This is a genomic window from uncultured Turicibacter sp., assembly GCF_938044715.1.
GTDB lineage: Bacteria > Bacillota_I > Bacilli_A > MOL361 > Turicibacteraceae > Turicibacter > Turicibacter sanguinis.
This window is the reverse complement of record NZ_CALIOS010000147.1, coordinates 1-57,671: the sequence shown is the minus strand read 5'-3', so window position 1 is coordinate 57,671 and position 57,671 is coordinate 1. Positions and strand designations below refer to the sequence as shown.

General features: G+C 33.0%; 57 protein-coding genes, 1 tRNA gene and 2 rRNA genes (1 of these 60 running past the window's edge). 15 read left to right on the top strand and 45 right to left on the bottom strand.

Going from position 1 to position 57,671, the window contains the following annotated elements:
- From folK to QWC74_RS14290, 10 genes are all read right to left on the bottom strand, one after another.
- On the bottom strand, positions 1 to 193 hold the start of the coding sequence (gene folK / locus QWC74_RS14335; protein ID WP_006783687.1) for a 2-amino-4-hydroxy-6-hydroxymethyldihydropteridine diphosphokinase. The gene continues 287 nt to the left of window position 1, outside the view; only the first 193 of its 480 coding nucleotides appear in the window; it begins with the start codon at positions 191 to 193; its stop codon lies beyond the left edge, outside the window.
- 17 nt (positions 194 to 210) lie between these two features.
- Complete coding sequence (folB, locus tag QWC74_RS14330) at positions 211 to 573, bottom strand: dihydroneopterin aldolase (RefSeq protein WP_006783686.1); 363 nt, start codon at positions 571 to 573, stop codon at positions 211 to 213.
- 18 nt (positions 574 to 591) lie between these two features.
- The gene (gene folP / locus QWC74_RS14325) at positions 592 to 1,425 is read right to left on the bottom strand and encodes a dihydropteroate synthase (RefSeq protein ID WP_155062054.1); all 834 of its coding nucleotides are present in this window, start codon (positions 1,423 to 1,425) and stop codon (positions 592 to 594) included.
- 97 nt (positions 1,426 to 1,522) lie between these two features.
- Complete coding sequence (gene rbr / locus QWC74_RS14320; RefSeq protein ID WP_039930882.1) at positions 1,523 to 2,113, bottom strand: rubrerythrin; 591 nt, start codon at positions 2,111 to 2,113, stop codon at positions 1,523 to 1,525.
- Between the two features lie 208 nt (positions 2,114 to 2,321).
- Entirely contained in the window at positions 2,322 to 3,260 is a 939-nt protein-coding gene (locus tag QWC74_RS14315; RefSeq protein ID WP_006783683.1) for a hypothetical protein, read from the bottom strand.
- Positions 3,261 to 3,392: 132 nt separating this feature from the next.
- Positions 3,393 to 4,355: a UTP--glucose-1-phosphate uridylyltransferase GalU gene (gene galU, locus QWC74_RS14310; RefSeq protein WP_006783682.1), complete on the bottom strand. Its 963-nt coding sequence runs from the start codon at positions 4,353 to 4,355 to the stop codon at positions 3,393 to 3,395.
- 1,008 nt (positions 4,356 to 5,363) lie between these two features.
- Entirely contained in the window at positions 5,364 to 6,218 is an 855-nt protein-coding gene (locus QWC74_RS14305; protein WP_006783681.1) for a hypothetical protein, read from the bottom strand.
- A gap of 153 nt (positions 6,219 to 6,371) precedes the next feature.
- Positions 6,372 to 7,229 (bottom strand): class I SAM-dependent methyltransferase, encoded by an 858-nt coding sequence (locus QWC74_RS14300; RefSeq protein WP_288994272.1) that lies wholly within the window; start codon positions 7,227 to 7,229, stop codon positions 6,372 to 6,374.
- A gap of 28 nt (positions 7,230 to 7,257) precedes the next feature.
- The gene (locus tag QWC74_RS14295; protein ID WP_006783679.1) at positions 7,258 to 8,145 is read right to left on the bottom strand and encodes a class I SAM-dependent methyltransferase; all 888 of its coding nucleotides are present in this window, start codon (positions 8,143 to 8,145) and stop codon (positions 7,258 to 7,260) included.
- 419 nt (positions 8,146 to 8,564) lie between these two features.
- Positions 8,565 to 9,056, bottom strand: a complete 492-nt coding sequence (locus tag QWC74_RS14290; RefSeq protein ID WP_006783678.1) for a lecithin retinol acyltransferase family protein — start codon at positions 9,054 to 9,056, stop codon at positions 8,565 to 8,567.
- A 146-nt stretch (positions 9,057 to 9,202) separates the two neighbouring features.
- Here QWC74_RS14290 and QWC74_RS14285 point away from each other — a divergent pair, with 146 nt between their 5' ends.
- Positions 9,203 to 9,493 (top strand): hypothetical protein, encoded by a 291-nt coding sequence (locus QWC74_RS14285; protein WP_006783677.1) that lies wholly within the window; start codon positions 9,203 to 9,205, stop codon positions 9,491 to 9,493.
- A gap of 39 nt (positions 9,494 to 9,532) precedes the next feature.
- On the opposite strand, the gene QWC74_RS14280 is transcribed toward QWC74_RS14285, so the two are convergent.
- Entirely contained in the window at positions 9,533 to 10,315 is a 783-nt protein-coding gene (locus tag QWC74_RS14280) for a tyrosine-protein phosphatase (RefSeq protein WP_006783676.1), read from the bottom strand.
- A 171-nt stretch (positions 10,316 to 10,486) separates the two neighbouring features.
- Between QWC74_RS14280 and QWC74_RS14275 the strand changes: the two genes are divergently transcribed.
- Positions 10,487 to 10,738 (top strand): hypothetical protein, encoded by a 252-nt coding sequence (locus QWC74_RS14275; RefSeq protein WP_009606879.1) that lies wholly within the window; start codon positions 10,487 to 10,489, stop codon positions 10,736 to 10,738.
- Positions 10,739 to 10,858: 120 nt separating this feature from the next.
- Entirely contained in the window at positions 10,859 to 11,362 is a 504-nt protein-coding gene (locus tag QWC74_RS14270) for a hypothetical protein (RefSeq protein WP_006783674.1), read from the top strand.
- Between the two features lie 35 nt (positions 11,363 to 11,397).
- Here QWC74_RS14270 and QWC74_RS14265 read toward each other — a convergent pair whose 3' ends face one another.
- From QWC74_RS14265 to QWC74_RS14240, 6 genes are all read right to left on the bottom strand, one after another.
- The gene (locus QWC74_RS14265; RefSeq protein ID WP_006784897.1) at positions 11,398 to 11,952 is read right to left on the bottom strand and encodes a class D sortase; all 555 of its coding nucleotides are present in this window, start codon (positions 11,950 to 11,952) and stop codon (positions 11,398 to 11,400) included.
- Positions 11,953 to 12,010: 58 nt separating this feature from the next.
- Entirely contained in the window at positions 12,011 to 13,663 is a 1,653-nt protein-coding gene (locus QWC74_RS14260; RefSeq protein WP_006784896.1) for a hypothetical protein, read from the bottom strand.
- 617 nt (positions 13,664 to 14,280) lie between these two features.
- The gene (locus tag QWC74_RS14255) at positions 14,281 to 15,261 is read right to left on the bottom strand and encodes a siderophore ABC transporter substrate-binding protein (RefSeq protein ID WP_006784895.1); all 981 of its coding nucleotides are present in this window, start codon (positions 15,259 to 15,261) and stop codon (positions 14,281 to 14,283) included.
- Positions 15,262 to 15,299: 38 nt separating this feature from the next.
- Positions 15,300 to 16,055, bottom strand: a complete 756-nt coding sequence (locus QWC74_RS14250) for an ABC transporter ATP-binding protein (protein WP_006784894.1) — start codon at positions 16,053 to 16,055, stop codon at positions 15,300 to 15,302.
- The gene (locus QWC74_RS14245; protein WP_006784893.1) at positions 16,052 to 17,002 is read right to left on the bottom strand and encodes an iron chelate uptake ABC transporter family permease subunit; all 951 of its coding nucleotides are present in this window, start codon (positions 17,000 to 17,002) and stop codon (positions 16,052 to 16,054) included. The genes QWC74_RS14250 and QWC74_RS14245 overlap by 4 nt, the downstream gene beginning before the upstream one ends.
- Positions 16,989 to 17,951, bottom strand: coding sequence for an ABC transporter permease (locus QWC74_RS14240; protein WP_269146103.1), 963 nt, complete (start codon positions 17,949 to 17,951; stop codon positions 16,989 to 16,991). The genes QWC74_RS14245 and QWC74_RS14240 overlap by 14 nt, the downstream gene beginning before the upstream one ends.
- A 216-nt stretch (positions 17,952 to 18,167) precedes the next feature.
- Here QWC74_RS14240 and QWC74_RS14235 point away from each other — a divergent pair, with 216 nt between their 5' ends.
- On the top strand, positions 18,168 to 18,527 hold the full coding sequence (locus QWC74_RS14235) for an AraC family transcriptional regulator (protein ID WP_006784891.1): 360 nt from the start codon (positions 18,168 to 18,170) through the stop codon (positions 18,525 to 18,527).
- Between the two features lie 33 nt (positions 18,528 to 18,560).
- On the opposite strand, the gene QWC74_RS14230 is transcribed toward QWC74_RS14235, so the two are convergent.
- The gene (locus QWC74_RS14230) at positions 18,561 to 19,841 is read right to left on the bottom strand and encodes an alkaline phosphatase family protein (RefSeq protein ID WP_006784890.1); all 1,281 of its coding nucleotides are present in this window, start codon (positions 19,839 to 19,841) and stop codon (positions 18,561 to 18,563) included.
- Positions 19,842 to 20,005: 164 nt separating this feature from the next.
- Between QWC74_RS14230 and QWC74_RS14225 the strand changes: the two genes are divergently transcribed.
- Complete coding sequence (locus QWC74_RS14225) at positions 20,006 to 20,191, top strand: hypothetical protein (RefSeq protein WP_006784889.1); 186 nt, start codon at positions 20,006 to 20,008, stop codon at positions 20,189 to 20,191.
- A gap of 43 nt (positions 20,192 to 20,234) precedes the next feature.
- Here the strand turns inward: QWC74_RS14225 and QWC74_RS14220 are convergent, their stop codons facing one another.
- The 7 genes from QWC74_RS14220 to QWC74_RS14190 all read right to left on the bottom strand — a co-directional run bounded on the left by QWC74_RS14220 (position 20,235) and on the right by QWC74_RS14190 (position 30,289).
- A complete protein-coding gene (locus QWC74_RS14220; protein ID WP_006784888.1) occupies positions 20,235 to 20,534 on the bottom strand; it encodes a CAAX protease family protein in 300 nt (99 codons plus the stop codon).
- A 17-nt stretch (positions 20,535 to 20,551) separates the two neighbouring features.
- Complete coding sequence (gene hslO, locus QWC74_RS14215; RefSeq protein ID WP_006784887.1) at positions 20,552 to 21,427, bottom strand: Hsp33 family molecular chaperone HslO; 876 nt, start codon at positions 21,425 to 21,427, stop codon at positions 20,552 to 20,554.
- Positions 21,428 to 21,614: 187 nt separating this feature from the next.
- Complete coding sequence (gene ftsH / locus QWC74_RS14210) at positions 21,615 to 23,648, bottom strand: ATP-dependent zinc metalloprotease FtsH (protein ID WP_006784886.1); 2,034 nt, start codon at positions 23,646 to 23,648, stop codon at positions 21,615 to 21,617.
- 15 nt (positions 23,649 to 23,663) lie between these two features.
- Positions 23,664 to 24,203 (bottom strand): hypoxanthine phosphoribosyltransferase, encoded by a 540-nt coding sequence (gene hpt, locus QWC74_RS14205; RefSeq protein WP_006784885.1) that lies wholly within the window; start codon positions 24,201 to 24,203, stop codon positions 23,664 to 23,666.
- Positions 24,196 to 25,575 (bottom strand): tRNA lysidine(34) synthetase TilS, encoded by a 1,380-nt coding sequence (gene tilS, locus QWC74_RS14200; RefSeq protein WP_006784884.1) that lies wholly within the window; start codon positions 25,573 to 25,575, stop codon positions 24,196 to 24,198. The genes hpt and tilS overlap by 8 nt, the downstream gene beginning before the upstream one ends.
- Positions 25,576 to 27,449: 1,874 nt before the next feature.
- A complete protein-coding gene (locus QWC74_RS14195; protein WP_006783214.1) occupies positions 27,450 to 28,610 on the bottom strand; it encodes a SpoIIE family protein phosphatase in 1,161 nt (386 codons plus the stop codon).
- Between the two features lie 353 nt (positions 28,611 to 28,963).
- Positions 28,964 to 30,289 (bottom strand): MATE family efflux transporter, encoded by a 1,326-nt coding sequence (locus tag QWC74_RS14190; RefSeq protein ID WP_006783213.1) that lies wholly within the window; start codon positions 30,287 to 30,289, stop codon positions 28,964 to 28,966.
- A gap of 169 nt (positions 30,290 to 30,458) precedes the next feature.
- On the opposite strand from QWC74_RS14190, the gene QWC74_RS14185 reads away from it, so the two are divergent.
- From QWC74_RS14185 to QWC74_RS14175, 3 genes are read left to right on the top strand one after another with little or no spacing between them, the layout of a single operon-like run.
- Positions 30,459 to 30,836 (top strand): GntR family transcriptional regulator, encoded by a 378-nt coding sequence (locus QWC74_RS14185; RefSeq protein WP_006783212.1) that lies wholly within the window; start codon positions 30,459 to 30,461, stop codon positions 30,834 to 30,836.
- A gap of 2 nt (positions 30,837 to 30,838) precedes the next feature.
- Positions 30,839 to 31,696, top strand: coding sequence for an ABC transporter ATP-binding protein (locus QWC74_RS14180; protein WP_006783211.1), 858 nt, complete (start codon positions 30,839 to 30,841; stop codon positions 31,694 to 31,696).
- The gene (locus tag QWC74_RS14175) at positions 31,696 to 32,340 is read left to right on the top strand and encodes an ABC-2 transporter permease (protein WP_006783210.1); all 645 of its coding nucleotides are present in this window, start codon (positions 31,696 to 31,698) and stop codon (positions 32,338 to 32,340) included. The genes QWC74_RS14180 and QWC74_RS14175 overlap by 1 nt, the downstream gene beginning before the upstream one ends.
- A 66-nt stretch (positions 32,341 to 32,406) precedes the next feature.
- Here QWC74_RS14175 and QWC74_RS14170 read toward each other — a convergent pair whose 3' ends face one another.
- The 9 genes from QWC74_RS14170 to QWC74_RS14130 all read right to left on the bottom strand — a co-directional run bounded on the left by QWC74_RS14170 (position 32,407) and on the right by QWC74_RS14130 (position 39,671).
- A complete protein-coding gene (locus tag QWC74_RS14170; RefSeq protein ID WP_006783209.1) occupies positions 32,407 to 32,763 on the bottom strand; it encodes a S1 RNA-binding domain-containing protein in 357 nt (118 codons plus the stop codon).
- Between the two features lie 36 nt (positions 32,764 to 32,799).
- Positions 32,800 to 33,150, bottom strand: a complete 351-nt coding sequence (locus tag QWC74_RS14165; protein WP_006783208.1) for a septum formation initiator family protein — start codon at positions 33,148 to 33,150, stop codon at positions 32,800 to 32,802.
- Positions 33,104 to 33,634 (bottom strand): spore cortex biosynthesis protein YabQ, encoded by a 531-nt coding sequence (yabQ, locus tag QWC74_RS14160; protein WP_006783207.1) that lies wholly within the window; start codon positions 33,632 to 33,634, stop codon positions 33,104 to 33,106. The genes QWC74_RS14165 and yabQ overlap by 47 nt, the downstream gene beginning before the upstream one ends.
- Positions 33,631 to 33,948 (bottom strand): sporulation protein YabP, encoded by a 318-nt coding sequence (gene yabP / locus QWC74_RS14155; RefSeq protein ID WP_006783206.1) that lies wholly within the window; start codon positions 33,946 to 33,948, stop codon positions 33,631 to 33,633. Before yabP ends, yabQ begins: the two co-directional genes overlap by 4 nt.
- 191 nt (positions 33,949 to 34,139) lie before the next feature.
- Entirely contained in the window at positions 34,140 to 34,874 is a 735-nt protein-coding gene (locus QWC74_RS14150) for an ABC transporter permease (protein WP_006783205.1), read from the bottom strand.
- 246 nt (positions 34,875 to 35,120) lie between these two features.
- Complete coding sequence (locus QWC74_RS14145) at positions 35,121 to 36,173, bottom strand: ABC transporter substrate-binding protein (protein WP_155223044.1); 1,053 nt, start codon at positions 36,171 to 36,173, stop codon at positions 35,121 to 35,123.
- A 668-nt stretch (positions 36,174 to 36,841) separates the two neighbouring features.
- Positions 36,842 to 37,141: an RNA-binding S4 domain-containing protein gene (locus tag QWC74_RS14140; RefSeq protein ID WP_006783203.1), complete on the bottom strand. Its 300-nt coding sequence runs from the start codon at positions 37,139 to 37,141 to the stop codon at positions 36,842 to 36,844.
- A 162-nt stretch (positions 37,142 to 37,303) separates the two neighbouring features.
- Entirely contained in the window at positions 37,304 to 37,957 is a 654-nt protein-coding gene (locus QWC74_RS14135) for an SAM-dependent methyltransferase (RefSeq protein WP_006783202.1), read from the bottom strand.
- Between the two features lie 181 nt (positions 37,958 to 38,138).
- Positions 38,139 to 39,671, bottom strand: a complete 1,533-nt coding sequence (locus QWC74_RS14130) for an oligosaccharide flippase family protein (protein WP_006783201.1) — start codon at positions 39,669 to 39,671, stop codon at positions 38,139 to 38,141.
- Between the two features lie 265 nt (positions 39,672 to 39,936).
- On the opposite strand from QWC74_RS14130, the gene QWC74_RS14125 reads away from it, so the two are divergent.
- From QWC74_RS14125 to QWC74_RS14115, 3 genes are all read left to right on the top strand, one after another.
- On the top strand, positions 39,937 to 41,175 hold the full coding sequence (locus QWC74_RS14125) for an FAD-binding oxidoreductase (RefSeq protein ID WP_006783200.1): 1,239 nt from the start codon (positions 39,937 to 39,939) through the stop codon (positions 41,173 to 41,175).
- 84 nt (positions 41,176 to 41,259) lie between these two features.
- Positions 41,260 to 41,415 carry a hypothetical protein gene (locus tag QWC74_RS14120; protein ID WP_006783199.1) on the top strand — a complete coding sequence of 52 codons (156 nt, stop codon included), beginning with the start codon at positions 41,260 to 41,262 and terminating at the stop codon, positions 41,413 to 41,415.
- A gap of 55 nt (positions 41,416 to 41,470) precedes the next feature.
- Positions 41,471 to 42,064: a GNAT family N-acetyltransferase gene (locus tag QWC74_RS14115; RefSeq protein ID WP_006783198.1), complete on the top strand. Its 594-nt coding sequence runs from the start codon at positions 41,471 to 41,473 to the stop codon at positions 42,062 to 42,064.
- A gap of 15 nt (positions 42,065 to 42,079) precedes the next feature.
- Here the strand turns inward: QWC74_RS14115 and QWC74_RS14110 are convergent, their stop codons facing one another.
- The 8 genes from QWC74_RS14110 to QWC74_RS14075 form a co-directional block, all read right to left on the bottom strand.
- Positions 42,080 to 43,006, bottom strand: coding sequence for a dipeptidase (locus QWC74_RS14110; RefSeq protein WP_006783197.1), 927 nt, complete (start codon positions 43,004 to 43,006; stop codon positions 42,080 to 42,082).
- Between the two features lie 155 nt (positions 43,007 to 43,161).
- Positions 43,162 to 44,991 (bottom strand): ABC transporter ATP-binding protein, encoded by a 1,830-nt coding sequence (locus QWC74_RS14105; protein ID WP_006783196.1) that lies wholly within the window; start codon positions 44,989 to 44,991, stop codon positions 43,162 to 43,164.
- Positions 44,992 to 44,993: 2 nt separating this feature from the next.
- Entirely contained in the window at positions 44,994 to 46,718 is a 1,725-nt protein-coding gene (locus QWC74_RS14100; RefSeq protein ID WP_006783195.1) for an ABC transporter ATP-binding protein, read from the bottom strand.
- Complete coding sequence (locus QWC74_RS14095; RefSeq protein ID WP_006783194.1) at positions 46,712 to 47,170, bottom strand: MarR family winged helix-turn-helix transcriptional regulator; 459 nt, start codon at positions 47,168 to 47,170, stop codon at positions 46,712 to 46,714. Before QWC74_RS14095 ends, QWC74_RS14100 begins: the two co-directional genes overlap by 7 nt.
- 178 nt (positions 47,171 to 47,348) lie before the next feature.
- A complete protein-coding gene (locus QWC74_RS14090) occupies positions 47,349 to 48,722 on the bottom strand; it encodes a YjiH family protein (RefSeq protein WP_006783193.1) in 1,374 nt (457 codons plus the stop codon).
- Positions 48,723 to 48,857: 135 nt separating this feature from the next.
- Positions 48,858 to 48,986: a hypothetical protein gene (locus QWC74_RS14085; protein WP_006783192.1), complete on the bottom strand. Its 129-nt coding sequence runs from the start codon at positions 48,984 to 48,986 to the stop codon at positions 48,858 to 48,860.
- 25 nt (positions 48,987 to 49,011) lie between these two features.
- Complete coding sequence (locus QWC74_RS14080; RefSeq protein WP_006783191.1) at positions 49,012 to 50,436, bottom strand: HD domain-containing phosphohydrolase; 1,425 nt, start codon at positions 50,434 to 50,436, stop codon at positions 49,012 to 49,014.
- 85 nt (positions 50,437 to 50,521) lie between these two features.
- Positions 50,522 to 51,040, bottom strand: coding sequence for a GNAT family N-acetyltransferase (locus tag QWC74_RS14075; protein ID WP_006783190.1), 519 nt, complete (start codon positions 51,038 to 51,040; stop codon positions 50,522 to 50,524).
- Positions 51,041 to 51,200: 160 nt separating this feature from the next.
- On the opposite strand from QWC74_RS14075, the gene QWC74_RS14070 reads away from it, so the two are divergent.
- The 4 genes from QWC74_RS14070 to QWC74_RS14055 all read left to right on the top strand — a co-directional run bounded on the left by QWC74_RS14070 (position 51,201) and on the right by QWC74_RS14055 (position 56,597).
- Positions 51,201 to 52,178 carry a tocopherol cyclase family protein gene (locus QWC74_RS14070; RefSeq protein ID WP_006783189.1) on the top strand — a complete coding sequence of 326 codons (978 nt, stop codon included), beginning with the start codon at positions 51,201 to 51,203 and terminating at the stop codon, positions 52,176 to 52,178.
- Positions 52,179 to 52,277: 99 nt separating this feature from the next.
- Entirely contained in the window at positions 52,278 to 52,985 is a 708-nt protein-coding gene (locus tag QWC74_RS14065) for a response regulator transcription factor (protein ID WP_006783188.1), read from the top strand.
- Between the two features lie 476 nt (positions 52,986 to 53,461).
- The gene (locus tag QWC74_RS14060; RefSeq protein ID WP_237701244.1) at positions 53,462 to 55,543 is read left to right on the top strand and encodes a sensor histidine kinase KdpD; all 2,082 of its coding nucleotides are present in this window, start codon (positions 53,462 to 53,464) and stop codon (positions 55,541 to 55,543) included.
- Between the two features lie 34 nt (positions 55,544 to 55,577).
- A complete protein-coding gene (locus tag QWC74_RS14055) occupies positions 55,578 to 56,597 on the top strand; it encodes a D-alanyl-D-alanine carboxypeptidase family protein (RefSeq protein ID WP_238581471.1) in 1,020 nt (339 codons plus the stop codon).
- Positions 56,598 to 57,089: 492 nt separating this feature from the next.
- Here the strand turns inward: QWC74_RS14055 and QWC74_RS14050 are convergent.
- From QWC74_RS14050 to QWC74_RS14040, 3 genes are all read right to left on the bottom strand, one after another.
- Positions 57,090 to 57,163: transfer RNA gene (locus tag QWC74_RS14050), tRNA-Gly, on the bottom strand.
- A 9-nt stretch (positions 57,164 to 57,172) separates the two neighbouring features.
- Positions 57,173 to 57,281: ribosomal RNA gene (gene rrf / locus QWC74_RS14045) — 5S ribosomal RNA — on the bottom strand.
- Between the two features lie 55 nt (positions 57,282 to 57,336).
- Positions 57,337 to 57,671, bottom strand: a 23S ribosomal RNA gene (locus tag QWC74_RS14040); the annotation flags it as partial.

Sequence of the window (57,671 nt, the reverse complement as noted above, 5' to 3'; positions counted from 1 at the left end):
AACTTGTTTCAATTAAAACAACCAAATTCATAAATAAATCCTGCTCCGTATATCCCCACGGACTCGTCTCATATAAAGAAGATAACTTTACGATGTGAATACCTTTATACCCATCCAATAACTTAATCGCATCATATAAATACTTTTTCTTATCTCCTATATTTGACCCTAAACTTAAATAAGCTAGTTTCATCCGATAACCCCTCCAACTTAACGTTTAATCGTCACTTCAACGGCAGCCGTTCCATTAAACCCAGTAATCGGAGGCTGCATTTTGCGGACTTCAACCTTCACCTTATCAATCACAGCATAAGTGTTTAATAAATCTGTCCCAATACGAAAGGCCAACGTCTCAAGTAAATCTACATGATCGCCATACATAATATCTGCCACCACATCGTAAGCATCTGCATAATTAATCGTTAAACTTAAATCATCAGTTGCTCCCGCTTCTAATACACAATCCGTATACATAAACACATCAACCTTAAACTTTTGGTCAAATTCATATTCATGTGGACATGCTCCATGCTTCGTAATAAACTCCATATCATTTAACATAATTTTCGCCATCTCAGTTTCCTCCTATAATTAAACTAAAGCTTTCATAACCTTTGCTGCTCTCGCATTTTCTAACACATCATGCACACGAATAATATGAACCTTTTGACTCACAGCAAAACAAGTCGCTGCCACCGTACCTTCTAAACGATTTGCTACATCCAGTCCACCAAGCAAATGTCCAATCGTTCCTTTCTTACTCACACCTAAAAGAAGTGGATAACCTAAAGAATGAAGCTCACCAACACGACGCATCAACTCAACATTACCCTCTACTGTTTTGGCAAAGCCAATCCCTGGGTCAAGAATAATCTTATCCTCACTAACCCCTGCTGCTTTAACCAACTCTACACAGTCTTTTAACTCCGTCATTACGTCTTGTACGATATCATCATACACGGTTAATTCACCTGTAATCGCCGTAATACAATCTGTTTCACTCATATTAGGCATACGATTATGCATCAGGACAACATAAGCACCTGAAGTGGCCATCACATCTGGCATATCGGGATCAAACTTGCCACCACCAATATCATTAATAATCTTAGCACCTGCTAAAACAGCCTGTCTTGCCACTTCTGCTTTATAAGTATCAATTGAAATCGGAACATCAATTTCTTCAACCAATCGTTTAATAACAGGAATAACACGAGCAATCTCATCTTCTACTTTTACAACAGTTGAACCAGGTCGTGTGGATTCCCCACCAATATCAATAATATCAGCGCCATCAGCAACCATTTGGCGTGCCTTTTTGACAATCTCATCAATATGTTGATAACTTCCACCATCCGAAAAACTATCCGGGGTCACATTCAAAATTCCCATAATAAGCGGTCTATTTTGAGCAAACACTCTCATCACCTCAATCAATAAAGCCTCTAAATTATACCTATTAGTATAATTCATCTCAAAATTTCTGTAAACATAAGAAAAAAAGTATCGGAAAATCCGATACTTAATTATTAGCCGCTTCTGCTTTAAAGTAACCTTTAGCATGTTTACAAACTGGACAAATTGCTGGAGCTGCGACACCATAATGAATATGACCACAAACCTCACAGTGCCAGGCAACAGGAGTTGGTTTTGTAAATAAAGTATCATTCTGCATATCTTTTGCAATTGCTGCAAATCGTTGACTATGAGTTTCCTCAATCTTAGCAATCATATTAAAAGTTGCTGCAATTTGATTAAATCCTTCTTTTTTAGCCACTTCTGCAAATGCAGGATAAATTTCCTGATGCTCATGAGTTTCAGCTGTAACAGAAGCTAATATATTTTGAAGGGTATTTTCTTGGTATATATCTACTGGATAAGCTGCATCAATTTCAATCTCTTCTCCATTAAACTCTTCAGAAAGATATTGAAAGAAAATCTTTGCATGCATTTGCTCTTGATTAGCTGTTAAAGTAAATGTTTTTTCGATTAATGGATAACCTTGTTTTTTTGCAATTGAGGCATAAAACGTATATCGATTTCTTGCCTGTGATTCACCTGCGAATGCACGCATTAAATTTTTATGTGTTTCAGATCCTTTTAAAGATGCCATCCCAACAACCTCCATATGTACGATTTCACCTTTATTTTGGAACATATTCATCCGATTATTCAAAATTACTCATCTATGTTTAAAATACTTTCACCTAGATGCCACAATGCACGAAGATTATACAAATATATGTAAACACAATAAACTCATCTATCACATCATCAGAAAAAAACTCCTCTTTGTCGATTAAGGAGGAGTCATGATACACTTAAATACAAATTCTTAATATAAAATTATATAACGTAACTTGATCTTCTATCAGTGAGGTAAATTCATTCGTCGCCTTAATAAACTCACCTCGTTTTTGTTCTACTTTATCCCTAAGTTCTTTCATATCCTTCGTTCTTAAATATGTTTTAAACGGCAAAGATAATTGCTCTAACTGTGGATATTGCTTATAATAAAAAGCTACTAAATCGATCATCGCAACATTCGCACGGTCATATTTCATTAACTGACGATTCAATAACTTCGTAAAATAAAAACATAACTCTGTCACAAGGGGAACGCTCTGACCTTCTTGCTGTAATTTTTTATTATATTCATTCGCATGTTTAAGTTGTGATAGCGTCGTTTTTAAATTACTTGATTTCGCAAAATGGGTATTAATTCCTTGTGCCATCAACCAATTATAAATACTAAACAAATTCGCTAAATCTAAATGACCCAGTTTTGCAAGAGTCACAGCAATACGATTTCTTAAATGACAACTAGCTTTTGGATCATCTTCTTCACCATACAAATAAACATACACTTTTAACCTTAATTCAAGAGGCAAGTAATCCACAGGACTTGTGGGATAAACTCTAAAATTACCTTTATATAACCACACGACTCTTCTAGATAAGAAAGACTCTAATTCCTCATCCACCTTCCCATGTTTATTTATAATATTCGCAAATGTTTTTTCGAAATAATCATATAAATCATTAATTTTTTTTTGCATTAGAGTGCTATACCAACTTGGAAATGTTTGACTTGTTTTATAATACTGATACAAATATAAATATTTAATTGTTGACAGATAAGCTTTACTATCAATACCCCGATTTAATTTCTTGGATTCTTCTAACAACCCCTCATTTTGTTGTTCACCGTAAAGTGAAACAAGTTGTTCGGACTTATAAATCGCCTTATTAATATTCATAATTTCACCCCACCTATTTAACTACGTAATACCCTATTGCCTTAATACATTATATGCAGGGAAAAGATTTATTTGTTAACACCTTTTAAAAAACTTAAAATGATAAATAAAAAAAGAAGGGGGTATCCCTTCTTATTCAGTCACTTCTTCAGCGGTTTCTTCTACCTCTTCTTTTACTACTACATCTTTTGTTGCAACTTTTGATTTTAAAGTAGGCGCAATTTCATTTAATAAATAATCACGAACTTGATCCCCTAAATCTTTACGATTTAAAGCAAAGTCAATTGTTGCCTTGATAAATCCAAATTTATCTCCAACATCATAACGTTTACCTTCAAAATCATAAGCATATACGGCTTGACGATCCATTAAACGATCAATTGCATCTGTTAATTGAATTTCTCCACCTGCACCTGGCTCTTGAGTTTCTAACATTTCAAAAATTTCAGGTGTTAAAACATAACGTCCCATTACAGCTAAGTTAGATGGTGCATCTTTTTGAGCTGGTTTTTCAACCATTCCACTTAATTTAACCATACGTCCATCTGCAACATGAGAAGATGATGGACGAACAATTCCATACTTAGATACATCTTCCCTTGGAACTTGTTGAACACCCATGATTGAGCATCCAATTTTATTATAAGCTTCTACTAATTGATGCGTTGCTGGATTCTCATCATTAACAACCACATCATCTCCAAGTAAAACAACAAAAGGCTCATCTTTAATAAATGTCTTAGCACAAAGAATCGCATGTCCAAGTCCTTTTGCTTCTTTTTGGCGCACATAATGAATTTGAGCCAAGTTAGAAATTCCTTGAACCATTTCAAGCATCTCTGTTTTACCTTTCTTAGCTAACGTATCCTCAAGTTCATATGACTTATCAAAATGGTCCTCAATTGGACGCTTCATTGAACTTGTCACAATTAAAATCTCTTCAATTCCTGAAGCAACAGCTTCTTCAATAATATACTGAATCGTTGGTTTATCTACGATAGGTAGCATCTCTTTTGGTTGTGCCTTTGTAGCAGGTAAGAATCGTGTTCCAAATCCAGCTGCTGGGATAACTGCCTTTCTTACTGGTTTACGCATCGTTTCATCTCCATTCACTTAACACTCTATATTAGATGTTTAATCAGTGTCATTATATCACAACTAACTGACTAAGTAGAAGTAGTAATGGCTAAATTATGTAACCGATTAACTATGCTATCTTTATTTCGAAATACAACCAACTATTTCTCCTAATAAATTTAAAATTAATATCTGATTTATATCACAAATTATTCCATTCTTCATAAATTAAATTAGGTAGTGAAACTACCAATTATGTTAAATGAGGTGAATGTAATATGTGTGGAAATCAAGGAAATTCATGCTGTTTCATTTTAGTGTTATTTATTTTATTAGCTATTATTTCTTGCTGCTGCTGGCGTTAGTGAATAATGCTATGAAACCTGAATAATATAGATGTGGGAAAGGGACTATCTCATTTGAGATAGTCCCTTTTTGTTTTACTAAAGCTGAGAATAATGTTATTTGACACGTCTACGATTAACTCGTCCATAAGCAATTTTCCATATAATAGTGCGTTGAAAATACTTCATTGGTCTTATTCGAGATTGTCTCATCTAATACCAGTCCGTTACTTACATCTGTTTATCAATTAGCGCTACCTAATTAATACCCCTAAAGGTCACCTCTTTTCAGAGCGTGCGCAGACTATATCTTCATCCTAAAAACTATAGGAGCACCATTTTTCGAATTACCAATCACTTGTAATTCTACTCCCACGCAATGGGATAGTCGTTGAACGTTTTCCATATCACTGAGACTTAGGAAATTCGCTGCTAAACATCCATTTTTCATAAACACTTAGGATTTAACCATATGTTCATCTCAATGTTTTTTTCTGCTTTCGCTACGTTCACGCTTATCTTTTCAGATGACGTTTTCGTACATTGAGCTTTAGGATTTCAAAGCAATTAACGGTGAGTATCTGCTAATCACTTAACAGACAAGGCTAGTATACCCCTTTTTAGCACAATCGTTTTTACGTGCTTATTAAAATCTATTCAACTTTACTAATTAATATACTAATTAAAGTAACTCAGCCAAAGCACTAGCTTCTTCACTAGTCACATCGATGGCACTAATCATCTCGTAATATATTTTAACTTCTTCCATCTTCCCATCATTGACTGCTATATTCGCTAACTCATAATATTCATTCACTGTTTCTGCTATAATATTCTCTCTTAATTGTGATAGCTCCTCTACTTGTGCATCAGTAGTTGCATATTTGACAGCTTCTTCTAAACTATTTAAGAATAATGAATAAAATAATTTATGATTAAAATATGTTGATGCCTCTGTTTTCGCTCTATCTACATAATATTCAAATAGAACATTTTGATAATAATCGATTTTCTCTTGCGTTTCTTCAACGTTTACACCATATGATAATGCAAGTTCTAATTTCCCCATAATCATTAAGTATAAATGCTTATCATATAAATCATCAACTTCTTCGTAAATAGATTCTACTAACCTTTGAGCTACTACTTTTAATTCATCCTGCGCTTTTTCATATCGTTCTTCATCACTTGGAATAACATTTTGATAATAGTAATACGCACTATCATAGTTTTTATTTTGATTTGCTCTTTCACCTTTTAAGTAGTTAGATTTTGAAGTAATTAATTGCTTCACTTCATCGATATTCTCTTCAATTACTTTTTGTTTAACTGCCTGATAAGCTTTTTCATAACTTACTAGGGCTCCTTCTAAGTCATCATTTAAAAGTGAAACTTTAGCACTTTGAATATTTTTATACATTTCGATATAGCCCGGAGCCTCTTTTACAATAAAGAACATAAAAATAATTAGGAATAATCCGATTCCTAATCCAACTTTTTTTCGATTTGTAATAATCCAATTTTTGAAATTACTCATTCCTAATACCCCTAACCTGACTTAATAGTTACATAAAAAGTCATTTTAATACAATTTTAGACTCTTTTCCATGTAATATCCTATCAGATATCCTACTAAGGATAAAGCATTTTATCATTAATTTTCCAACAAATTAAAAAAGCTCCAAAATGTTTAATGACACTTTTGAGCTTTTTTATTACAAATCATAATTTTATGCCCTGGATTGAGATAAATCGGTCCATATTTTTCAATATAACGAGTTAAAAACAAAGTAAACTCCGCTATACGATGTCTTTTTACAATCAAATCAATAAAATTTAAATTTTTAGCTGCAATTAATAAATTTATTAAAACATCTGCTTCATAAATTCCTGAATTATTATTATAATTTATGATTTCAATACTTTCAAATTTCTTTTCTAAAAATGACTCCACTTCATATCGTTCTAATCCAGTAGGATCCATTTGAATATCTAAACTTGAGTCAAACTGATACAATAACTGATTCATTATATTTGTAAGTTGATTATTATCAATAAAGAAATAACAAGTACCATTTGGTTCAACCACTCGACAACATTCTTCAATCATTATAAGTTGATCACTTAGACTACATTCCTCAAAATCAATACGAGAAATGACTTTATTAAAACTATTATCATCAAACTTTAAACGCTTATAATCAACTAACTCAACTGGATAATTAATATTTCTTGATTTTAGATTTTGCTGTGAAATCCGAACATTAACTAAAAGATTCTCCCCTAATGTAATAGGTGCATATGATTTTAACTTCTCCACATTTTGACACCATAGAACGCCAAAAGAACAACCTAAATCTAAAACAGTAGTGTCTACCTTTAAATTTAGATAATCAAAAAAGCTACGACTAATCCATCTTTGATGTTGTCCAGAATTAAAATACTTCATTTTTAACTTATAATATTGTTCATTCAATGGATGTAGATTAATGATATAAGATTTATTATTAAATTTAAAATGAGATGTTACCCTACGTACTAACTCCACCCTATACTACCTCGATCTTATCTTAAATTTAGACAGCTAATTTTAAACTACATTTATTTTTACCTATGATGAGATTTACACGACGCTTAATTAAAATTCCACCATCTTCTTTTATTTTGTTCAATAAAAATGTTCTAAATTTTGATAATCCAGATTCGGAAATGATAAGTTTCAAACTATCAAATTCACGTTCTGATAATAAATATCCGATTAAGTCATCAACATTCGTTATCCACCAGTCAGATTTAAAATACTCGACTTTAACCTCTGAAAAAATCAGTTTAAAAAAATCATGTACTTTATCGACATTTACGATTTGAAATTGACTCCAATCTAAACCACTAGCTAATCGTGAATCATACTCTATTAATAGTTCATAAATAGAATCATAATATTCCGCTGAAAGATTGGAGAAATAAAGAACCCCATCGTCTTTTAGAACTCGTAATCCTTCAGATAAAAAACTCATCCTTACGTCTTCAGGTATCAAACTAAATGATGAATTACTAAATATAATATCAATTGAATGATTCGGTAAGTTTAACTTACTTTTCGTTGAAAGACTTACTTTAAGGTTCGATACAATATTTTTTATAGCTGTTTTAAAATGAATCATCCCACCAAAATACTGATCTAAAACATAAACGTTTTGAAATTTACTGAAAACCTCTTTATGCTTCATCAAAGCTAGACCACTAATATCAATAAACTCAATAGCATTTTTATTTTTATTAGGATTCACATTTTCATTTACCCACTGAAGATAATCCATTGATGAAGTTGCATATTTCTCCATCATATAAACTAAATCATATTTTCGACGATAACTGCAATTTTGAACATTAGAAGACTTTGTAAAAAAAGGTACCAACATTTTGTTCTTCATACTAAAATTAAATAGATTGTTCGCAATCACGAATTATTCCCCTCCTTAGTGACTTCGTTTACGATAAGTTATCCCCTTCTTATCAACAAAACCAAAAAATCTATGTGGATAAGAAACACATACCTTAAAATATGGTAATATCAATTATCATTAGCTATATTTCATCTTTATTATCTATTAATATCCACAAGACTGTGTATAAATCTATTCTAACATATTGTGGAAAAAAATAAATATCTTTGTTCCTGTTTTTTACATTTTTCTGATATTTCGATAAAATTCTCACTTTTTAAAAATAACATTTTAGAGTATTTTGTCTTTTTTTACACACTGTCGACACCTAATTGTCGAAAAATTATTTATCTTATCCCCTAATTTCAACTTTAAGCTGTTGATAATATCCACAATAAAAAAAGATAGTGGATTTTCCACTACCTATCACATTATAGTCACTCTATTTTTTTACCACTACGACACCAACGCACAAAATGTTCACAATTATTTGTAATCAAATTATATTTTTCTTCCCCTAATCGACTAACAGCCCTGACCATTACTTCTTCCCTTGAATAAGTTATTTTACTTTGAACAATAAAAATAGGCATCCCCTTTGCAAACTGTTCTAAAGTCACAATACAAATTCGATTAAAATCATAATGAATAACAAGTCCAAGACCAAGATAAAGTCCATGATGAGTATACGGCGTTGGTTTATATCGAGTGACGCATATATGATCAGCACAATCTAAATTATATTTAGAAGGAACATAGCGTTGATTAGCCCTTAAGTTAAAATCACTATCAATTTTATTCCCTATTGTTCGTCCTATCCGTTCTACCTGTTCGACTGCATCTACAATTTTATGATACTTAGGTGAACTCCCTTCAGTCTCTTTTTTAGAGTTTTTTCTGTTTTTTCTTCGTCTATCGTCAGTCTTCACGTTATCACCACCATTTACATCGTTACTATAGTGTATGAATAACTAAAATCACTTGTGACTTTTAAGAAAAACTATGAATATTGCAGATACTAATCGCATATATATTGATATAAATTATTTAAAAATATTAAAAAGGGGGGACCTTTGTGAAATTTCAACTTGTTGATCCTTCATACTGTGTCACAACTGATTTAACCTATCATAAACATGCGATTCGCGAAGGAATCCACGTCCTATATCCAAACGCAACAATTAATATCCACCGATATTATTTTGAAATTGAGGATGAATCGACTGAAATCATTAAAGACTTACCGTTAATTAATGAAGAAATTGCAGCAAGAGATCCTTATCTAAAATCCCTCTTCAAAGACTATCCAACGAAGCAGAACAATGAAATTACACTCTCATCTTTTCTATTTAAAGATGCCAACTAAATATAAAAAAAACGTAGATTTTTTCTACGTTTTTCTTTTCTATCTTTTAAATTTACTAAATAAACTCTTAAAAAATCCTGATTTTTGAACCTCAATAGGCATAACCACTTCAATTAACTCATTATTATAAACCTTTAACGGATTTTCAATGAATAACTCACGTGCTTTATCACCACTTAATCGGGTGATTTCATCTAATGCTTTTCTTACCTTAGGTGCACGGTTTCTTGGTGTATGAGCATCTGTTGCAACAAAATGAATCATATGATGTTCAATTAACGTGATCACAGTTTTTTGAACGCGTTCTCCAAAAAATCCCCGAATACTTCCGACATTTGCCTGACATAAAACACCTAAATTCAAAAACTTTAACAATATATTAGGATCCTCCATAATCATTGGATAACGTTCCGGATGCGCAAGAATCGGAGTCAACCCCATTAATCTTAATTCATAAAAAACATCCTCAGCATAAAGTGGGATATCATTCATCGGGAATTCAACTAAAATATACTGCCCATTATTAAGTGTACTAACCTCGCCAGATTCAACTAATTTCGGTAAATCCGGAGTTAAATAAATTTCCTGACCGACTGCAAGTGATAAAGCAATATTCTCTTTTTTTAAAACATTATTCACTTCGTCTACAAGCTGTTGAACCTGCTCCTTATTAGCATAATCACTATACTGGATATAGTGTGGTGTTGCAATAATATGATAAATCCCTTCACTTACCGCAATACGTGCCATTTCTAAAGTTTCATCCATAGATTTTGCACCATCATCAATTCCAGGTAAAATATGACAATGAATATCAATCATAAACTATCCCCCTAATAACCAAATTATTATATTATTTATTTTATCTCATCTATTTTGAACAAACAATTAATATTACCTTTAAAATCTTTCCCTTTATGTGACCTATATCACATTTTTATCTCACTATATCTGATATAATACTCTTAACTAGATATGAAAGGGATGAATGATATGAGTGAAATGATTTCAATGAAATGTGGTTGTGAATTTGAAAATGGTCAAGCCGTAGCAGATAAAGTGCGTATGAAAGGATTTGCTGATAAAGAAATGCCAACACCAGCAACTATTAACTGTTCTTGTGGAGAAACATACACTAAATTAAAATTAGTTGATCAGTGTCCAAACTGTAACATGACATATGCCGTTACACCATGTTCTGCTGATGATCATCAATATATCGTTCCAGCTGGATTAAACTATTAAGATCATTAAACCCCATCAATTATAAATTTATAATTGATGGGGTTATTTTTTATTTTCTTGAATAATTAGGAAGAACCGTTAAATACTATGAAAGAAATCGACATGAAAGGAAGATTCAGAATGAAACGTTTAATGGTTATGTTTATGATTGGGTTATGTTTAGTTGCTTGTTCAAACAATAAATCAACAACGACAACAACAGAGAACAATACAACTCAAAATACGCCAACAACAACTACTACAGAGGATAAACAAATTAAATATGTAAGTGACTTAGGATTTAAAAATGTTACTAATGTTAACGGAAGTAAGTACTACCAAACCTATACACTTGATGAAGCAACAGCTGCACAAGGCGATGTCTATAATCAATGGTTATATACATGGGTAGAACCAAGTGAATATGTTGGGAAAACAGTTGATGTTTATCAATATACAGGAACAAAAGATAACAAAGATTATGATATTTATTTACTAATGAGCGGAGACAAAGAAATCGGTGGTTACTACTATGAAAAAGGAAAAGATATGTCTTCTGCAACAATTTTAGATAATTCAGTAACTGCCCGTATCGCATCTGACTTCCAAGCAACATGGGATAAGTTATTTAATATTCAAAAATAAAATAAAAAAATCCTCAGATTAATCTGAGGATTTTTTTACTCTATTAAACTAGCTTTCACAACATATCTTTCAGGTGTTGGCCCCATATAAACAAACGGATAACAAGTCACTAATGTAATCATTGATCTATCTGATGACTCGTAAATCCAATCATCATCTGGATCAACAATCTGAATATCTTGTATCTCATAAGTCAAGGTATTATCTAATGTCTCAATTGTAATTAACTCTCCAACCTCAACATGTTTTAAATTCCAAAAAATTTCTTCTCGGTGGCCGTAAAGTACTGAATTACCCACATCACCAATCATAGATGTGTCGTCATCTATTCCTACCCCTTTTGTCAAAATCGCATCAGATGTTCCAACACGGATTGGCAATAACTTGTCAAATGAAGCAATCTGCATCATCCCAACAATACTTTGATCGACATTCTCATTCGATGTTTCTTCCTTAGGAGTATTTTTTAATTCCTCCCATTGTTCCACCGATTCTTTAACTCCTTTATTCATCTCAATTAATGGATAAATTCCTATACCTAAACAAACTACACCAATCAAAATCAATAAAATTGGTATTATCTTCTTCATCACTTCTACACCTCTAACGCAAAGGAGAAGCACGTTAGTAGCGCCTCTCCTTTTATGATTACTGAACGTAATTTAAATTATCAAATGAAACAATTGTTTTTGTCTGATTATTTGCGTCAATATACTCAATCTCAACTACGTCACCTTCGCGGGTAATAGCTAACTCCGGTGAGATAGTGCTTGCTCCCATCAATAATAAATTAGTTTGATCTTTTAAAATAATCGTATAATAAGTATTTCCATCACTTTGACTCATTCCAAAACGCTCAACAGTCCCCTTAATTGACTTACGTTCTCCTGATGCAAGATTTGAAAAATCACCTTTTCCAAACATCAACTTCGTATAATTAGCACGAGCCTCACTTAATGTTTCACCTGTACCAACCATCGAATAATCTTTTACATTAACAAATGCATATTGCTTAACTAAACCTTGGTTATCCTTTAACGTCATAAAATACGTTGGTTCATTTTCAATATTTAATAACAATGGGAAACTCGCAGAATATGACATTTGTTGAACTTTTCCTTCTGCTGAACGCATCGCTGCAATCTCAGTTGCACCTGCAATTTTATAGAACTTTGTTTCCTTCGTTCTCGTATTCGATAACATAAATCCAACCGTTGATTCATCAGAGCTAGCTGAAGTCATACCAGTATAGAAATACCACTCTCCATCGACATACATATAATTACTTCCCTGAGTTGCTTGAATAATCCCTTTTTTAGCAAATAATGTATTGAAGAATCCGTTTGTATACCACCCCCAGTCATTAATTTGATTAATCACAAATGATTGTGGTTGGATACGGTCAATCCATGTTGGTGCCTCTTCAGTTGAATATTTATGAGTCTCTCCAGTTTGCGCATCAACCACTACTACTCCAGTCGCATCAGATCCACCATTAATTCCGACTTTCTTAGTATAAGTTGTCACAACCCAATAAGGGCGTCCTGAATCATCTAATTCAAATGAGAAATCAGTCAATCCTTCAAACATATTTCCTTCAAAATATACCTTACGTTTAATATCATCATTAAAGAATGCCGAAGGTAAATACTTTAAGTGAATTGGGTTTCCTTCTGCATCTTCTTGAACTAAACGTACATCCTGAGCATCAGTCGCTGAAACCATTATATATCCAGGGGTCCCCTCATGATTAGCAAACCACTTAATAATATCAATATGTTCAAGAGGTGCTACCCAGAATAACTCGTCATTCATACTAATTAACGTATAATCCCCAACATAAACCTGAGACCCCAAACCAACATCTTCTCCAAGCTTTTTCTCACCTAAACGGCGAGCATAATCTTCATCAACTGTTGGAATCTTAGATAAATCAACTGATGGAATCTCTTCAACAAATTCTTTTGTCTCCACATTACCAATTAAATCGTGATATTGTTTGCTCCAAAAAATAGGTAATGATGATAACTGATATCCAAAATAAATGATAATCATCGTCAGTAAAACAAACTTAATTTTTGAACCTGGAAAACTAATGGGATGTCCTTTAGCTATATCTTGAAAAATATAACGTACATCTTCATAAAAATAAGCAATAATTGCAATAATTAATAACCCGTAGAATAATCCAAATCCTTCTTCAAATCTAATATTTAAAGGTACTAATAATACATAATCCGCAATTAAAAATAAAACAATCAACGGAATAATTGTAACTAAAATATTACGTAATCTTTTCACATTATTCACTCCATTATTTAATAAGACGTATAAAAATTATTAATGTAATTATATCAAATCATGATATTTATTACCACACTTTCCCCTTACTACTATCATTTAGAAAACGACACCCTTCATCGCTTAATCTAGTAAAACCACTAAAATTCTTCATCACACTCTATATTATTAAAAGACTTTGAATGGTAGTCTTCAAAATTCACGACAAATAAAAAATCCTCGAAGTTTACCTCGAGGAAGATAATCAGAAAACACTTGGTGGAGATAGTGATAGAATTTGAAGTCTTTTTAGAATCTACGCCGCAAATCATAGATTCCAAATTTAGTTTTATTTATATTTGAGGAGTACAAAACTAATCTATAGGGAATAAGTATTCTTAAAAAATACTTGAATGACTTCCAAATTTCTATAGGTGATAAATTCGATGAAAACTCATGACAATTTTCATCAAAACTGACACTATCCTGTCATTAAATGACCATGTTTCCTAACACGTATATTATACTATAATTTTACATATTTTTGTGAATTTTTTTAAAAAGTTTGTGATTTTTTTATTTTTGTAATTAAATTTAATAAAAAAATAAGGTGAAATACTCACCTTATTTGCAAATTATTATTTTAACGCAGCACTAATTTCATCAATCATCATATTTGTTGAAGTAAATCCACCACTCGCTGTATACCAAATCCCAGCATTTAAATAAACAATGTGATCATTTACACTTGCATTTGTTGCATGAATTAATTCATTATCTAATAAAGCCGCAGCCGTTGATTCTCCTCCAATCGCAGCCCCACGATCAACAACAAATAGATAATCTGGGTTAACTTCTAAAACATATTCAAATGAAACATTTTGTCCATGTGTTGATACTTCAATATTTTCATCAGCTGGAATAAATCCAAATGTATTGTGGATGATTCCAAAACGAGAAACTTGACCATAAGCACTTACAGAACCATCATTAACTAACGTAATTAAAGCATTAGCTCCTGTTGCCGTTACAGCTTCATTTAAAGTCGCAACTGATTCCTCAATTTTAGCTAATTCTTCTGTAACAAACTCTTCTTTTTCAAAGATTTGACCTAAAACTATCATATTTTCTTTGAATGATTCTAAATAATTCTCATTATCAATTCCCATGGAAATAGTTGGCGCAATTTTTGATAATTCTTCATAGTAATCAGATTGACGTCCAGAAATAATAATTAAATCTGGTTGCATTTCATAAACAGCTTCTAAATCTACTTCTTTTAAAGAACCTGCATTAGCATATTCAGAACCATCAAATTTTGATAAATGTTCTGGCATTGAACTTGATTGTGGAACTCCTGTAATTTCAACCCCCATGTAATCTAATGAATCTAAAATTCCGTAATCGAAAACAACAACATTTTCTGGGTTAATTTCAACTTCTGTTTTCCCTAAGTCATGTTCAATTATTAAAGTTGTTGCTACTTCTTTATTTTCAGTTGATTTTACTTCTTCAGATACAGCTGTATCTTCTGCCGGTGCTTCCATTGCAGGTGCCTGTGAGCATCCTACCATTCCCATTGCCAAAACGGCCATCATTACTAATAAATTTTTCTTCATTTTTCTTTTCCACCTTTTCTTATATATTTAATCCTAGCCTAGTAATACACACAGATTTTTTTGTTATTAATCTCTTTAACTTCAAAATCCATATCATATAACTCGCTTAATGTTGATGCCTGCATAATTTCATCTACTGTTCCGCAAACCGAAATTTCACCGTTTTGCAAAGCAATAATTTCGTCTGAATAACATGATGCAAAATTAATATCATGAATCACAATAATAACTGTTTTACCAAGCTCATCTGTAATACGACGTAACATCTTCATAATTTGCACACTATGCTTCATATCAAGATTATTTAAAGGTTCATCAAGTAAAATATAGTCAGTATCTTGTGCCAACACCATTCCGATAAAAGCGCGTTGCCTTTGGCCCCCACTTAACTCCTCTAAAAACTTATCCTGAATATCCTCAAGTTGCATATAATGAAGCGCCTCGTCAATCTTAGCTTGATCGACTTCCGTTAAATTACCTTGACTGTGTGGGAAGCGACCGAACGCGACTAAATCTCGAATTGTAAGTCGGACGCTTAAATGATTACTTTGCTTAAGTATCGCCAGGACTTTAGCTAATTCATTTGTTTTCCACTGTGATAACTCTTTTCCATCAATAAAGACTTCACCAGAATCTCTTTTCAACAAACGACTCATCATTCCTAATACGGTACTTTTCCCAGCACCATTTGGTCCGATAAATGAGGTAATCTTTCCCCTCTTAATTTGAAAAGAGACATCATTTACGACAGCTTTTGAACCATATTTCTTTGAAATATTTTTCACCTCAATCATACGCGCTCCTCCTTTAACAGAACATAAATAAAGTAAATCCCACCGACAAAGTTAATAATAACCCCAATTGTTGTACTAAATTGGAACACTCTCTCAACTAAGAACTGACCTCCAATTAACGATACAATACTAATTAATATTGCACCTGGAATTAAAACACTATGACGATAATCTTTAAATAATTGATAAGAGAGATTGGTTACCAGTAATCCTAAAAACGTAATAGGTCCTACAAGTGCTGTTGAAACAGCAACTAAAATTGAAACAACAACCAATAATTTTCGAACAATCTTATCGTAATCAATACCTAAATTAATCGCATGTTCACGCCCTAAAGATAAAACATCTAATCGCTTCATATCTTTAAATGCCCATAAAAATGTAACAACTATTGTTAAAAATGAAATCATTAATAAAGATGATTTAACATTATTAAAACTTGCAAACATTTTATCTTGAACGATTAAAAATTCATTTGGATCCATCACCATTTGCATAAATGAAGATAAACTACTAAATAAGGTTCCAAAAATCATTCCGAGCATTAGTAAGAAGAATAAATTCTGATTTTCCTGCTTGAACATAATACGAAATAATACTAACGAAAACAGAACCATTAAAATTCCAGCTAAAATAAAGTTAACATTCGAACCAATTAAAGCAACATTTGCTGATCCAAAAATAAAGACAATGACAGTTTGTAACATTGTATATAAGGAATCCAACCCAAGAACACTGGGCGTTAAAATCCGATTATTAGTAACTGTTTGAAAGATAACTGAGGATACTGCAATTCCCCCACCTGTTAACATAATCGCAATTAACTTTGGAATTCGTCTTGACAAAGCATATTGATAAGAATTCGGATTTAATCCGTATGCTAAATATAATACGCTAAAGCCAATCGCTAAAATGAGTAGGATACTAAAAAACTTACGACGTTGCATTTGATTTCCTCCTCATAATTAAAAATAAGAAGATAATGCTTCCAATGACACCTACCGTTAATCCAATCGTAACTTCGTATGGATAAATAACTAATCTACCAATCAAATCACAGATTAGTAAGAACAATGCTCCTAAAATAGCAGTATGACCTAAACTATTTTTTAGATTATCGCCTAAGTATAATGACACAATGTTAGGAACAATGAGGCCGATAAATGGGATAGCTCCAATAGTAATGACGATAACTGATGTAATTAAAGCAACAATCGTTAATCCAATATTCACAATCCACTTATGATTAAGACCTAAATTTGTTGAAAAATCTTCTCCCATTCCTGCGATTGTAAATTTATTAGCATATAAAAATGCAACGATAATAAGTGGAATACTTAAATAAATAAGCTCGAAATTTCCTTTCATCACATTTGTAAAATTTCCTTGAGCCCAAGATGAAATATTTTGGACTAAATCAAACTGATAGGCAATAAACGTTGTAATGGAGTTAACAACATTCCCAAGCATCATCCCGATTAAAGGGATAAATAAACTATTTTGAAATTTAATTTGCTTTAATATTCCCATGAATAAGAATGTTCCTGCTAAAGAACAAATAAAAGAAAAAAACATTTTATGTAGCGGAGATGCTCCAGCAAAGAATAACATAGCGATAAGCATTCCTAATTTAGCAAAATCGATTGTGGCAGCAGTCGTTGGAGAAACAAATTTATTTCGTGTTAATTGCTGCATAATTAAACCACAAATACTCATTCCAACCCCCGCAACTAATATACTTAGCAATCTCGGAATACGACTCACAAATAAAATAAATAATTGATCAATGTCTCCATTGATAACTGAATCTAACGTAACATTACTTGCTCCAACAAATACTGAAACAATAGACAGTATTAACAATAGAATTAATAAATATCGCTTCTTCAAATTCATACCTCTTCCCCGTTGTCAACATATTTACTCTCAATAAATTCTATGTTATAATTAATCCAACTTAATTGATAATTATTATCATTTGTTTTTATTATAACAGTTAACCAAGTAACATTCTTAACTATGTTTAGATTTTTATAACTATATTTAGGTTTTAGCCTTTTTATTGATAATAATTATTATTATCTTTTTATTTTTTTATATGGAGGGAAAAAAATGAACGATACAAACAAAAATAAAGCTCCAAATTCCGGTCTTTATGGCCCACAAGTTTTAGCATATATCTCAAATAATTACGATCGAAACTTAGTTTTAGAAGACGTTGCTAGCTACTTTCATCTTAATAAATGCTATTTTTGTTCTGTTTTAAAAAAGGAATTGGGGAAAACTTTCTCACAAGTTGTTAATGAAATTAGAATTGAAAATAGTAAACCACTACTCGAGGAAGGAAGATTATCAACCCTTGAAGTTGCATTAACAGTTGGATTTAATAATCAAAACTATTTCAATATGACATTCAAAAAAATAACAGGGATGACACCCCTACAATATCGTCGAATTGCAAATCAAAAATAAAAAAGGTCAAAGCACAAGCTTTGACCTTTTTTATTAATCTACTAATAATTCACGAAGTACACGTCCATCTGCTTCAGGCATTTCAAATCCTAAAATAGCTGCACATGTTGGAGCAATATCCACAACTTTAGCAACTGAGATTTCTTTTCCTTCAAGTACCCCTGGACCACTTAAAATTAAACATGGTTGCTCCCCTTTACTTGGGATATGTCCATGTGTACCACGACTTACACGATAATCATCATTCATAATTGGATTTTGATAATCAGCTAATAGATTCCATCCAAATGCGGCTCCTTCTTTAGCTTCTAATACAAATGTAAACTCTCCATTTAAACGATACGTTTTATTAACTTCCTCACGCGTAAAAATATGCTCAATATGTAATAAATCACGATTTTCGTTTAATAACTGATAAACCTTTTGAACCATTTCTTCATCTTTAGGATTTTTTAAATAAACTTGAGCAGATACAGCACTAGATTGGATATAAGCTTCCCAATCTGTCATTTTTCCATTCTCATCTACTGTTAATAATCCATTTTCAATTAATAATTTATTCGCATTAATATTCATATCCACATCAACTTGTCCATGATCTGAACAGAAAACAAACGTTGTTTTTTCATATAAATCATTTGCTTTTAAAGCATTTACAACGATTGCTAACATATCATCTAAATATTTATACGCATCTACTAATTTTTCAGATAATACCCCGTGTGAATGACGATAATGATCTGGTAATGTCATATGCATTAACATTACATCTGGTTGATATTTATTAATAACATATTCTGTTGCTTTTGCAGAAAATTTATCTGTTGAATAATAATTTGGTAACGTCCATGCTTCCGCACAATAGTCCCACATTTCCTGTGTTAAAACATCATTTGAATTTTTACGAATTTCAGATTCTTGTTCTTCTTTAGGATAATGAATTCCAGCACGTTGAACAACATAATCAACATTTGCTCCTACTAATGTTGGCCAACTATTAATAAATGCTGAATAACCATTTTCTTGAGCTAGTTCAGGTAGAATTTGAGCTTTATTTTGTGAACGTAACTCATACCAAGGTGCATTATTAACTAATGGTGTAAATACCTCATTTGTGATAATTCCATGTTTATTAGGATAAGTTCCTGAAACAATCGATGCATGAGCTGTATAAGTCATTGATGGATATACTGTCTCAACTGATTTTACAATTGATGCTTTTTTTAAAATTGGTCCAAACGTTGGTAACTGTTTTAAAATTTCAATATCTTTACCAATCATCGCATCTAATGACATCAATAATAATTTCTTCATATCATCCACGCCCTTTCTTTGCTGTCCTCAGATATAAAATAACTTTATTAATATGATGACATAATTTTGTATAAATGTCCAATATTTCCGCTCACGCCTTCCTTAGTCCACACGTATAGTAATATTGAGCTCAATCTCGACAAAAGCGATAAGGAGTGACACTGATGAAAGTATTAAATACTATTCTTATCATTTGTGGTTTATTATTATTTTACATCGGACTTCAAGCAGATACCCAAGCTCCTTCAAACTCTTCTGATTTTTCAAGCCTAAGATATCAGCTTGAACAAGGTAATATTGATCTCCGCCCTAATATCATTAAAGTTATTGATGAATTCTATCCGATGTAATAAAAAAATCCATTATTTCAAAATGAAATAATGGATTTTAATTTTATCCAAAAATAATTTTATAAATAACGTAAAACCAACCAAGTAATCCATGAATAATCGCCCATAAAATAGAGTGATGTGCTGTGTAAGAGATAACAACTGCAAGCATCATTCCTAAATTATAGCTTTTTCCTAGAACCGACATCATTCCCTTTCTTAGTTCATGTCGATAATCGTTTCTTAATTCTTGGCGAAGCTCTTCTTTAAGTTCCTCACGCCAATAATCCTTTTGTGAAGATGTACTTCCATCACTAATAACTTCACCTTCAACTACTTCAATATTATCTTCATAGCGATTCATATTAATTCATCCTTTAATTACTTTACTCGTTCTTTTAAGGCTTCTAATTCTTCAGCAGTAAATTGATAACGTTCCATACAGAAATGACAAACTGCCTCCGCACCGTGATCTTCATCAATCATCGCTTGGATTTCATTTTCTCCTAAACTAATAATTCCATTTTCAAATTTATCTTTTGAACATTTACATTCAAAATGAACATCATGACGATCTAAAATACGAACATTTTCCGAACCAAAAATCGTTTCTAAAATTTGTTCAGGAGTAAGACCTCCATCAATCATTTGAGAAACAGGTTTAATATTAGATAAAGCAGTTTCTAACTTCACTAATGTTTCTTCTGTAGCTCCTGGCATTACTTGAATAATAAATCCTCCAGCTGCTTTAACTGAGTTATCTGGTTCAACTAAAACCCCTACGCCAACAGCAGATGGAACTTGTTCAGATACTGCAAAATAATACGTAAAGTCATCACCAATTTCACCTGATTGTAACGGAACTTGTCCTGTGAAATAATCTTTTAATCCTAAATCCTTTGTCACTGATAACTGCCCATCAGTTCCAACAGCCATCCCTACATTTAATTTTCCTGAATTATATTGGAAGTGTACTTCTGGATTCGTAACATATCCACGTACAATACCTTTTGAGTCTGCATCTACAATAATTGAACCGATTGGTCCATTTCCATTAATACGAATAGTAATTGTTTCTTCACCTTTTAACTGGCTTCCCATCATAGCAGCAACCGTTAAAGTTCTACCAAGAGCAGCCGAAGCAGTTGGCCAGCAACCGTGACGACGACGTCCTTCTTCAACTAAATTTGTTGAACTTACAGCAAATGCACGAATTTGATCATCAAATGCTAATGCTTTAACTAAATAATCTTTCATTTAATGTGCCTCCTTGTTGTCTCTTTTATTTCTTAGGAAATCATTTTTATGTTGTCTATGATAACAAAAATACACTTATTTTTCTACTCATTATTGTCAGTATTAATTTTATATTGAGCTAATAGGAAAAATTTATTTACATCATCTCATAAAAAAACCGTTTCTCTAATGAGAAACGATTTTTTTATTATAACTCTTCAATTGGAGGTAATTCATCCTTTGAATGAGTTAATGTTGATTTTAATTGATAATTATTATTTTCACGCACTAATTTGAAATTAGCTTGTTTTTTATCATCTTTATTAGAGCTACTAATTGTATAAGCTGTTGTTTCTAAGTGACCTTTTTCAACTAACTCATCAATTTGTTCTTTCGTTAATGTTTCATACTCTAACAATGTTTCAGCGATTAATTTTACTAAATCTTGATTTTGCTCAAGAACCTTGCGACAACGTTCATAACATTCACTAATAATCTCATGAATTGCCTCATCAATTTGACGTGCTAAATGATCAGAGAAGTTCTTATCTTTATTATAGTCACGTCCTAAGAATACATTTCCACTACGTTGTTCGTATTGGATAGGCCCTAATTTACTCATCCCGTATTCAGTAACCATCGCACGTGCAATAGCAGTTGCTTTTTGGAAGTCATTATGAGCTCCCGTTGTTACCTGGTGGAACGTTAACTCTTCTGAGACACGTCCAGCTAATAATCCAGTAATACGGTCTAATAAATCTTGTTTAGTTTGTAAATAAGTTTCCTCTTCAGGAAGCATTAAAGCATATCCTCCCGCTTCTCCACGAGGAATAATTGTAACTTTATGTACAATCTCTGCATTTTCAAGTTTTAATCCAACAACAGCATGTCCTGCTTCATGATAAGCAACAACACGTCGTTCTTTTGGTGAGAATACTTTTGATTTTTTAGCAGGTCCCATCATAACGCGATCCGTTGCTTCATCGACATCACGCATTTGAATTTCTTTACGATTTTCACGAGCTGCTAATAAAGCAGATTCATTTAATAAGTTTTCAAGATCCGCTCCACTAAATCCTGGTGTACGTCTTGCAATATCTTCTAAACGTACTTCAGGTGCTAAACGTTTATTACGTGCATGCACTTTTAAGATTGCTTCACGTCCTTTAACATCTGGACGACCAATTGTAATTTGACGGTCAAAACGTCCTGGTCGTAATAAAGCCGGATCTAAAACGTCTGGACGGTTAGTTGCAGCCATTACGATAATACCTGAATTTGGACCAAATCCGTCCATCTCAACAAGTAACTGATTTAATGTTTGTTCACGTTCATCGTGTCCTCCACCCATACCAGCTCCACGTTGACGCCCTACTGCATCAATCTCATCGATAAAGATAATACAAGGCGCTGTTTTCTTCGCAGTTTGGAACATATCGCGTACACGACTTGCCCCTACCCCTACGAACATTTCAACGAAATCAGAACCTGAAATTGAGTAGAAAGGTACTCCAGCTTCTCCTGCAACTGCACGAGCTAATAACGTTTTACCTGTACCTGGAGGCCCTACTAATAAAATACCTTTTGGAACACGTGCTCCCATTTCATTATACTTAGCTGGACTTTTTAAGAAATCGACAACCTCAACCAATTCTTCTTTCTCTTCATCATTTCCAGCAACATCTTCGAACGAGATTCCTTCTTGTTTAGATAATTTAGCACGGCTCTTACCAAAATCAAACGCCTTATTATTCCCTCGTTGTGCTGATTTAAACATAAACATGATGACACCTAGGAATAAAACAGTTATTAACGCGTAAGAAAGGAATGACCATATCTTACCTACACTTGAAGCTAATTTATTATTAATTTCAATGTTATTTGATAATGCTAAATCATAAATACGTGACAATTCCGAATTTGGAACATTTGCAGTATAGATAGTTTTCTTTCCATCTACCATCATTTCACCTTGAACAGACCACATATTTTGATTGTCTTCACCATCTACTGGTTGAACATATAATGAAACAATTTTTCCTGATTCTAAATCACTTAATAATTGTTCATAACGTGGCTCTTCAATTTTCTGTGTTTCCTGTGGAATAAATAAGAAACCATATAACCCTAAAACAATGATAAATAGAATAAAGTAGATTCCAATACTTTGTGGACCTTTTTTATTAAAACTACTTTTCTTTTTCATGCTTTTAATTTTATCTTTTGGATTAATTGGCGGCATCTTCGCACCTCTTTCTTAATTCATGTAGACTTCTTCTTTAAGAATTCCTACATATGGTAAATTTCTATAATACTCATCATAATCTAATCCATAACCAACAACAAAGGCTTTTGGAATTGTAAATCCAATGTATTTTGGTTCCATTACAACTACTCGACCTTCTGGTTTATCCAACATTGTTACTACTTCAACACTTGCAGCTCCGCGATGTTTTAAAAGTGCGATAACTTTATCTAAAGTAAATCCTGTATCTACAATGTCTTCAACAATAATGATATGACGTCCCTCTACTGAGATATCAATATCTTTTAAAATCTTAACTTGTCCAGTTGAAGCGGTTCCCCCATGATAACTAGAAACATCCATAAACTCAATTTGAACTGGAATATTCATGCACTTCATTAAATCTCCGATAAACGGAACAGATCCTTTTAATAACCCTAATAAAACCGGTTTTTTATCCGCATAGTCGATTTCTAATTGCTTCGCTAATTCTGCAGCTTTAGCTTCGATTTGTTCAGTTGTTAATAAAATTTCTTTAATATCGTTATGCATCTTCTTCATTCCCTCCGAGGTGACAATAATCAATTGTAATCGTTTTACCATTTAAATGTTGTTGACAATAAGATGATTTTTTTAAAAGTGGAATCCAGATAATTCGATCATTCGAATCTGTAATAATCGGCCATGTATCTCTTAAATGTTTGGGAACTCTACATTCAATCATAATTTCTTTAATTTTTTTCGTTCCATGTCCGTTCATTAGAGTGATACGATCACCTGGTTTGCGTGTTCTAACCTTTAAAGGTAATTCTATTTCATTATAACACAAATCAACTTTATTAATGCAAGATTTTTCCGTTTTTTCATCGACTTTGTTCTCCCTTATACACAAAGTAGAACCTTGAGGTAAGACAAGCGTAGAATCTACATCTAAAATCATCTCATATGGCTCTATTTCATCAAGCATTGTAGAGAATTGTACTATATCATAGGCTATAACACAACAAATTTGATTAGGTAACGTCACGCTCAAATTAGGTTTTGAACTCTGCATAACTGACAGTACTTCTTCAATATGTACAGTTTGAATATCCTTTATCATAAACTGCTGAAGAATTCGTTTAATCAATCGTCTTGATAAGCTTTTAGGAAGGCTATTTATAAAACTTCTTGAAACTTTAAATACTCCCTTAATTTCAGAAACTTCATTCATTAATTGATCAACCTGTAAATTAAAAAACGCTTCATCTTCACTTAACTGCTCACTAATGCTTCGAGAATGTTCATAAACAGAAAAAGTTTCTTCTGCTAAAGCTGGAATAATATATTTTCGAATTCGATTACGAGTATACACATCGCTTTGATTTGATTCATCCTCTCTGTACTCAATTCTAGACTCACTACAATACTTGTAAATATCATCTTTTGTTACCTCGATTAATGGTCTAATTATTTTCAATCCGCAATACTCCACTATCGGTTCTATTCCAATTAAACCACTAACTGTACTATGATATAAAAGTCTATAAATTTGTGTTTCTAAATGATCATCGGCATGATGCGCTGTCACAATACAATCTGCTTTATAATTAGCAGCAACTCTTTTAAAAAAGTTATATCTTTCTCTTCTCGCATATTCATGAAAATTTTCATTAGTTAAACACTTAGGTAAATAATAAACCTCATAATCTAATCCATTTTCTAATGCTATTTTGTTAACTAGAACCTCGTCTAAATCTGAGTTTTCACGCTTCTTGTGATTCACATGAGCTACAACTAAATGAAGGTTATACAGTTCTTTAATTTCGACTAGCAAATTTAGTAATGCCATTGAATCTGCCCCGCCTGAAACTGCGACAACAACTGATTTATTTTTCTCCAATAAATTGTATTTTTTTATCGTCCTTAATATAACCTTTTTCATTTAATTCTATTTCTCCTTGCCCTTTAAAAAACGCTTATTATCTATTATATCCATTTTGAGGTAAAAAAAAAGCATTCCCCTTACTTTCATACACTTTTTCTTAATATCCTCCAAACAACAAAAAATCAGATCCTAGATAGAATCTGATTTTTAAATTTATAATGAGCTCATTATTACAAATTAAACTTCAACAAATGACATGATTCGCGACTATCACATCATTCAAACCGGTCCCCTTACATATTCGGAACCTTCGAATACGCCCCTGTATCCGAAATAACGATTTACAAAATCGTGGATAATATTCAATTGTTTGTCCGAACACGTCCCTACTCTAGTAGGACACTTCCATCATAAAATGGTTTTAAAATTGGATGAACACATAAAACTTTTTAAAAAAATATAAATCTTACTTAAAAACAAATAATTTTCAATGAGATTTCTATTATAACTACTTATATGGTGCCAGCCATAAAATAGTCAACCAATCTCCAATTTATAATAAATAATCAATTACTTTATTAAGGCTAGTAACCTGACCCTTGAACCTAGTACCCTACTAAAATTAATTTGTCGTTGTATAAGTTAATAACTTAACTAATATAATTCAAATAAATATTTAAAATTTATATCACTATTTTAGGAAAGTGACCATCCTTACATATTTTTGATTACACACTCATTGTCACTGTTTAGGTCAGCAACTTACCTCGCACACTTTGATCTACACACACAATTTTAAATTACTGAATTTTACACACACTCGTTGTCACTGTTTTAGGTCGGCAACTTACCTCCCATACTTTCATCTACACACAATTTTAATTTACTAGATTTTACACACACTCGTTGTCATTGTTTTAGGCCCATGACCTGCCTCGCACACTTTGATCTACACACAATTTTAACTTACTGGATTTTTTACACACTCGTTGTCACTGCTTTAGGCCAGCAACTTGCCTCGCACACTTTCATCTACACACACTTTTAATTTACTTGGTTTTACGCACACTCGTTGTCACTGTTTAGGTCAGCAACTTACCTCGCACACTTTGTTTACACACACACTTTTAACTTACTGGATTTTTTACACACTTGTTGTCACTATTTTAGGTCAGCAACTTACCTCGCACACTTTAATCTACACACACTTTTAATTTACTAGATTTTACACACACTCGTTGTCATTGTTTTAGGCCCATGACTTACCTTGCACACTTTGATCTACACACACAATTTTAACTTACTGGATTTTACACACACTTGTTGTCACTGTTTTAGGTCAGCAACTTACCTCGCACACTTTTTTCTACACACACACTTTTAACTTACTGGATTTTTTATACACTCGTTGTCATTGTTTTAGGCCCATGACCTGCCTCGCACACTTTAATTTACACACACACTTTAACTTACTGGATTTTGCACACACTCGTTGTCACTGTTTAGGTCAACAACTTACCTCGCACACTTTTTTCTACACACACACTTTAACTTTCTGGATTTTTTACACACTCGTTGTCATTGTTTTAGGTCAATGACTTACCTCACACACTTTGTTTACACACACACTTTTTTCTGGATTTTACACACACTTATTGTCACTGCTTTAGGCCAGCAACTTGCCTCGCACACTTTGATTTACACACACACTTTTTTCTGGATTTTTTACACACCTATTGTCATTTTTTAAGGCTAATGACTTGCCTCACACAAATTTAAATACCTCATTGCCATTGGATACATGTATTAACACTCAACATTTCACTGAAAACAGATAAAATTAATTAGTTTAGATGATAGACGAGCTTCTTTTATGTTGCCAGCCATAAAGAAATCTCATCTATCTTCCTGTTATCTATCTTGCTAAAGTTTTATGATGCATATTGCGCTTGAACTATCGATTGTCTACGATATTGAACGACTAATACCATCATATCGTCTTTTATTTTTCCTTTATTTTTATTAACGGTTAGTTGTAACAAACTCTTAGCCAATACTTTTGGCGTTTTGTCAACTTGATATAAAATTGTCTGTTTTAATTGTTCGATATTTCCATACTGTTCAATGATTCCATCACTGCACATGATTAAAATATCATTATCTTCTAAATTTAACGTTACATGGTCGACTACTTGATCTACCATAACTCCAACGGGTAGTTGAGCTAAATTGATTAGTTCTATTTGATGATCACGCACTAAGAATGTTGGGGTTGCGCCGTTTTTATAAAACATGGCTCTTTGTCTTTCTCGGTCAATCATACAAATATCTAACGAAAAGAATCGTTCCTCTGTATTGGAATGTTGTCGTAATTGTTGTAAGGTTTGGATGGCTGTTTTAACAGGGATATTAAAACTTAACAAACATTTTAAAATTTTAAGAGCTTCTGAGCTCTCTTTATGGGCAGCTTCTCCATTTCCCATTCCATCACTTATTGCAATAAAGGTTTGACCATTACTGAAATTCTCATACATATAGCTATCACCTGAAATTTTATTTCCATCTTTTCCAACATAGGAGACAGCGTGATCAATATTAAATAAGTTCGATGAATAAACTTTAATTTTTGTTTGTTTACCTTTTGTTTTCTCAACAATTAACCGAAGTGGCTCATTCATTATACTCTCTAGTATCGTTTGAATGGACAACAGCGTCAACTCTTTCGGGGGTGAATTAATAACTAAATCCATCTTGATGAGTCTAGGATATAAACTCTTAATCTTAATATCTGCACACCGCACATGAAGCTTATCAAGCTCCTCCTTAATACGATTAAGTTGAAGTTCAAAATCATGACGATCATACATGATTGATTGCATCATTTGATCAATCACCATACGGATACAATCCATGATGACATCAACTTTAATCAACTGACCATGACCAATGAATTCATACATCGATTTAATTAACTGTTGAAAGTTAACCAATTGATTGAATAGCTGGCTAATTGTATAAATATTCAACTTCTCTTTAGCCTCGCGTTTTGGTCTTGGCGAAAATGTCTTTTTCATTTTCGATACAAGTTCCATAACATCTCTCCTCCTACAGAATAACCAATTGTCCCCCCGGGCTCAATTCGTAAGCCTATATTACCACCCTGCAAGTTGATATTTTGTCACTTTGTTGGAGTGTTTTAGTCTTTTGAAAGACAGAATTAGCACCTCTTCGTCAGAGAGTTTAAAAATTATTCAGCCTTTTGACTTTGTTTTACAGCACTCGGCAGTAATTGATGTTAAAACCTTTGTAACGTTAAGTAGAAAGTAGAATAAAAAATCTCAAACTTGCATATAATAAATGCTCATTTTTAAATTTTGATATTAAATGTTAAATTTTGTCCAAATAAAAAGGTCCCTCTATCTACGATAAAGTGACCTTTCTAATATTAATAAATAACAGCTTTTCCTCGCCATCCACCACGTTTGAAACGAACTAGGAAAATAATTGCACGGACACATTCATCAAGAGCCATCGCTATCCAGATACCAGGAAGTCCCCATCCTAATACAATACCGAATACGTATGATAAAAGCGTCGCAATACCCCACATCGATAAAATCCCGACATAGACCGGATACTGCGTATCTCCCGCTGCTTGCATTGAACGAACCAAAACTAAATTCACAGCTCGTCCTAATTCTAAAAATATTTCGATGAACGTGATAGTCTTTAATAAACTTAAAATTTCTTGATTACTCGTAAAAATCCCAAAAATCACATCACTAAACATATAAACCGTAATTGATACCCCGAGTGTAACTGCCATTGCCGGCCATAATGTCTTAAGCCCACGTTGATATGCCGCGTCCTCTTCCTTTGCTCCGACTAAATGCCCGACAATAATCTGATTCGCTTGTGCAACAGCCGATGAATATAAAAATGAAAACCACGCAATCATATTTGCATAAACACGCGCCGTAATAACGATTGTTCCTAACATATTCACACACGTTAAAATAATCATTTGTGAAACATTATACGCCACACTTTCTCCACCAGCAGGCAACCCAATTCGAATTAACTGTTTAAACGTCTCACGGGGAAATGGCCTTAAATATTTAATATGTAAATCCCCCGAAACACTTTTAACAAATACACGATACACTAAAATAACTCCAATAAAGCGACTAAATACACTCGAAACTGCAATTCCGGCTATTCCCATTGAAGGAAGTAACAGAGCATTTCCAACAATATTTAATACATTCACAATAATTGAAACATACATTCCCTGCTTCATTAAACCATTACTTCTAAAAATTGCAGAGAAACTCATAAATAAAGCTTGTAAGAAAATCAGTCCTCCAACAATATTTAAATACACTTTAGCATCAGCCATTAATTCAGTTGGCATCTTTAAAGCATTAAACATCGCGTCACTGCCTAAAAATAATCCTGCACTAATAATCAAACTAAAAATTAAATTCGTAAAAATTCCAACCGTATAAATTTCAGATACCTTTTCTTTATTCCTTGACCCTAAATATTGTGTAACCATAATCGTAATAGCCATTGTTACAATACTAAACGTAATCGTCACAAAATTCATAATCGTATTAACATTTCCAATTGCTGCAACAGAGTTCTCAGAATACTGGCTCATCATAAACTGATCCACATTTCCAACCAACATCTGTAACACTAACTCGATAAATATAGGCCATGTTAATTTAAACAATGAACTTCTTTTATCAATCTCTAACGTATTCATCTTCTTCTCCTCATTATTTATTGAATTTTTTTCTCCTTAAATGCAACAAATCTGGATTATAACACCCACTATTACCAATGTAAACAAATTTTTAAATCCTATTGACTTTTTATTGTAGCAATAATATATTGTATATATACTGTATATACAATATAACAAAGGTGATGCAATGGAAATCATTATAAGCAACTCAAGTAAGAAACCAATTTACGAACAAATAACATCTCAGATTAAAAATCTAATCATGACCGGGGCTTTACAAGAAGGCGATGCCCTTCCCTCAATGAGAGCCTTAGCTAAAACTCTACACATCAGTGTCATTACAACAAAAAGAGCCTATGAAGATTTAGAACGCGATGGCTTCATTGAAACGGTTGTAGGAAAAGGGAGTTTTGTTGCGACTCACAACTCCCATCTACTTAAAGAAGAACAACAAAGACAAATCGAAGATTATTTAACAAAGGCTGTCTCACTTTCAAAAAGCTGTGGTATCTCTTACGAAGAATTAACTGAAATCTTAAATGTTCTATACCATGAGGAGGTATAAAAATGGAACACGCCATTAACGTGAAAGGATTAACTAAAAACTATCCCAATTTTTCAATCAATAATATTAATTTAGTTGTACCTAAAGGTTACATCGTTGGTTTAATTGGAGAAAATGGAGCTGGGAAAAGTACCACCATTAAATCAATCTTAAATCTTATTAATAAAGATAGTGGTTCAATCGAAGTATTTGGACTAGATCATTCAAAATATGAACTAGAAATTAAGCAACGAATCGGAATCGTCTTTGATGAAAGTCATTTTCCTGATCAATTAAAAGCTAAAGATATTAATACAATGATGAAAAATATTTATCAAAATTGGGACACTCCCCTATTTAATCAGTATTTGAAGCAATTTAAACTTCCTGAAAATCAGATCATTAAAGAATTCTCTCGTGGAATGAAGATGAAATTATCTCTCGCCACCGCACTAGCTCATCATCCCAAACTATTAATTTTAGATGAACCGACAAGCGGCCTTGATCCGATTGTACGTAATGAAATTTTAGATATCTTCTTAGATTTCATTCAAGATGAAGAACATTCAATCTTAATTTCAAGCCACATCACCTCTGATCTTGAAAAAATAGCAGACTATATTACGTTTATCCATGAAGGAAATATCATTTTTTCCAAATCAAAAGATGCATTATTAAATGACTATGTCATTATTAAATGTCGTGAGCAAGAACTAACACAAATTGATCCGATAGATATTATCCACAGCAAAAAAACTGGGCAAATTTATGAAATACTCGTTAAAGATAAACAAAAAATGGAGATTAAATACCGAAATCTAATTATGGATCAGCCAAGTATCGAAGATTTAATGCTTATTTATATCGGGGGAATGAAATAATGAAAGGACTTATCTTAAAAGACTTATTAAATTTGCGTAAAAATTTAAAAACAATCATTATCATGTGTCTATTCTACACACTCTTATTTTCAACTTTAAATCCAACATTTCTTTCTGGCATGATTACCATTTTATTTGCAATGCAAATCCTTACAACATTCTCATACGATGATTACTCTAAATGGAATATGTACGCTCTATCGTTACCTATTACCAAAAAGCAACTTGTTTTAAGTAAATATATTTTAGGAATTTCTTTTATTATTTTTGGGGGAGTTTTCTCATTTATTTTAACTTCTCTACTTAGCCTCTTTAAAGGGAGCTTTATACTTGGGGATCTGGTCGCCTCAATAATTGGAAGCACAGGAATTATGATTCTCATGATTCTTATCCTACTTCCTCTTATTTTTAAATATGGAGTAGAACGTAGCCGCATCATGCTATTAGCTATCTTTGCGATTCCAACCGTTTTAATCCTTATTATTAGTAAAGTCTTAGCTTTAACAGGCATTCCTTTCCCATCAGAAGAACAATTGAATGCTCTATTACCAGTCATCTGTATAATAGCCACCCTTATTCTGATTGCTGGAAGCTACGTATCATATATGACATCAGTTAAAATTGTCACTAAAAAAGAATACTAATTAAAAAAACTCCCCTTCGATTTGAAGTGGAGTTTAAATATATATTTTAAACTAAGATCGTCTTAATTAGTTAGAGCGACGACGTTGAGTTTTTAAATTCTTTTTAAGACTAGTTTGTTTCTCATCGCTATCTTTTAAGAAATTAGTGATTGCCTTGTCTAAGTCTAAAGCTGGACGTGCAGGTCTTTCTGGACGTGCAGGTTTCATTGAAAGGTTAATTTTCCCTTCTGGTGTTACCTCTTTAACGCGTACAGTTACTTCTTGACCAACGCTAACAACATCTTCAACTTTTTCTACGAATTTTTCAGATAATTCACTGATGTGAACAAGTCCTGATTTACCATTTTCTAATTCCACAAATGCACCGAACTTCTTAACACTCGTGATTTTACCGTTTAACTTTTGACCAGCTGTGATTGACATAAAAATCGACAGTCCTCCTCATAATATTTATATTAATTAATTTTCGTTTGATTCCTGTGAATCTTCTGGAAGCTTAAAGATTATTTCACCTTCCTCGGATTTAAAATACTTCTCGCGGGCAAGTTGAGCAATATAGTCTTCATTCTCAAGTTTGCTTATTTCATCGCGATAATATTCCTCTTTTTCAGATAACTCTGAATATTGTTCTTCATACTCAGCAAGTAGTGCTTTAGCTTCGGAAAGTTTAGTAAGACGCTCTGTATACATAAAATAACCAGTAGTGACCATAATTCCAACCAAAACAGTCAGTGTTAAAAAGCGTTTGAAAAATTGTTTTCTTCTAATTTTTCGATTCTGTTTCGTTATTAGTGTTAGTTTTCTTGCCACGTCGTCTCACCTTCTTTTTCTTCGTAAACCAAATTCCTAACTTAGCAAAAGGAGTGTAAAATATAAGCTTTAAAATTCTAAGAAACACAATTATTATATCAGAAACAAGCTTGTAAATAAACATAATGGGTGAAATAACTAGGATAATAACCAATTTTTTAATGAACTTTGCTACAATAAACAGGCTTTCTCCCAACATTTCGAGGTCATGATGCAGATTTTGTCTCATAAACTTATAATATAGAATAACACCCAAAGCTAAGAAAAGTAATATGTACAGGTGAAAAATACCTTCATTAACATTATAAATATATATGAATGTGAGGGGGATTTGGATAGTCCAATATAGAATAATCCATGCTATTTGGACGATTTTGTTAAACAATTGATTCTTAACAATCGTCACACAATCAAACGTTATTCCAATAAAAATTCCGTACAAAATAGCATGAATCATTAAGGCGAATTGTGTATTTAGACTCATCTAAATAATTTGCTAAAGATTCCTTTTGAGTCTTCCCCCACTGTTTGAAAATCATCGTATTCATATCCAGTGATATACCCAATAATCGATAGCTCTCCTTTTTCAAGATCAAGATTTTTCAATTCTAAATCCATTCCCCTAACAGTTAAAATCCCCATTGTTGTATCAATAGTAAACAACTCACTATCAAAACTTAATAACTTGGTTATACCTGTCACATCCATCAATTTACGTTCTTTCATCATAACCTGGTGGTGACCAAGTAAAGTGCTTGGCTTCTGTTTCATGTACGATTCTTTCTCATAAATGTTCATAGTCTCTTTTCCCTCCATTATCTGTTATCAATAAAAGTTATGTAATATTAACAACAAATATAACTAAAGGAAAAGAAGTCATTGTTTCTACCTTTTATTTTATGCTTAATCTCACTCGTTGTTCTAACAAAATGACAGATTTCTTTGAAATTAAAATCACTTTTTATCAATTAAAATAGTTTTTTGTTAATTTACTCTAACTTTCTTAATAAAAACTTCATTATCATACTAATTAAAAAATCAAATATCATCACAATCAAAATTAAAATAATCGTCCATCCAAAAACTCCAGCCATATTTAAATACGTCTTCTCATAATTAAGTGCCTGTCCAATTCCAATCCGACTTTGAGCCATAACTTCTGCCATTACCATCACCTTAAAAGCAAGACCGAGCGTTGCCTGTACACCACTACTTAAAGCATAAATTAAATTAGGATAATAAAGCGCAAAAAACTTTTCAAATATTGTGCATCCAAATAATAGACACACATCTTTCAAATCACTATCTACCTTTTTAATTGATCCGACTACCAACTCATAAATAATAGGAAAAATAACTAATCCCACAATAATCGTCGGTCCTAAATCACGACCAAACCAAATTAAGAGAATTAAAATTAATGAAACCGTCGGAATCGTCCGGAGCAATATCATCGCCGGATTTAACAACGCCGCAACTACTTTATAATAACCCGCTAAGATGCCAACAACTAAAGATAAAACTAAAATACACACAAAAGTTACAAGCGTCCTAACAACTGTGACTGAAATAATTTCAATAAATGTTGTGCCTCTTATAATCGTAAAAATCTCCATTAAAATAGATTCACCAGATGGGAGAATTAATGGCTTTCCAACCGAAAATGAAAAATATTCATAAACGACTAAAACAATAAACATCGAAATAACAGTATATATTTTCATGTACTCCCCCCCAGTGCATCTAATAATAAAAAAAGCACTCGAATAATGCTCTCAAACTGAATTCACAAAAATCACCAATAACTGATGAACGTTAAGTTAAACAACAGATTGAAATGCATATTCAAGTGCTAAGTGACAATAACTTGGTAGGTGGTCTTTCCCCTACAAAACAAGTCGGCTACCAAACCGAATTTCAAGTTATCACCGTTTATAATATGTTCAAATCTACCTCATTTATTCCAAAAATTATTTATCATTATCTAAATAATAAAAATCATCATCCGGTAATGCTCCACCTATCGTTTTCGAATCAAACTCATAAAGTTTTTCTAAATATAAATTAATCTCATCCTGCGCCTCTTTAGCCGTTTTAAAAATTAAATGTGAATTAGGAACAGAGGCGGCAATAATAGCTTCAGGCGTTTCAAGCCCTGTTGCATTAGCCTCAATCGCCATTTCATTCGGAGACTCATTTGCAAAATTAACGCTTGCCGCTACCTGTGCTAATAGTGACTCCACAACTCCTGGATTATTTTCAATTAAATCACTGTGAACAAAAAGGCTCGCCTGTGGATAAGACGTCACATCATAAAGAGTTCTCCACTCTTCTTGAAAATCAGCTACCAAATTAGCATTCTCAACCTTCGTCTTCGAAACCGATAAAGAAGGTTCCGCAATAACCGCTATCTCAATTTCCCCCGCAGCAAACATCGACTGAACATCAGTCACACTATTCAAATACTCAATCTCAACTGAATCTAACAATCCTTTTTCCTTAAGAACCGTTTGTAAGACAATATCAGGAGTACTTCCCTGACCAAACGCCGTAATGGTTGTACCAGACAACTCCTCGATTGTCATAGGTTCACTACTGATTAAATACAAATTCCCCCAAACAATCGTTGCTGCTAATTGATAAGGAACCCCCTTCTGATACAACGTTGCTCCTAAATTAGTCGGCGCTACAATCACATTAGCTGTCTCAGAAGTAAAAGCCGCTAATAACGGATCACTACCTTGAACATACGGCTCTACAATACATTTAACTCCTTCATCAAGTTCTGGTAACTCACTTGCTAAATGAGCCATCGCCATAGCAGTCGAACCACTTGGTACTAATATATTAATTGAAACCTCTTCTATATCATCCGCTACCTCTTCAACTGGATGTTCCTCTTTTTCTACTTCCTCTAAAACTTCTGGTTCTTCATTTACTATTTCATTAGTCTTTGGATTTGAACTACATCCCGTTACCATTACTAATAAACACATCATCACCATCATTAAAAACTTCTTCATAACATATGCCTCCCTTTTGACTAAATTATAAAGGCAATATTCCAAATTACATATTAAAAAATATCATAACCGTCCGATGATATCCGACATCTTCAAAAAAATCCGTAACATAATAAAAAAAATCGTAAAATAATAGCGAATCCTAACTCAATTCAAATGCAAAAATCCGATGAAAAAAAACTTAATCAACCATAATTCTTAATCCTTAGAAAATACCTGTCGAGATTTCAAAAAAATAGGCTACCTCCAAATTAGGAGATAGCCTATTTTAATTAACTAGCTTCACGTTTTATAAGTTAAAAGGGGTTTTCAGCCTTTTAGACGGTCTAATCGAATTTTTGAGATTATAAGACCATTTATCCTAATTAAACCCCTTCTACCTATTTTGTATGGAGTAGAAGAGGTTAATTAGGGTTACTCGCAATCCAGCTTCAAACACCAATCCTCCTATAAAGTCTTCAAATGCCTATTGACTCATAAAGCGAGTCAATAGCATTCGATACGACTTTTACGTAGGATTAATCGGTGTTTTCAGCTTTTTACTCAATCTAGCTCCAAGAGACAACTCCTCCATAAAGTTGTATTCACTCTTGTGCTCAACACATAGCACTTCGGTGAATGTCAACTTTTGTTCGCAGTTAACCGTCTCTCTCAGCCTTTTACTCTTATCATTCAAATATTTCGATTCCTGTTACTTCATCTAATGATGGACGTTCAATGCGTTCTTCAGAGATGATTTCATACATGTAAGCTGCATCTTGCTTCTTAGTTGAATCCTTAATATCAGTTACACGTACTTTTAAAATCTTGTTTCCATAATAAAGTGTTAATTCATCACCAAGTTTAACATCTGTACTTGATTTGGCCACTTTTCCATTAATTTCAATACGCCCTTTATCCGCTACTTCCTTAGCTAGCGTACGGCGTTTCACTAAGCGTGAAACTTTTAAATACTTATCTAAACGCATATCTATTCTCCTTTCGTTACTTTATCTTTTGTGTCACCTTTAAAATTTATTACTACCTAGTTAACGATTATCCTACATAATTTTTGGCTTTTACTGTGATTTAAGCCCGCATCTCAGCTTTTTATTCAATCCAGCTTCGACAACCAAATGCTCTATAAAGTCTTAGCCTTTTAGAGGTGGTACATAGATTGTTGTTAGGTTGTCGAGTTTGAAGTTGTGATCGAGTTCGTATAATTTTACCCATTTTAGTTCTGCGATGTTGCTTCCTGCTGCACGAACAATGCATACTTCATATTCATCGTCGTAAACTTCCATTAAATCTATTTTTAAGTTTGAAGCTGTAATTTGATCAAATACTTGTGGAACAATTAGGTGTTGTTTAGGAGCTATTGCTTCATAGTCAAAATCTAAGGCGTCCATCACTTGTAACCCTTCAATCGGATCGATTGCTAATGCCGCAAACATTGGATCTAGGAAGCTTTGCCCACCTAAAACAACAGCTTCAGCTTCAGCTAATAATCGTTTTACTGCATATTCAGCCACACATGGATGACCAGGAGTTGCATAAATAATGTCACCTTTTTTAGCTTCCTCTTTTACTATTTCAATAATCTCTTCATAAACAGCTTCAAATGTATCATGCTTAATATAAATATCATCAAATGCGCGATACTCAATTCCATTTTCCTCTAAAAAATTAATCATTGGATGTTCTTTCGTTCTTAAAAATAAAGGTAATCCAGACTTTAATTTTGCCACAACGCCTAGCGTTAATTGAGACTCATCTCCTGCTCCAAGTCCTACAATGTAAATCATCCATGCTGCCCCTTTCTATTATAAACAGAAATATTTTTTAATTTTTTTATTCAATCTCAGTCCTTAGACCCTATATCCTATAGTCCAATTAAAAGTTTTTCAACTGTAAAAATTTTATCTAGACCTATATATAATTGTTGAAATAATCATTCATCATTAGAGTAAGCTATTTCATCTATCTTTATACTTTTGCTATACTCTTTACATTTTTCGCTTTCTTTTTACGTCGTTTCGCACCTTTTCCCGCTACCTTAGTCGTCATCAAGAAAATTCCCATTATCAATCCATAAACAGTTACACCAGCCATCACTTGGATCGCTAATGAAATCACATTATACATTCGCACATCATCCATTCCCGATAAAATCGTCGGAATCTGTGGTCCTAAATAATCCAGCGTCATCCAAAGTCCAAGCGTTGAAAACAAAACCTTAATCAACGTTAAAATAGATTGGCGATAAATCATCTTCTTAAATTGGAATAAATTAATGACTGCCATAATTCCAAGTGCCGCTACAGAAGAAATAGCAGCTCCGCTAATCCCCATCTCCATCGTTAATGGGGCGGTCAATCCAATCTTAACTAGGATACCCGCTAATACTGACATCACTAACCTCGAATACTGCCCCTCCTGTTGCATTACAGCCGTACTTAAGAAAATAAACGGATAGAACAAAATTTGAATCGTTAAAATCTTTAGCGCCTCTACTCCACTATTATCTTTAAACAAAGCAATATTCAATTCATCTACCACACTAAATAATCCCACACAGGCAGGAATCGATAATAACAGAACTAAGAATAACGCAAAATTAAATACCTTCTTACGTTTTTTTATATCTGTCAGACCGGCCATCTGAGGAATCGTTGAAGAGACAATCGCACTCGTAAAGACTGTTGCTGTTTGAACAATTGGTAATCCACGATCAAAACTTCCCTTTAATTTCATTGCTTCAAGAGCTGGAACTCCACTATCCACAAGTGAGTTAAATACAAAGAAGCTATCTATCAATTGAAAAATAATTAAAATTCCGGCACTTAAAAACAAAAACACACTTTTCTTAAAGAAATGCGGACGATGAGTTAACTTTAAAAACTGTTGCGGTTGATCCTTTGGCTTCTTCAAACATAAATAAGCAATCGCCATTAAAGGTCCGGCTAATCCACCTAAATAAGCAAAATAAGCTAATCGATACACGCTCTGTTCTTGTAACATAAACAAGGCGAACACAATGGTTATTACACGAATTAATTGCTCAATCGTTGTCGAGTATCCAACTTCATGAATGGTCTCTGCCCTTGTTTGAGAAACACCTCGTAAATATGATAAAGTCGGAACTAATAAAAAGGCCAATCCTACCACTTTAATTAAAAGACTCAGTTGTAAGTCTCCCATTAAATATGCAATTACATTACTTCCTAAATATAAACATCCAAACGATACTAATCCAAAAAACCATAACGAATTTCTGATGTATCGCTTAATATCCTCACTGTATCCATACGTTAACAACAACTCTGAAATAATCGTCGGTAAAACAATCCCATTCAACGTTGTATAAATACCAATCAAGGGGTAAACCTGTTGGAACACATATAAACCTTCATCTCCAGCTAGATTCTGATAAGGCACCTTATAAAGCAAACTCAAAAGCTTCACAAAAAAGGCCGTTCCAGTCAGAATCACAGTCCCCTTCATCCAACCCGACTTCATAGCATCACTCCTAAAACTCCCAATCTACTTTCTCAACTTAATATTATATCACCAAAAAATTAAATTAACCTATAAACGTCGTATCAATTATAAAAAAAGCCTATTTTTTCTTCAAATCCACTTCAAAAGCTTCCAAAATGAGCAATTTTATCAAGTATTTTTTTCCATCTTCCCAATTCTTGCTTATACTATTTGTAATTTGTGCAAATATTTTATATACTTTTAACTCAAACTAATTTTAGTTTTTTTTTTTGAGGTGATTTTTATGAGAATTATAGGTGATAGTCCAATCTGGACACGAAAAAACGAAGAAACAGTCCCTTATCCTAGATTAACACATGATTTAAAAACGGATGTTGTCATCGTTGGCGGTGGGATAACAGGTGCACTAACGGCACATTATCTAATGAAACAAAACATCAGTTGCGCTTTAATTGAAAAAAATACAATCGCAATGAATGCGACAAGCGCAGAACCAGCTCTTTTACAATACGAAATCGATAACGATTTAACAGAACTTTCTTCATTAATTGGTGAAACACAGGCACAACAGGCCTTTTTATTTGGATACCAAGCTGTAATGGAAATCAGTCAAATCGTTAAAGAAATTAACAGTGCATGTGACTTCTCATTCAAACCATGCTTCTATTATACTGAAAATCCGACTAAATTAGATTACATGGAAAAAGAATGTAAATCTCGTCAAGCAATCGGAATTCATTGCGAACTTTTCACTCCTGAAAATAATAAAGAGGATTTTAGCTTTAATTTTGAAGCTGGAATTTTCTCACATTATGGTGGTGCTATCATGGACCCTGTAAAATTCACACGTGATCTCATCGACTATAATGTAAAAAAAGGTCTTCAAGTCTTTGAACAAACAACAGTCGTTGACTACAATTTATCATCACGTGAAGTCATCCTAACAACAGAAAATGATTTTACCATTACAGCAAACAAAGTAGCAATTTGTACAGGTTACGATGCCTTAACGTGGTTTAAAAAAGAAGATCCATTCTATACACTTAGTCGTACATTCTCAATCGTATCAAAACCGGTATCAGCACTAAATGGATGGAGAGAAGAATGTCTAATTCGAAATGATGAAAAACCATACACATATCTTCGTCCAACAATGGATAACTGTATTATTATCGGTGGAGAAGATCTTGAAATCAAAAACGAAAAAGATGAAATCGCCACAATGGGGGATCGTGATCCTGAAGCATTACAACAATATCACCAACTACTACGCCGAGTTCGTCGTATGTTCCCACAAATTGAAAATATCAAAACAGATTCTTGGTGTCACGGAATCTTTATTGACACAAAAGACGGACTTCCATTCATCGGTAAACACCCTGATTACCCTGGAGCCTACTTTAACTTAGGATTTGGATCAAATGGAATCCTTTATTCATTAATTGGGGCTAAATTAATCTCACAAGACTATACAGGTAAAAATCCAAAAGAATTTGAACTATTTAAATTTAACCGTTACTAAAAAAAGAGCCACAGGCTCTTTTTTTCATACTCTTAACCTTTGGGTCATACATTTTGTATAACACATAGAAAAGGAGACTAACACATGAAACGAAAAGAAAAAATTCCAGTTAAAACTCATTACTTTATTTTAGGAATACTCGTAGGAACACTCATTATTCCTAAAATCACAAAAAGTTCTTTTGGATGCAATAATGGAAACAATTATTTCATCACAATCAAAAAAGACAATCATCAATAACACCCATTTCATGCTATCATAGAATTAAGTAAAAATCGAAGGAGCATAGTTTAACATGAAACTCGAAACAGAACATCTCATTTTATACCCACTAACGGACACACTCATCGGGCAAATACTAAATAATGAAATAACAGAATTTTCAACAGCGAAGTGGCTAACAGAAGATAATCGCACACTCTTAACGTGGATGAAAGATGAACTCTACCTTTTCATGCCACCAAAAATCGGATTTACATCTTGGATTTTTATTGAAAAAGAAACAAACCAAGTCATTGGTGATGGTGGATACAAGGGAAATCCAAATCAAGAGGGTGAAATCGAAATTGGATATGAAATAATCGAAGCTAAACGCCGCAAAGGATACGCAACAGAAGCTATTAATGCCCTAATTGATTGGGCTATGACTCATCGAGAAGTCAAATCCATTATTGCAAAATGTCACTATGAAAACATCCCATCCCAAAATCTCGTCCAAAAGCTACAATTCACCTTTGTAGGCGAAGAAGATGAAATGAACATCTATCAACTTTACTTTGATGAACATCCACTCTTTAAAGCTTTTAAATGCGTGATTATCGGTGTAGCCTGCTTAGGTGCTATCATCCCACTTTCAAAAAAACTAATTAAAAAGGCTAGTCGTAAATAAACGACTAGCCTTTCCTTATTGTTTCAAAATACGATTAATGACTTTCTTAGCATTTATATGCGTAATATCGTCAATCTCCATACTACTATAACCTCGACTCATCAACTCATCAATAATAAGTTGTGCCTCTTTTGCACTACCACAGTCTGATAAGTTGGCATTCACGCCATCTTCTGATAAATAGTTCATAAAGTCAAAACCTAACGCAATATACTTACTGCCAACTAACTTCTTAATATAATCAATATGATCAACCATTGCTTTAATTGTATACTCATCTGAATGCACAAAATCAGGCACAGCTGTAACCCCAATCACACCACCGGTTTCTGCAATCCCTCTAATTTGGCCATCCGTTAAATTACGTCGATGCCCTCTTAAAGCATAGCAATTCGAATGGGAAGCAATAACAGGCTCAGTTGTGACATCTAAAATATCAGTCATCGTTTTAATACTGGCATGAGAAACATCGACAACCATCCCAAGCTCATTCATTAACTTTACTGCCTGACATCCTAAATCTGTTAAACCAGTATCACTATCCGCAAAAGCTCCACAACCAAAATGATTAACTTCATTCCAAGTTAACATGGCATGTCTAAATCCTAAATCATATATCTTTTTTAAATGATTTAAGTCCTGAATAGGTGCTAAACTTTCAAGCCCAAGAATTACATTTACCTTATGATCAGCCCAATCATCCTGTGATTTAACAATCTGAACATCTGGTGATTGTTCAACTTCCTCTAGTATATATCCAATTGCTTTATCAAAATCATCGCATAATAAATGCTCAACATCTGTAAAATACGTCCAAATTCCCCCTGTTATGTTACCTTCTAACTGTTCTGGAATATGGTAATCTTCAACAATACCTCTTTTACCTTTTAATCGTTTTGCAACGATGTTATATAAAATATCGGTATGCGTATCAAAAATCAATGGGTCCCCCTCCTTAAAGATAAGGTCATAAGATATGCTACTCATTTCCTATTATATCGCAATTTTTCCTAAAAAGAGCATATATCATTCCTATTTTTCCGACAAAATAACTCTAAAAAAGGTAAGTAATCAACTTAGATTACTTACCTTTTTGATTATTCTTCTTCGTTGCTAAACTGACTATTATAAAGGTCAGCATAGAAACCATTTGCAGCCATTAATGTATCATGATTTCCTTGTTCAATAACATCGCCATCTTTCATAACTAAGATGATATCTGCTTCACGAATAGTGGATAAACGATGAGCAATCACAAAGCTTGTGCGACCCTTCATTAAAGTTTTCATCGCATTTTGAATTTGTAACTCAGTACGAGTATCAACGCTACTTGTAGCCTCATCTAAAATCATAATCTCAGGATCTGATAATAAAGCACGAGCAATAGTTAATAACTGTTTCTGACCTTGAGAAATATTTGATACTTCCTCATTTAAGATTGTGTCATAACCATCTGGTAAAACACGAATAAAGTGATCAGCATGTGCCGCTTTAGCTGCCGCAATAACTTCTTCATCTGTTGCATTTTCTTTTCCATAAGCAATATTATCACGAATGGTTCCATTAAATAGCCAAGTATCTTGAAGTACCATTCCAAATAACTTACGTAAATCACTACGTTTCATATCGTTAATATCGACACCATCAATTAAGATTTGTCCATCGTTCACTTCATAAAAACGTAATAATAAATTAACTAATGTCGTTTTTCCTGCACCAGTTGGACCTACAATAGCCACCATTTGACCAGGTTCAGCTTTAATATTCATATCTTGAATTAAGATTTTATCTTCACGGTAACCAAATTTAACATGATTAAATTCAACAGCACCACGAGGATTGTCAAGTTTTACTGGTTGAGCTGTTTCAGCCGTTAACTCTTCTTCATCTAATAATTCAAATACACGCTCTGCAGATGCTACAGTTGACTGAATAATATTTGAAATCTGTGCAACTTGTGCCATTGGTTGAGTAAACTGACGGCTATATTGAATGAAAGCTTGAATATCTCCAATAGAGATACGTCCTTTTGTAACTAAAACTCCACCAACTACAGCCACTAATACATATCCTAAGTTTCCGATAAAACTAATGATTGGCATAATTAATCCAGATAAAAATTGAGCTTTCCATCCCACTTCGTATAAACGATCATTAACTTCATCAAACTCTGCAATAGCTTTTTTCTCATGGCCAAATGCTTTAACAACATTATGACCTGTATACATTTCTTCGATGTGACCATTTAATTCACCTAATGTACGTTGTTGACCGATGAAATATTTTTGAGATTTTTTTACAACTTGCATCATTAAAATTCCCGATAGAGGTACGACAATAATCGAAATCAATGTTAATAACGGGCTAATTGATAACATCATGATTAATACCCCAATAATCGTTGTTACTGAAGTAATAACTTGAGTAATTGATTGTTGCAATGTCGCACTAATGTTGTCCACATCATTTGTAAAACGACTTAATAATTCTCCATGTGTATGTGAATCAAAGAATTTTAACGGTAGTTTAGCTAACTTTTGATCGATCTCTTCACGTAAGTCATAGACAACTTTTTGTGAAATACCAGCCATAATAAACTGTTGTAAATAACTAAAGGCCGCACTTAAAACATATAATCCAATTAAAATTAAGATAATTTTCCAAATATAACTGAAATCAATCGGAGTTGGATTTTTAACTCCAGTCATTAACTCCTGAATTGGGCGAAATAATTCATTTGTAATCTTCGCCATTACTTTAGGTGAAACAATAGAGAAAATGACACTTGTAATGGCTGCTAATATTACAACAATTAAACCTACACGATAAGGTTTTAAATACTTACTTAAACGTGATAACGTTCCTTTAAAATCTTTTGCTTTTTCAGTTGCTCCACCATGTGGGCCACGTCCCATAGGTCCCGCCATAATTATTCCTCCTCTCCTTGTTTAAGTTGTGATTCAACAATCTGTTGGTAAATTTCATTTGTTGCTAAAAGTTCTTCGTGTGTTCCGCATCCTGCAATGCGTCCTTCATCCATAACTAAGATACGATCGGCATCCATAACAGTACTTACACGTTGAGCAACAATAATCACTGTCGCCTCTTTTGTCTCTGCCTTTAATGCTGCACGTAACTGTGCATCTGTTTTAAAGTCTAATGCTGAAAAACTATCATCGAATAAATAAATTTCTGGCTTACGAACAATAGCGCGAGCAATTGATAAACGTTGTTTTTGCCCACCAGAAACATTTGTCCCACCTTGAGCAATCGGTGATTCTAATCCGTCTGGCATTTTAGAAACGAAGTCTGTTGCTTGGGCAATATCTAAAGCATGCTTAATTTCTTCATCAGTCGCATCTTCTTTACCATATCGAATATTATCTCGAATCGTTCCTGTAAATAAAATAGCCTTTTGTGGAACATAACCGATTTTTGAACGTAATAAAGCTTGATTCATCTCTCGAACATTGACTTCGTCTACTAAAACTTCTCCTTCAGCCGCATCATAGAAGCGAGGAATCATATTCAATAAAGTTGACTTACCTGATCCCGTTCCACCAATAATCGCCGTTATTTCACCTGGATTAGCTTTAAATGAAATGTTAGAAATCGCATGTTCTTCTGCTCCTTCATATCCAAACGCAACATTTTTAAACTCTACAACACCCTTTAATGAAGGTTGTGCTCCATTAGCTGGATTTTGAATTGGAGATTCCATCTCTAATACTTCGTTAATACGTACAGCCGATGCTTGAGCACGTGGGATTAACACAAACATCATCGTCAACATTAACATTGAAAATAGAACTTGAGTCAAATATTGAATAAACGCCATTAAATCACCGACTTGGAAACTTCCTTCGTTAATACGAATTCCACCAAACCAAAGAACAGCAACAATTGATATATTTAAAATTAACATCATTAATGGCATTAAAGATCCCATTAAACGATTAGCTGTCGTTGCAACACGTGATAAATCTGAACTTGCTTGATTAAATCTTTTTTGTTCAAAATCAACTTTATTGAATACGCGTACTACACGGATCCCTGTTAAATTTTCGCGAACAACAAGATTTAACTTATCAATACGTTTTTGCATTTTTTCAAACATTGGCATTGTAAACTTGGCAATAACACCAATAACAACAACGATAATTGGAATAACCACTAAAATAATCGTTGATAACCCAACATCCTTACGAAGCGCCATAATCAATGCTCCAACAATCATTAACGGAGCACTTAACATCATACGCATCATCATAATGGTAACCTGTTGAACTTGATTGATATCATTTGTTGTTCTTGTAATTAACGATGCCGTTCCGACAGTATTGACCTCAGTCAGTGAAAAAGATTCAACTTTTTCAAATACTTTCTTTCTTAAATCACGACTAAATCCTATCCCAATTCGCGAAGAAAGATAACTACTACAAATAATACAGACTGTTCCTAAAAGAGCAACAGCAAGCATTACTCCTCCGCGTCCTAAAATGTACGAAACATCCCCTTGAACAATCCCAGTATCGACAATGTCAGACATTAAATCTGGCAATGCAAGGTCAGTCATAGTTGAAATAAATACTAAAATTAATACTCCAACAACCATTAACCAATAAGGCTTTAAACCTTTAAATAATTTTAACATCCTTTATACCTCCCTTGACATGAAATATCACCCAAATTGTCTATTAACTTTTGGAAAATATTTTTAGCTTGCTTTAACTCTTCATCAGTAAAATTACCAAACCCTTTTTGATTCATCTCATCAAAAATTTTCTCAACCACATCTGATTGTTGTTTTCCATACTCAGTTAAATAAACATGTGTTACCCTTTGATCTTCTTGGCTACGACGTCGCTCAATCATCTGATCTCGCTCCATACGTTTTAGCATCGCACTAATAGTAGCAGGCGTTACATTCAATTTAGTTGCTAACTCTACTTGTGTCATTCCATCATGTTTACTTAAAACATGAATAATTCCTGGCTGTGAACGACAAAAACCCTGTTCTTCCATTCGCTTATGTACAGTCACCATTTGAAGACGAATAACATGAGATAACAGTTTTGCTAAATCTCTTACTTCATTACTATCCATCATGTCACCTCGCTTTAATCTAATTCTATATTACTTCTACCTATTTAATTAGTCAACTAACTATTAGTTAACTAATCATTTTATACAATTCTGCCACATAAAATATCGTTTTCAATATTAGTTTTGGATTTTACCTGAAAATACATACAAAAAAAGCTCACATAAAGTGAGCTTTAAATTAAAAAATTAAATGTGCAATTAATGCGATAACAGGTAAAGTAATCAACGTACGTTGAATGAAAATAATAAATAATTCTTTTAAACTTACCGGAATTTTTGATGCTAACAACAATGCTCCAACCTCAGATAAATAAATTAACTGTGAAACAGAAACAGCTGCGACTACAAATCGAGTCATCTCGCTCTCAATCCCTGAAGCTAAAATCGATGGTAATAACATATCAGCAAATCCCGCTACAAGCGTTTGAGATGCTGCCATCGCCTCTGGAACCTGTAATAACCATAAAACTGGATAGAATGGTAATCCTAAAATTTTAAATAATGGAGTGTACTCTGCTACCACTAATGCAATCGTTCCAACCGCCATAACAATTGGAATAACTGCTAACCACATATCTAAAACATTTTTAAATCCATCCACAAAAACAACCTTAACTAAATCCTGCCCCTTAGCCTTCTTAATAGCCTGGTTTAAACCATGTGAAAAGCTACTTGATCCCGCTGGAATAACCTCATCATCTTCTTTTGGAGTTCCATCAAAGAATATATCTGGCTTCTTCGATAAAGGTGGTAATTTGGGTAAAACAATGGCTGCCACTAAACTCGCCACGGTTACCGTAAAATAGAAAGGTAAAAACATACGGCTCAGTCCAACCGTATCAATAACGACTAAACTAAACGTAATTGATACTAACGAGAATGTTGTTCCAATAACAGCTGCTTCACGCTTTGTATAAAAACCATCCTCATACTGCTTACTCGTTAATAAAACACCAATCGTCCCATCTCCAAGCCAGGAAGCAATACAATCAATCGCAGAACGCCCCGGTAAATTAAAGACAGGACGCATGATTTTAGATAATAACGTTCCAATAAACTCTAACAATCCAAAATTCAATAATAACGGCAAGAATAACCCTGCAAATAAAAAGACAGAAAATAAAATCGGTAATAAATCATATAAAACAAGTCCGCCTGTATCTCCTGAATAAATCGGTGCAAATCCCACCTCATAAAGAGCTATCACAATAAATACAGCCGCTAACATACGAATAACAAACCAAACAGGTGTTACATTAAACAACGTATTTAAAAAATCATTCTTAATAATAAACTTCGGTGAAAAAATCTTGGTCACTAATGTTCCAACCGCTGTAATCATAACTAATAATAATAAAACCATCGGTAATACATCTGCAAACGTCGATTGAACCCACTTCGATAAAACCGCAACAGGAATCGTAATCTCTCCACCAATAGAAATAGGTGTCATAAATAAAAATACACCCAGTAACGAAGGAATCACAAACTTTAAAACTCCTCCTAAATTTTTAGAGCTACACGAGCCAAGATTTCCAGTATTCTTCTTCATAATTTCTACCTTCCTTATTTAAAATTTACTTTTGATTTAATAAGTATACTTCCAACCATTGAAGTTATCAACCTTTTCCAACAATAAAATTCAAATTATGACACAAAAAAGGATTAAACTTTACAGTTTAATCCTTTAATTTTTTTGCCATGCAATTAAAACTAAATCTGCTCCAAATTTTTCAGACAACTCCGCCTCAACACGTTTTAATTCACGTAACTTATCATAACTTAAATTCGCAATATGAAACTCTTTACTATCCATAGTATTCACCTCATCTTTAATATCTTCAATTCCCAAAAGAATATTCCCTTTCAATCACATTCGCAAAAGCTTCAACAACCACTGGATCAAACTGAGCTCCACTACATCGACGAAGTTCAGTTATTCCCTCCTTATAACTCATTGGGTGATTATAAGATCGCTTTGAAGTCATCGCATCAAAACTATCCGCTACTGCTAAAATTCGAACCAAAAATGGAATTTCATCCCCTTCTAAACGAGAAGGATATCCACGTCCATCAAAACGTTCATGATGATGTCTAATAAACATCTGAAACGGAGCTAACTCCTCAAATAACTGAATCAGTTCTACCCCCTGTTCAACATGAGACTTCAATCTTAGCCACTCATTCTCTGCAAGTGGCATTCGCTTATTCAAAATAAACTGATCCATATCAAGCTTCCCAATATCATGTAAGTAAGCCCCACAAACTAAAAGACTTTCCTCATCATCACTGATTCCAAGCTCACGTCCAAGACATTGACTATACTCAACAACCCGCATCACATGACCATACGTATAACTATCCCAAACACGCAAAAATCCCATCAACATCTTAATCGCCGTCACCACATCACTATCTATCCCATTCATATGTCTCATCATCCATGCATACCGATGTAAACATTCCTCACTATTTACAATATCCTCAACCTTCTTAACTAAATTCACCCCATCCTCAGGGTAGTACACAATCCCACTCTTTAACTCAACCTCTTTGATTTCATAAATTCTTTCCTCAAGCCATTGCACCGATTTTCCCTTATCTGCATCCGGCAAAATAACCATAAATCCATTCAATCCATATCTAAACGTAAACTGACTATTTAATATGCGTGCTATCTTCTTTTCTACCTGTGGATAACCCTCATCATCCATCCTAACAAAAATCAATGAAAACATCCGATTATTAGAAATAAAACTTTCTAACACCTCATCAAAACAAGATTCACTCAGCACACCTGTTAAAAAATCACGAGATTGATAAAAATAATCACGCCATCCCCCTACAAAATAACTCACCATCAACAAACTAATGCTCCCAAAATAATTAGTTTCTAAAAACAAAAGAATACCTGAACATAAAAAACTACTTAATAATCCAGCACGACGTCCATAAATAATTGTAATAAACAAACAAACCATCATAAAAATCAGTGAATATGCACCTCCACTAACTATTCCTAAAAACAGTCCCGTCATCACAAACAACATACAATCAAAAACTTCTTTTTTAATCTTACTAACCATAAACCCAATCCCTGTTAAAAGCGAAACACAACCAAGAATTAAAAAAAACTTCAATTCCTCATCAGAAAAGCTAATTTCAAAAATAAATAGCATACAAACAAAACAGATTCCTACTAATAAACTTAGGATTTTAATCATCTTCTCTATACTATCATTATATTGTTTCATCAAATCTAACATCTAACTCACCTCATGATATAAAAAAAAGAGACTCAATTGTCTCTTTTAAGATCTGCATTTTTATGGATATTATTCATATAAATTGTTAAATATATAAATCTTTATCTACCCCATACACCTTTTCATTTAAAACTCTTCTAAATTTAATTTGCGCCTCTTCTGATAATTCAGTATTTGAAGACATAATCTTTAATTCTAACCCATCCATCCCTTCATTTAAAGATGGTTGAAAATGATAATGTGGATTTAATTTAAATCCTAATTTTTCATAGAATCTAACACGTCTTTTTGTCAGTTCATCAACAGGCGGTTCAACTTCTAGAATAACCACTCGATTTTCATCTTCAGCTATAACCTGTTGAACTAGTTTCGTTCCAATTCCTAGTCCTCGAACCTCTGGATTACATGCTAAATGTTCAATATAAATAAAATTATCAAACTTATAATAGGCACAAAAACCAGCAACTTCATCTTCATGCATGTAAGTTTTAATAAAATAATCATCACGCTCTAATAAAGCTTTTTGTCCTTCGTAATTTCTCATTTCCTCTTGTGGAAATGATTTTTTCATAATGGAGAAAACTTCATCAAATTTTAAAGTCATGTTATCATCCTTTCATCTTATCTAATCCCATCATATCCTGTTCCTTCATGGCTTGCAACTTTTTTCATTTAATGGTTTAAAAATCTACTTTTTGACACATAATAAAAAAAATATAAATCTCTTTTTTAGCAATGGCAAATTATTATATGGAGAGGTAATAATGAAAATAAATCCTGATTTATATCATGGCCAAAATCAATACACTAATTTTTTTGAGGGGTGGTATTTTAAAATTGTGGATAGTACGGCCACTTACGCCTTAGCATTTATTCCTGGAATTTCCCGGGGGAAAGATCCACTCGATCATCATTGTTTTATTCAAGTCGTCAACTTAATTGATCATAGTTATCAATATTTTCGTTATAGTACAAATGAATTCTACTCAAATCCACGTCATTTAAAGATCAACATTGGATTAAATGAATTCAGCCTTAGTAAAATTAATGTTCAACTTCTAAATTCTGAAGAAGAAATTAAGGGAGTCCTATTCCTTAGTCCTCGAAAAAAATGGCCCGATACTAAATTTAATCCAGGAAGTATGGGTTTTTATAATCACTTTTCTTTTATGGAATGTTACAGTCAGGTTTGTGCTTTAGATGGAACGATTGAAGAAGGGCACCTTAAAGTGAATGGAAAATTAATCGATTTCAGTAATGGAAAATACTATATCGAAAAAAATTGGGGCAAAAGCTTTCCAAAATCGTGGATCTGGATTCAAAGTAACAGTTTCAATGATCAACGCGCTACTCTTACATGCTCTCTTGCTACCATCCCTTTCCCACTTGTAAAGGAATTTAGGGGCTTTATCATAGGTGTAACAGTTGATAATAATTTTTATTCTTTTACAAGCATAAACAAAAGCTCTATTACGTTGAATGTTTGCGATAGAGATATTATTTTATGTGCGACTCGGAAACATTTACACCTTGTTGTAAAAACTAAAACTAACCCGCATGATTTTGTTTTATGCTATGGTCCTAAAGACGGTGAAATGGTTCCTCTTGTTGAAGAAACTCTTTTAGGTGAAATTGAAATGACATTACTTGATACCAAACGCAATATTATCCTTTATCAAGGAATCGGCAAAGCCTGTGGTATTGAATATGGTGGGGAACAGATGAACCTTATTGACCAATAAAACTTTACTCTTTTATCCTCGTATCTAGGATTAATTTGCCATAAATAAATTAATTAAGGTATAATAACTTAAAATGAGATGAAGGAGGATTAATATATTATGAAAGATTCTCGTGTCTTAGTTGTTGATGATGAACGTGAAATTCGCGAAGCTATTCGTATTTATTTACGTGGCGAAGGAATTGAAACAATCATGGCCTCTAACGGTGAAGAAGCACTAGATTTAATGAAGACCAATGAGATTCACTTAATTTTAATGGATGTTATGATGCCGAAAATGGATGGAATTGTTACCACTAGTCTAATTCGTGAATTCTCCAACGTCCCAATTATTATGTTAACTGCAAAATCAGAAGATACAGATAAAATTATGGGGCTTTCACTTGGAGCTGATGACTACATTACAAAACCATTTAATCCGATGGAACTTGTGGCTCGAGTTAAAAGCCAATTACGACGTTATTTAATGTTAGGGGCTAAGTCATCTAATCAACAAACAACTGACGAAGGCACTATCGAAATTAATGGGCTTCGTATTAATTTATCAACTAAACAAACATTTGTTGATGATATAGAAGTAAGATTAACCCCTACCGAATTTAAAATTCTTAGCTTATTAATGAGAAATAAAGGACGTGTATTCTCAATTAACGATATTTATGAACGCGTATGGGATGAACCAGGATACAATGCAGAAAATACAGTTGCTGTTCATATTAGAAAAATACGTGAAAAAATCGAAATTAATCCTAAAGAACCCAGATACCTTAAAGTAGTATGGGGTGTTGGATATAAAATCGAATCTTAGATTTATCCTATATACTATTTCTTTGAGAAGGAATTAAGTTAAAAGGTTACGTTCTTTTCTTAAGTCATTCGTAGAATCTACTCATGATCGTGTAGAAACTAGTGTAGCATCAACAGAAAATTCAATCAGTTATCATTCGTATTTAATTAATCCCAACTTCATCAAACTGGACAAAACGCTACCTTATTAGCTATAATATTGGTCTACTAAATGCACCTCAATCTAAAGAATCCCAAAAGGCATTTAACAAGCAATACTAAAAATTCAAAAAGCTATTAAAGGATATGAGAAATTAGTTAAAATGGATGTAAACAAGCAAGTTAAAATAAATCGTTCCCCTCAACTTAAACCTTAAAAACATAGTTTCAGAACTATGTTTTTTTTATTAAGAAATTCTTAAGAAATCAAATAACTAATTGTTAAGATATTGATGGTATCTTAGTATCATAATAAAACTATAGATTGGAGCTGAGTATATGTCTGAAAAAACAAATTCTTCTATAAAACAAAAGACTCTTCACAACAATTGGATAAAATTTTTAGTCTGCTGTTTTATTTTTCTATTATCTTTCACTTATGTGACCCAAAATATAAATAACCTATTTCCATTGAATTATTTTGAATCTAGTCAATATGCTTCACAGGTCGATGACTTCTTACACTGGTTTTATGATATCAAAATTCAATTACCACAGGTTAGCATCCCATTAGATAGTATTGAAGTATCAAAAGAAGAGATACTAGATGCTAAAGTAAATTCGAATCAATATAGTAACTATTTATACAATGAAAATACAGATGAGCAAATATCAATCACTTCTCTTTCTGATGAAGAATTAAAACAATTAATCCAATTTTCTAAGTATGAAAAAAATCAACAGTTACTCCAAGAATATCAAAATTATAACTATTCGGAAAAAGACGCTTTTTATTATCAATTAACCGATACTAATGGGGCAACATATAGCAACCTACCAAGCGATAGTGTTCCTACATTAAACACTATTCAAATTCCTTACAAAGGAAATAACCAGGATAATTTTGCGCGTGTAAACAATAATTCTCATAACTATGGTCTAACTGGAACATTATATCTTCCTAAAGCATCTATGGGAGATTCTACAATTCTCCAAAGTTATCAACAATACACCAACAATAAAATATTCCTCGTTATTGGATTTACAATTACAATGATTTCATTACTTCCTTTATACCATTACTATAAGAAGATACAATCGACATCTATCCAACTACCCGAACAATTAAAGTGGATAGAAGCAAAATATAAAACTCTTCCCATTGAAATAAAAGTGATTTTATTTATTTGGACCATTATATTGTTACAAGATTATACTGTATTTGGTTATTGGAATATACAGTATATGTTTTCACACTGGTTAAATACAATCACTAAATTTGCATCTATTTTCCTATTAATTTATGTTTTTATCCTTCAATTTAAAAGATTAATCTATCTCCTTAAAAATCCATCTATCATAAAAAAGGAATGGGAGAATGGTCTTTACAGCACTAATATCGATGATATTAGAAATCTCCCTATCTATCGTAAAGTTTTTACAAAAGTTTTAATGTATACCATCTTTATCGGCCTTTGGGGAATAATAATTGGAACATCAATTATTGATGGATTTGCATTCCTACTAGTTGGAGCAATAAGTTTTGTTCTAGCACTCATTGTTTTACTTAAAATTCAAAGAAGTTGTAAAACAATTCAGGTCATCAACGATTCATTAGATTCTATGGCACAAGGGAAATCTACATCTGATATCCACATTTCTGGCCAAGGATTAATCCCAGATATGGCAAAAAACATCAATATTATACGAGAAGGATTTATTCTTTCTAATCAAAAACAATCGAATAGCGAACGACTAAAAACAGAACTCATAACAAATGTATCTCATGATTTAAGAACACCTTTAACAAGCATTTTAAATTATGTTGATTTAGCTAAACGTTCAGATATTACTGCTGAAGAAAGACAAGAATATTTACAAATAATTGATAATAAATCCAAGCGTCTTAAAGTTTTAATCGATGATTTATTTGAAGCTAGTAAGATGGCAAGTGGGGCTGTTGAATTATATAAAGAACAAGTTGATTTAGTTGCTCTAATGCATCAGTCTATTGCTGAATATGAAGATAAGTTTATTGAACATCAATTAATTTTGAGGAGTAAAACATCAGCTCCACAAATGTATGCCTACTGTGATGGAAGAAAGATGTATCGAGTATTTGAAAATTTATTTGGTAATATTATAAAATACGCTCAATCAGGGACTCGTGTTTATTTAGAAATGTTATATGAAGGATCAGAAATTGTCATAACTTTAAAAAATATATCGAATTATGAATTAGGATTTGATATAGTAGAGTTAACCGAACGATTTAAACGTGGAGATAGTTCTCGTAATACTGAAGGATCAGGACTAGGATTAGCAATTGTAAAATCAATTCTAGATTTACATGGTGCTACTTTTGAATTATCTCAGGACGGGGATTTATTTAAAGTTACAATTAAAATAAAAAAACTATAGATTCTTCAAATTAGATAAATAAGGAGTAACAAAAATGGCTAAAAAAAACGTCGTAATCAAACGAAAAAAAAAGAAATTAATACTAATTCGATTATCAATCATTAGTCTAATTTTACTTACATCAATTATTTATGTTGCTACCATCTTAAATAAACCTCATTTTACTACTCAAGCTCAAACAATAGAATACCTTAATGATAGTTTGATTGTTAGCAACTTAGAAACTAGATCTATACCTAATAGATTTTCGACTGAGCAACGTGAGTATTTAGACTCTTTTAATTTACCTGATGAAACGTTGGAACAGCTTACATCTTCTCCAAAATTTAATATCGATTCTATGCAAACTTATGCAAATATTTTAAAAAGTAATCGTAATTATTCAGTACAATATGCATTAAACTATGTCCTTTATCCAAATGTAAAAACAAACTTCTATAAAGACACTGTAGAAGTAGCACATCCAGATAATTTATTAGTTTTAGTTAATAAAAACTATCGATTACCTTCAGATTACATTCCAAGTGATTTAGTATATCTCAATGTTCCTTTATATCGACCAGATACAAATAATGAGGCTAACTACTTAAGAAAAGTAGCTGCAGACGCTCTTTCATCACTATTTAGTGCGGCTAATCAAGAAAAAGGATATGCATTAATTGCACGTAGTGGCTATCGCTCATATAAAACCCAAGTTAATTTATATAATAATTATGTGTCCACTAATGGTCAACAATATGCAGATTCTTATAGTGCACGCGCAGGTCATAGTGAACACCAAACTGGTCTAACAATTGATATAACGGCAAAATCAGTAAATGAAGGTTTATCTCAGACTTTTGGTCAATCAAAAGAAGGTGCATGGGTAGCAGAAAACGCTCATAGATTTGGATTCATTATACGTTATCCACAAGGGAGAACAGCAGAAACAGGATATGAATACGAACCTTGGCATTTAAGATATGTCGGTGTGGATGCAGCTACATATATCTATGAGAATAATTTAATTTTAGAAGATTACCTATTAGAAAAAGGAGACATAGGCTCTTTATAATAAATAAAAACACACTGTAAATCATACAGTGTGTTTTTATTTATTATAAAGATATATTAACTGGCATCTCCTCAATGTAATTTAAAATTTACTCTAGTTATTTTAAATTAAATCACTATTAACACTAAATGACATTATTATTATTTTGGAAAATAATAATAATAATGTCATTTAGCATTTCAACTAGGTTAGCTCACTACTTAATAATACTATTGAATAGCATATGAATGTAGCTAGAATCACTCTTAGTTCTTGTTGTAGTAAGGATAAAAGATTATCCTTCAAGATCTGATGTACTTTGAGTCTGATATTAAAATTATAATTCATATTTCTCATGCTGATTAAAAGATACCATTTAGCGATTAGAGATATTACTAGATTATATCAATACCTGTATTAAATGAAGTTAACTTAATATCTAATATTATCAAATCTTTCAGTCACCTCTTTGACGCACAAAAAAAGCACTCTTTCGAGTGCACTATTCGCTATTGGAGCGGGTGAAGAGAATCGAACTCTCACAGTCAGCTTGGAAGGCTGAAGTTCTACCATTAAACTACACCCGCATTTCTTTGGCCCAGCAACGTCCTACTCTCGCACTTGCGTACTACCCTCGGCGCTAAGGAGCTTAACTTCTGTGTTCGGTATGGGAACAGGTGTGCCCTCCTTGCCATCGTCACTAGACCTTTTGGAGATTCTTTCGTTAATCTTCCAAAACTAGATATCTTCTTCAGTTTCTTTGGTTAAGTCCTCGATCGATTAGTATCAGTCCGCTCCATGTGTCACCACACTTCCACTTCTGACCTATCTACCTTGTCGTCTTCAAGGGATCTTACTTCTTTCGAATGGGAAATCTCATCTTGAGGGGGGCTTCACGCTTAGATGCTTTCAGCGTTTATCCCGTCCACACGTAGCTACCCAGCTATGCTCCTGGCAGAACAACTGGTACACCAGCGGTGTGTCCATCCCGGTCCTCTCGTACTAAGGACAGCTCCTCTCAAATTTCCTACGCCCACGACGGATAGGGACCGAACTGTCTCACGACGTTCTGAACCCAGCTCGCGTACCGCTTTA

Excerpts from the sequence above, each read along its gene's own strand:
- folB (WP_006783686.1), bottom strand. The coding sequence starts at position 573 with ATGGCGAAAATTATGTTAAATGATATGGAGTTTATTACGAAGCATGGA.
- folP (WP_155062054.1), bottom strand. The coding sequence starts at position 1,425 with ATGAGAGTGTTTGCTCAAAATAGACCGCTTATTATGGGAATTTTGAAT.
- rbr (WP_039930882.1), bottom strand. The coding sequence starts at position 2,113 with ATGGCATCTTTAAAAGGATCTGAAACACATAAAAATTTAATGCGTGCA.
- QWC74_RS14315 (WP_006783683.1), bottom strand. The coding sequence starts at position 3,260 with ATGAATATTAATAAGGCGATTTATAAGTCCGAACAACTTGTTTCACTT.
- galU (WP_006783682.1), bottom strand. The coding sequence starts at position 4,355 with ATGCGTAAACCAGTAAGAAAGGCAGTTATCCCAGCAGCTGGATTTGGA.
- QWC74_RS14305 (WP_006783681.1), bottom strand. The coding sequence starts at position 6,218 with ATGAGTAATTTCAAAAATTGGATTATTACAAATCGAAAAAAAGTTGGA.
- QWC74_RS14280 (WP_006783676.1), bottom strand. The coding sequence starts at position 10,315 with ATGATTGATATTCATTGTCATATTTTACCTGGAATTGATGATGGTGCA.
- QWC74_RS14275 (WP_009606879.1), top strand. The coding sequence starts at position 10,487 with ATGAGTGAAATGATTTCAATGAAATGTGGTTGTGAATTTGAAAATGGT.
- QWC74_RS14270 (WP_006783674.1), top strand. The coding sequence starts at position 10,859 with ATGAAACGTTTAATGGTTATGTTTATGATTGGGTTATGTTTAGTTGCT.
- QWC74_RS14265 (WP_006784897.1), bottom strand. The coding sequence starts at position 11,952 with ATGAAGAAGATAATACCAATTTTATTGATTTTGATTGGTGTAGTTTGT.
- QWC74_RS14255 (WP_006784895.1), bottom strand. The coding sequence starts at position 15,261 with ATGAAGAAAAATTTATTAGTAATGATGGCCGTTTTGGCAATGGGAATG.
- QWC74_RS14250 (WP_006784894.1), bottom strand. The coding sequence starts at position 16,055 with ATGATTGAGGTGAAAAATATTTCAAAGAAATATGGTTCAAAAGCTGTC.
- QWC74_RS14245 (WP_006784893.1), bottom strand. The coding sequence starts at position 17,002 with ATGCAACGTCGTAAGTTTTTTAGTATCCTACTCATTTTAGCGATTGGC.
- QWC74_RS14240 (WP_269146103.1), bottom strand. The coding sequence starts at position 17,951 with ATGAATTTGAAGAAGCGATATTTATTAATTCTATTGTTAATACTGTCT.
- QWC74_RS14235 (WP_006784891.1), top strand. The coding sequence starts at position 18,168 with ATGAACGATACAAACAAAAATAAAGCTCCAAATTCCGGTCTTTATGGC.
- QWC74_RS14230 (WP_006784890.1), bottom strand. The coding sequence starts at position 19,841 with ATGAAGAAATTATTATTGATGTCATTAGATGCGATGATTGGTAAAGAT.
- QWC74_RS14225 (WP_006784889.1), top strand. The coding sequence starts at position 20,006 with ATGAAAGTATTAAATACTATTCTTATCATTTGTGGTTTATTATTATTT.
- QWC74_RS14220 (WP_006784888.1), bottom strand. The coding sequence starts at position 20,534 with ATGAATCGCTATGAAGATAATATTGAAGTAGTTGAAGGTGAAGTTATT.
- hslO (WP_006784887.1), bottom strand. The coding sequence starts at position 21,427 with ATGAAAGATTATTTAGTTAAAGCATTAGCATTTGATGATCAAATTCGT.
- ftsH (WP_006784886.1), bottom strand. The coding sequence starts at position 23,648 with ATGCCGCCAATTAATCCAAAAGATAAAATTAAAAGCATGAAAAAGAAA.
- hpt (WP_006784885.1), bottom strand. The coding sequence starts at position 24,203 with ATGCATAACGATATTAAAGAAATTTTATTAACAACTGAACAAATCGAA.
- tilS (WP_006784884.1), bottom strand. The coding sequence starts at position 25,575 with ATGAAAAAGGTTATATTAAGGACGATAAAAAAATACAATTTATTGGAG.
- QWC74_RS14195 (WP_006783214.1), bottom strand. The coding sequence starts at position 28,610 with ATGGAACTTGTATCGAAAATGAAAAAGACATTTTCGCCAAGACCAAAA.
- QWC74_RS14190 (WP_006783213.1), bottom strand. The coding sequence starts at position 30,289 with ATGAATACGTTAGAGATTGATAAAAGAAGTTCATTGTTTAAATTAACA.
- QWC74_RS14185 (WP_006783212.1), top strand. The coding sequence starts at position 30,459 with ATGGAAATCATTATAAGCAACTCAAGTAAGAAACCAATTTACGAACAA.
- QWC74_RS14180 (WP_006783211.1), top strand. The coding sequence starts at position 30,839 with ATGGAACACGCCATTAACGTGAAAGGATTAACTAAAAACTATCCCAAT.
- QWC74_RS14175 (WP_006783210.1), top strand. The coding sequence starts at position 31,696 with ATGAAAGGACTTATCTTAAAAGACTTATTAAATTTGCGTAAAAATTTA.
- QWC74_RS14170 (WP_006783209.1), bottom strand. The coding sequence starts at position 32,763 with ATGTCAATCACAGCTGGTCAAAAGTTAAACGGTAAAATCACGAGTGTT.
- yabQ (WP_006783207.1), bottom strand. The coding sequence starts at position 33,634 with ATGAGTCTAAATACACAATTCGCCTTAATGATTCATGCTATTTTGTAC.
- yabP (WP_006783206.1), bottom strand. The coding sequence starts at position 33,948 with ATGAACATTTATGAGAAAGAATCGTACATGAAACAGAAGCCAAGCACT.
- QWC74_RS14150 (WP_006783205.1), bottom strand. The coding sequence starts at position 34,874 with ATGAAAATATATACTGTTATTTCGATGTTTATTGTTTTAGTCGTTTAT.
- QWC74_RS14145 (WP_155223044.1), bottom strand. The coding sequence starts at position 36,173 with ATGAAGAAGTTTTTAATGATGGTGATGATGTGTTTATTAGTAATGGTA.
- QWC74_RS14140 (WP_006783203.1), bottom strand. The coding sequence starts at position 37,141 with ATGCGTTTAGATAAGTATTTAAAAGTTTCACGCTTAGTGAAACGCCGT.
- QWC74_RS14135 (WP_006783202.1), bottom strand. The coding sequence starts at position 37,957 with ATGATTTACATTGTAGGACTTGGAGCAGGAGATGAGTCTCAATTAACG.
- QWC74_RS14130 (WP_006783201.1), bottom strand. The coding sequence starts at position 39,671 with ATGAAGTCGGGTTGGATGAAGGGGACTGTGATTCTGACTGGAACGGCC.
- QWC74_RS14125 (WP_006783200.1), top strand. The coding sequence starts at position 39,937 with ATGAGAATTATAGGTGATAGTCCAATCTGGACACGAAAAAACGAAGAA.
- QWC74_RS14120 (WP_006783199.1), top strand. The coding sequence starts at position 41,260 with ATGAAACGAAAAGAAAAAATTCCAGTTAAAACTCATTACTTTATTTTA.
- QWC74_RS14115 (WP_006783198.1), top strand. The coding sequence starts at position 41,471 with ATGAAACTCGAAACAGAACATCTCATTTTATACCCACTAACGGACACA.
- QWC74_RS14105 (WP_006783196.1), bottom strand. The coding sequence starts at position 44,991 with ATGGCGGGACCTATGGGACGTGGCCCACATGGTGGAGCAACTGAAAAA.
- QWC74_RS14100 (WP_006783195.1), bottom strand. The coding sequence starts at position 46,718 with ATGTTAAAATTATTTAAAGGTTTAAAGCCTTATTGGTTAATGGTTGTT.
- QWC74_RS14095 (WP_006783194.1), bottom strand. The coding sequence starts at position 47,170 with ATGGATAGTAATGAAGTAAGAGATTTAGCAAAACTGTTATCTCATGTT.
- QWC74_RS14090 (WP_006783193.1), bottom strand. The coding sequence starts at position 48,722 with ATGAAGAAGAATACTGGAAATCTTGGCTCGTGTAGCTCTAAAAATTTA.
- QWC74_RS14085 (WP_006783192.1), bottom strand. The coding sequence starts at position 48,986 with ATGGATAGTAAAGAGTTTCATATTGCGAATTTAAGTTATGATAAGTTA.
- QWC74_RS14080 (WP_006783191.1), bottom strand. The coding sequence starts at position 50,436 with ATGTTAGATTTGATGAAACAATATAATGATAGTATAGAGAAGATGATT.
- QWC74_RS14075 (WP_006783190.1), bottom strand. The coding sequence starts at position 51,040 with ATGACTTTAAAATTTGATGAAGTTTTCTCCATTATGAAAAAATCATTT.
- QWC74_RS14070 (WP_006783189.1), top strand. The coding sequence starts at position 51,201 with ATGAAAATAAATCCTGATTTATATCATGGCCAAAATCAATACACTAAT.
- QWC74_RS14065 (WP_006783188.1), top strand. The coding sequence starts at position 52,278 with ATGAAAGATTCTCGTGTCTTAGTTGTTGATGATGAACGTGAAATTCGC.
- QWC74_RS14060 (WP_237701244.1), top strand. The coding sequence starts at position 53,462 with ATGTCTGAAAAAACAAATTCTTCTATAAAACAAAAGACTCTTCACAAC.
- QWC74_RS14055 (WP_238581471.1), top strand. The coding sequence starts at position 55,578 with ATGGCTAAAAAAAACGTCGTAATCAAACGAAAAAAAAAGAAATTAATA.